The sequence below is a fragment of the Rhodobacter sp. P2_H5 genome (assembly GCF_056403335.1).
This window is the reverse complement of sequence record NZ_JBFUFS010000008.1, coordinates 170,610-226,889: the sequence shown is the minus strand read 5'-3', so window position 1 is coordinate 226,889 and position 56,280 is coordinate 170,610. Positions and strand designations below refer to the sequence as shown.

The window sequence follows — 56,280 nt, the reverse complement described above, 5'->3', positions numbered from 1 at the left end:
GGCGGGCCAGGATCTCGTCCCGCTCGCCCGCCACCCATTGGGCCAGGTTGCGCATCCCCCAAAGCGCCGCGATCTGGCCGAGCTGGCTTGGGCAGATCGCCACGGTGTCGAGGAATTTCTCGACCTCGGCCAGCCGGGCGGCAGAGGCCACGATGGAGCCGACCCGGTGCCCGGTCAGCCGGTAGGCCTTGGAGAAGGAGTAGAGCTGGATCAGCGTATCGGCCCAATCAGGATCGGCGAAAAGGTCATGCGGCCGACCGCTGCGGCTGTCGAAATCGCGGTAGGTCTCGTCCACGATCAGCGCGATGCCCCGGGCGCGGGCGAGGTCGCGGAAGGCGGCCAGCGTCTCGGCCGGATATTCCACCCCGCCCGGATTGTTGGGCGAGACGAGGACGATGGCGCGGGTCCTGTCGGTGATGAGGGTGGCGGCCTTGTCGGCCTCGGGGATCAGGCCCGGCCCGGTGGCGAGCGGCACCGCCCCGATGCCCGCCATGTCGAGCCACATCTTGTGGTTGAAATACCAGGGCGTCGGCAGGATCACCTCATCCCCCGCCCCGGCGAGGGTGGAGAGCACCGCGCAGAAGGCCTGGTTGCAGCCCTGGGTGATGGCCACCTGTTCCGGCGCCACCTGACCGCCGTAGCCGAGGCTCCACTGGCTGGCGATCTCGGCCCGCAGCGCCGGCAGGCCGAGGACTGGGCCGTAAAGATGGGCGTTCGGATCGTTCAGCGCCGCCTCGGCAATCGCCTGACGCAGGGCCAGCGGCGGCAGGTCCACCGGAGCGGCCTGGCTCACATTGATCAAGGGGCGGTCGGCCGGAAAGGTCAGCCCCGCGATCCAGCGCCGGGCTTCCATGACGGGCGGCGGATCGGTGGCGGCCATGGCGGGATTGAGCGGCGTGAGTTGGGTCATCTGGGCGTCCTTGCGTTTGGCCCAGTTGAACCGCGTGCCGCGCCCAAGCGCAAGGGGGCGAAGCGTGGCAAAGGGACCGTCCTTCGAGGCCGGCACCGCGGGGGACCTGATCCAGGAAGATGGGCAGATTGCCCATCCTACCAGCCAATGCCGGCGCCTGTCGCAAACGGTCAGAGGATTTCGCGCCCTCAGCGACCGGTGCTGACGCTGGCCGGTAGGATGGGCAATCTGCCCATCTTCGGGACCTTTCCTGTGGCTGCGGGCAGCCGCCTAACCCTTCAGGAACCGGCGGCGCGATTCCTCGGCGATGGCCTGGCGCATTTCGGTCTGGGCGAGGGCGGCCATCGCGGCCTTGCGTTCGGCTGCGTCGGTCAGGGTCGCCAGATGGGCGCGCAGGGCCGCGGCCTGTTTCTTCAGCGTGATCTCCTCGGGCAGCACGCCGGCTTCCGCCATGATGCGAAAGCCCACCGCGTCGCCGGGGCTGACGAAGGCGTCGCCGGGGCGCTCGGGCAGGGGTTTGCCCTCGCCTTGCAGCCCGGAAAGACCGCCCGTCATCCGCGCCTTGAGGATCTGGCGCTCGGCCAGTCGTGAAAGCCAGGACATCTGCCGCCTCGCATCCTTTCGCCTTGCCGCATCGCGGCATTTCCTGCGCCAGCATGCCAGAAATTGCCCGGGTCCGGAAGGGCGTGGGAAAGGTCCTCTTGTCTGCGTCAAGCGCCCCGCTTCCCCCGCGCCACGGATATTTGCGCCTATTTTAATAAACCACTCCGAGAATATTAATTCCTAAAACACGCAGCAAATGGAGATCGTCTCAAATCTAGATTTAAGCCGGATCCCCGCCACAATTGCGCCACGCCCTCCGCGGGCCGCTGATCGAGATTGGCCCCTGTCGAACCAGACCGACGGGTGCAGCCATGACCATCACCGACTCGATCATCGTCGCCCCGCTTGCGGGCAAAGGCAGCGAAATCACCGCGGCGCATTTCGGGATGAACATCGTCCTGGGTTATGAACGCTTCGGCTCCCAGCCCTGGGAGAAGTTCGACGAGATCCAGAGTGCGGTGGGCTCGCATTCCGTCCGCTTTCCGGGTGGCACCATGTCCGAACAACTGTTCGACTATGCCGCTCCCAACGCGACCTCGGCCGTCGCGGCCAATGGCAACATCCTGCAACTGATCACGCCGGATGCCTTTCTGGACTACTGCGCCGCCACCCAGACCAAGGCCACGATCAACCTGCCGGTAGCCCAGCTTCTGACCGAAGGCCGCATCGGCGTGCGGGATTTCGATGTGTCCAAGGCCGGACTCGTGCGCGATTACGTTCACCACCTGCTGGAAAAGGCCGGGCCGGAAGGCATTGAAACCTTTGAACTTGGCAATGAATACGCGACCTTCATGCTCGCTTCGGAATATGGCAAGGTCGCCAGCGCCGTCGGCCTGATCGTCCATCAGGAGATCGAGAAATACTTTAATGCCCATCCCGGCCACGACGCCACCAAGCCGGAGGTCGCCGTCCAGGTCTGGGGCCAAAGCGCGGGCGGGACCTTCTCGCTGACCGATCTCGCCTCGCGCAACCACACCGTCATGGCCCAGTTCGACGCCGAGGAACTGTCGGCCATCACCGCCGTGACCGACCATTTCTACTACTGGGAGGGCAAGAACCCCGGTGAGGAGAATTACCACACCTATACCAATATCGCCAATTCGATTGGTTACTCGCTCAGCATGATGCAGGAATGGTCCAGCCTGACCGGGCACAATCTGGATACGATCTATTCCGAATGGAATGTCAATTACCGCGATAGCGCGAACTACGGGCTGCAGCAAATTCCCGTCATGCTGGAAATGTTCACCAGTTTCGTCAAGGGCGGGGTGGATCAGCTGGATTTCTGGTCCACCATGTACAATGCAACCAGCCTGGGCGATTACCATGGCGAGCTGCAGGCGGCGGGCGTGCTGTTCCAGATCATGTCGCAGGATCTGGTGGGCACCAAGGCCACCGAGGTTCCGGTCCATTCCGACAATTTCGACATCCACGCCTTTTCCGGCCATGGCCATGCGGTGGTCTTCGTCTCGTCGCTGATCGACCAGGGCATGCGGGTGAAGATGGATCTTTCGGCCTATATGGACCGTTACGAGATCACCTCGGCGCGGCTGATCCAGGTCGATGGCACCACGGCGGATGGCGCCTACAAGGGCGTCACAGGGCTGCAGCCCTGGGAAGAGGCGGATGCGGCGATCAAGCTGACCCCGGCGGATATCGCGGCGCTGGTCGCGTCAGGGCAGATGGCGCAATACCTCAACGCGCATGAGACGCTGGTGCTGGAATTCGACCTGGCGAAATTCACCATGGGCAGCATCCGGGCCGACCGGATGCAGGGCCTGTCGGGCGATGACCGGATCGATTCCCTCGCCTCCAGCGATGCGATTGACGGGATGGCGGGGAATGACACGCTGTTTGGCGGCTCGGGCAATGACAGCATCTCGGGCGGCGACGGGCAGGACCGCATCCTGGGCGGCGTCGGGCGCGATGTGCTTTACGGCGGGGCCGACAATGATGTGATCGACGGCAAGGCCAATGGCGATTTCATCTATGGCGGCGATGGCGACGACCTGATCGCCGGCGGCGACAGCGCCGACCGGCTGTGGGGCGGCGCCGGAGCCGATGGCTTTGTCTTCCGCACCGCCGACCGCGGCTCGGATGTGATCAACGACTTTTCGGCGGCCGAGGGGGACTATCTGGTGTTTGACGGCGCCACTCCGGTGACGCGCGACGCCTTCCAGGTCGAGATCCGGGCGGTTCATGGCCTCGGCGACGAGGCCACGCCGGATCTGGTGATCCGGCTTGGCGCCGAGGGGCCGATAATCTGGCAGCTGAAGGACGCAGGCGCGCTGGAGGCCTTGCAGCTGCTGGATGCCAACACGGGTCAGATGATCACGCTGCTCTGACCCGCCGTTGGGTCAGGCCCGTGCCCGGCTCCGCGCCGCCTCTTGCAGCTGCTTGCGGAACACATCGCGCTTTTCGTGGATCGAGGCGATGACCAGCCCGGTCGCCCGCCCCAGCCCCAGCAGGGCCGCCTCGGACAGCTGCAGGCTCGCCTCGATGGTTTCGGGCACTGCATTGGTCACGCCCACGGTGTAAAGATGCTCGGCATGCGAGGCATCCTTGGCGCGCGAGACGATCAGCACATCAGGCCGCAGCGTGCGGACATGGGAGACGATCGCGTCGATCTCCTTGGCGACCGAGACGGTGACGATGACCGCCTTGGCCTCGGCCAGACCGCAATGCTCCAGAAACACCGGGTCGGTGGCGTCGCCGTAGTAGAGCGAGCTGCCATTGCGCCGATGCGTGGGCACGGCGCGCATGTCGTTGTCGACCGCGATATAGGGAAGGTTGTGCTCCTCCAGCATGGCGCAGACCACCTGACCGACGCGGCCATAGCCGATGACGATGCTGTGGCCATGCCCGTCCTCGCCGGAGGTGACTTCGGGGCGGACCAGAAGTTCGGGGTCGAGGGGCCTGGCTTCGGGCAGTTTCACCGCCAGCCTGCGCCCGAGATAGGCCAGAGCCGGGATCAGCGCCATGGTGATCGAGGTGACTGTCAGGATGAAACTGGACGCCTCCGCCCCGATCAGCCCGAGAGCCGAGGCCATGCCGATGCCGACGAAGGCGAACTCGCCGCCGGGGCCAAGGGGCAGGGCGGCTTCCAGGGCTGCGGGCCAGGACAGGCGGAAGTAGCGGCCAAGCCCGGTCAGGATCGCGGTCTTGACGCCGATCAGCGCCACGACCGCCCCGAGCAGCCAAAGCGGCTGCGCCATGACCTCGCGCAGGTCCATCTTCATGCCGATCGAGAAGAAGAACAGGCCCAGAAGCAGGCCCTTGAACGGGCCGATGGTGGATTCGATCGCCTTGCGGAACTCGGTCTCGGCGAGCAGCAGGCCCGCCACAAAGGCGCCGAGCGCCATCGACATGCCGGCCAGCGCCGCCGCAACCCCGGTGCCGATGATGACGAAAAGCGTGGTGGCGACGAAAAGTTCACCGGTGCCGGTGCTGGCGACGAGGCGGAAGATCGGGCGGAAGGCAAGGCGACCGACCAGCACGATGCCGCCCACCGCGATGGCGGCGTTCATCAGCGCATAGACGAGGCTCATGGTCACCGAACCATGCGCCCCGCCCGCCAGGATGGTCACGAACAGCAGAAGCGGGATGACGGCAAGGTCCTGCGCCAGAAGCACGGCGAAACTCGCCCGGCCGGAACCGGCGGACAGGCGGCCCTGTGCCGAAAGAACCTCGATCACGATGGCGGTGGAGGACAGCGCCAGACAGCCGCCGACGATGACCGCGACTCCGGGAGCCAGCCCCGCCAGGGCCGCCACCGCCGAAATCGCCAGCGTTGATAGAAGGACCTGCAAGCCGCCCAGACCAAAGACCAGGCGCCGCATGGTTTTCAAGCGTTCGTACGACAGCTCCATCCCGATCAGGAACAGAAGGAACACCACCCCCAGTTCGCCGATGCTCGAGACGTTATGGTCATCGACCACGGTGATCCAGTACAAGACCGGAAACTGCGCGATCAGCGAGCCGAGGCCCAGAGGCCCCAGAATGGCCCCTGCTGCCAGATAGCCCAGAACCGGGCTGAGCCCCCAGCGCCTTGCCAGGGGAACGACGACTCCCGCCGTGCCCAGTACCACCAAAACGTCACTATAGGTCTGAATGTCGATCGCTGCTGCCACGCCCGCTCCAATTGTTGAGGATTTTGCTATGGCAACAGGGTCTTGCATCAACGCAACGAGGTCAACCCTGCGCGGGCAAATCCCCGGCGCAAGGTCGATTTTTCGKCGAAAAATCGTCGTGAGGCCAGAGTCGATTTTTCGGCGAAAAATCGTTGTGAGTGCAGAGGCGATTTTTCGACGAAAAATCGGGGCGAGGGTGCAGAGTCGATTTTTCGCCGAAAAATCGAGAGGCGGAAAGCGCGCGGCTTATGCGCCCGCAGCTTCGATCCGGTCGCGCAGGGGCTCGAGATTATAGCCGTACCGCGCCGGCAGGCCGATCAGTTCGTCTGCGGGCCGCGTGCCGGCATAGGCCAGCGCCCAGACGCAGGAACAGCGGTTGCCCGAGGCGCAATAGGCGAAGACCGGGCCGGTGGAGGCCTCGATGGCGGCGCGTTGCGTGCTCAGCACCTTGTCGGAGAAATCGCCGGGCAGGACCGGGTTGACCACGAAGGTCAGGCCAAGCGCCTCGGCGGCGGCCTTCATCGCGGCGGTCTGGACGGCGGGCGGGATCTCGCCATCGGGGCGGTTGTCGATCACGGTGGTGAAGCCTGCCGCCTTGATCGCGGGCAGATCGGCCAGGGTGATCTGCGGCGAGACGGCATAGGTCGGGGTGATGGCGCGAATGTCCATGGTGCTCCTGAGCGTGGGGGCGTCCGTGAACCGGGCGCGCAGAAAGGGTGTGGCGAGCATACCTGCGGCCATGGCGAGAAGAAAGACCAGACCACCGCCGCCGCCAAAGCCGAGCGAGGCGAGGGCGGGGCCGGGGCAAAGCCCGGCCAGGGCCCAGCCCGCGCCGAAGAGAAGCGAGCCCAGGATCAGGTCAGGCCCGATCTCGGTTCCGGGCGGGCCGGGCAGGGCAAAGCCCAAGGCCGAGACCCTGCGCCGCGCCGCCACCCGCCAGGCCAGCGCCATCGGCAGGATCGCCCCGCCCAGCACGAAGGCCAGCGTCGGATCCCAATCGCCGAAGACATCGAGCCAGCCCTGCACCTTCAAGGTGTCGGTCATGCCGGAGATCAGCAGCCCCAACCCGAAGACGCCACCGCAAATCAGGCAGATCAGAAGCCGCGCCATGTCAGAGCACCTCCAGCACATGGCGCAGCAGCGCCATGGTGAGGCCGCCCGCCAGCAGGTAGACCCCGGTGGCCACGATCGACCGCCACGACAGCCGGGCCATGCCGCAGACCCCATGCCCCGAGGTGCAGCCATTGGCGAGCCGGGTGCCCACCCCGACCAAGAGCCCGCCCGCCACGATGACCCAAAGATTGCCGGTCAGATGGGTGGCCGCAGGCATCAGGCGCGACACGGCCCAGGGCAGCGCCACCAGCCCCGCCACAAAGGCCAGCGCGCCGCGCCAGTCGCCCCAGCCGCTGCCATCGACCAGCCCGCCGAAGATCCCCGAGATCCCCATGATCCGGCCATTGAGCAGCAAATAGGCCGCGGCGGCCGTGCCGATCAAAAGCCCTCCGGCAAAGCCCCAGAGCCAATCCCCATACATCATCCTGTGGTCATCCTTCCTGCGGCAGCGCCGCACCGTCACGCCCGCACCGTCACAGCCCGTGCCGTCAAAGTCCGTTGAGGGGCACTTTCAGATAGGACAGGCCGTTGTCCTCGGGTTCGGGCATCTGACCCGCCCGCATGTTGACTTGCAAGGAGGGGATGATCAGGCGCGGCATGGCCAAGGTCGCATCGCGCGCCTCGCGCATCGCGACGAACTCGGCCTTGGGGCGGCCGGCGCCGACATGCTTGTTCAGTGCCTTCTGGGCGCCCACCGTGGTCTCCCAGGCAAAATCCTCGCGGCCCGGCGCCTTGTAGTCGTGGCAGACGAAGATCCGGGTCTCCTCCGGCAGGGTCAGGATGCGCTGGATGCTGTCATACATCACCGCAGCCGAGCCGCCGGGAAAGTCGCAGCGTGCCGTGCCATAGTCGGGCATGAAGAGCGTATCGCCGACGAATGCCGCATCCCCGATGACAAAGGTCATGCAGGCCGGGGTATGGCCCGGCGTGTGCAGCGCATCGCAGCGCATCTGGCCGATCATCACGCTGTCGCCATCCTTGAACAGATGGTCGAACTGCGAGCCGTCGCGGGCAAAGCGGGTGCCCTCGTTGAAGACCTTGCCGAAGGTCTCCTGCACCACGGTGATCCGGTCGCCGATGCCCAGCTTGCCGCCCAAGGCCTCTTGCAGATAGGGCGCGGCCGACAGGTGGTCAGCATGGACATGGGTTTCCAGGATCCATTCCAGCCGCAGGCCCTGCGCGCGGATATAGGCGATGACCTGATCGGCGGCGCGGGTGTCGGTGCGCCCCGAGGCATAGTCGAAGTCGAGGACGGAATCGATGATCGCGCAGGCCTTGCCCTCTGGTTCCGTCACCACATAGGTCGCGGTATTGGTGGCCTCGTCGAAAAAGGCTTGAACGCTGGGATGCATGGCAGACCTCACTGTAGGGAAACTGCGGGGTGAACGCCGATCAGCATATATCGCTCGCGTTGCATGTGTAAGATCACCCGACGCGGATGGCGGTTGATTTGATGTGAATCAAGGCGCGCCGCGTCGGTTCTGGTGCAGAACCGTTGATCAGGGAGAAGACCATGAAATCCATCGCCGCACGCAAAGACCAGCTGGAGACCCGGGCCCGCGAACTTCAGGCCCGGCTCGGTGACATCGTTGAAAGCCTCGATTCCCATCAGGAGACCGATTGGGAGGAGCTTGCCACCGAACGTGAAGATGACGAAGTGGCGGAGGGCATGGGTCTGGAAGCCCAGGCCGAATTGCGCGCCATCCATGCGGCGCTCGGGCGGATCGAGACCGGCGACTACGGCCTGTGCCAGATCTGCGGCGAACGCATCGCCGAGGCGCGGCTTGATCTTCTGCCCTACACCCCGTTTTGCAAGGAGCACGCGACATGAAACATCCTGATGCCTCTCCGCTTGTCGCCGCCGCCGCCCTGATGGGCGAATGGACCGAAGCGGCGGTTGCCGCCGAGGCCGCCGGGCTGGCCGCCCTCAAGGCCGAGATGGAGGGTCTGGCCGTGCTGTTCGGCGGCACCTCCGAGCCCCAGACCGACGCCGCAGAGCGCGAGCGCGAGGCGCGCGTCGAAGCGGGCTTTGACAACATGCCGATTTAAGGCCCGCTTCCTCCCCTTGACCCATGGACAAGTCGCGGGCTTTGGCTCTTGAATAAGGCCGGGAGGCAAGGGGCCGCCATGCATTACGCGTGGGGGCCGCTTGCAGAGCCGGAGCGGCGCAGGGGGACAAGGTGCAGGAAACGGGTTTGGCCTCGGATGGTGCGACGGCGGGGGAAGCGGGCGTGATGCGGCTGGATCGGATCGGCGCGGTCGCCGTGCTGGTCATGACGCATCCGCCGGTCAACACCCTGACCGGCGCCTTGCAGCAGGCGCTGTTGCAGGCGCTCGACAAGGTGGCCGCCGATCCCGAGATTCATGCCGTCATCCTGCGCGGCGAGGGGCGCGGCTTTTCCGCCGGTGCCGAGATCCGCGACGCCGGGCAGGCGGCGCGGCGCGCCGAACTCGCCCGCCTTTGCCTGCGGATCGAGGATTTTCCCAAACCGGTCATCGCGGCGCTGCATGGCTCGGCGCTTGGCGACGGCTGTGAACTCGCGTTGGCCGCGCATTACCGCATTGCCCATGCCGCGACCCTGCTGGGCCTGCCCGAGGTGGGGCTTGGCCTTCTGCCCGGCGCCGGCACCACCCAGCGCCTGCCACGGCTGATCGGGGCGGAACAGGCGCTGCGGCTGCTGCTCGTCGGCCTGCCGATCCGCGCGCCGGAGGCGCTGGCGCTTGGTCTCATCGACCGCGTGGTCCCCGAAAACCTCGGCGAGGCGGCGCTGGCCATGGCGCAGGAAGGGCTGCCTTTGCGCCCGACCTCGGGCCTTCAGCTGCGCGACATGCCGGGCCATCAGACCGCCGTCGCCGCCGCCCGCGCCGCGCTGAAGCCCGACGCGGTGCTGCCCGGTGCCGCAAATCCGCTGCCGGCCCCGGCCCGCATCATCGACTGTGTCGAGGCTTCGGCGCTTCTGCCCTTTGCGATGGGCCTTGCGATGGAGGCCGCCGCTTTTGAGGATCTGGCCGCCAGCCCGCAGGCCAAGGGCCTGCAGCATGCCTTCCTCGCCGAACGCCGCGCCTTGCAGGTGCCGCCGCTGGTGGCCGGGCGCAGCCTGCCCGTGGTCGAGACTCTGGGCATTCTGGGCGCCGAAGATCCCGCCGCCGATCTGGCGCTGCAGGCTTTGGGCGCCGGGATGAAGGTCACGCTGTGCGATGCGGACCGGCCGCGACTGGCTGACACGCTGGGCCGGATCGCCGCCAAGCAGGATCAGGCCGTGGCCGCAGGCCAGATCACCGAGGATCTGCGCGATGCCGCCTGGGCCCGGCTGTCCTCGGCCCGGACGCCCGAGGCGCTGGCGGGTCTGGATCTGGTCTTCCTCGCCCCCGAGGAGATTGCCCGCGCCCTGGATGAGACTGAAACGCCGGCGGAGACGCCAATCTCCGCCCTGCCGGAGAATCTGCCCTGCGCGGTGATGGGGGCGGTGGCGGCGTCGGGCGACCTCTGCGGTGCCGGGCTGACGGTGCCCGAGGCGCCGGGGGGCTTGGCCGAACTGTCGTTTGACTCCACCGCCACGCCGGATCTGGTCCTGCGGCTGGTGGCTCTGGGACGGCGGCTCAGCTGGCGGGTGGTGACGGCGGGGCCGGGCGGGCCGATCGAACTCGGCCTGCGGCTCGCCCTGGAGGATGCCGAACAGGCGCTGCAGGCGCAGGGCCAGACGCCCGAGGCAATCGCGGCGGCGCTGCGGGCCTTTGGTCTTGGCGCGGGGGCGCTGCGCCATTTGCCGGCCATGCCGCGCGGCGGCCAGCCGATCGTGCAGACCTGCCTTGCGGCGCTGGCGGCGGAAGGCGCGCGGATGCTGCAGGACGGCCGCGCCCGCAGGCCCTGCGACATCGACGCGGTGGCGCTGCTGTCCGGCCTTTTCCCGCGCTGGCAGGGCGGGCCGATGTTCCTCGCCGATCAGCGCGGCCTTCTGGTCCTGCGCGCCGATCTGCGCAAGCTCGCCGCCCCGGTCTTTGCCGTGGCGCAGGTGCTGGACGATCTGATCAGCGAGGGGCAGAAGTTCGCCGACCTCGATCAGGGGTAACGCAGGTCAGCGCAGCACCAGCCCGGTCGCCAGGGCTGCCAGCCCCAGCACGCTGACCCCCATCGCGGCGAGGTTCCAGACCACGACCTTCTGCATCACCGCGCGGGCCGCGTCCGGCGCCATGCCGCGCGCCCGCATCGAGGCCACACCGCAGGCCACCAGACCCGCCACGCCCAGCAAGGCCACGGCGGCGCCGCCCCAGATCAAGCCTGCCAAGATCGCTGCATTCATCCAAGGGCCTCTTTCGGTTGCACATCAGGTGTCCCGCCGCCTAGCTTCTTCCCGCGCGCCTGTCCAGTCTTGCACCCCGCCCGCGCCGTGGGATAGGGAGGGCGCCAAACATCCTGCACGAGGCAAGCCCATGTCCGCTCCCATCGACGCCTATTCCGTCACCGCCGACGAACTCCGCCAGTTCATCGAACGTCTCGAACAGCTCGAATCCGAAAAGAAGGATCTGGCCGAGCAGCTGAAGGAAGTGATGGCCGAGGCCAAGGGCCGCGGTTATGACACCAAGGTCCTGCGCAAGATCCTCGCCCTGCGCAAGCGCAAGCCCGACGAGCTGGCCGAAGAAGACGCGGTGCTCGAGGTCTACAAGGCCGCCCTCGGCATGAGCTGAGGGCCCGCAGCCCGAACCAAAGCATCCCGGTCGGCCCCCTCGGGCCGGCCTTTTCTTTTGCAGCGGGCCGCGTTGCGCCGGGCGCCAGTGCCGGAGGGCCCGTCAGGGCGCGATCAGCCGCACGCCGGGAATTACTGCGATCCGGGCCACGTCGGAGAGATAGGCCTGGGTCAGCTGCTCCACCGTTTCGGCGGTCCAGCCGGGGATCTCGACCTCGACATTGATCTTCTCGGGCAGGGCGAACTTGTCGAGGAAGGCCGAAACGATCCGCCGCCGCAGCGCGACCGAGGTGACGGGGTGGGTGTCGATATAGGCCTGCATCCGCTTCATCCCCTCGGGTGGCATCAGGGTGGCCAGAAGGTCGTTCTCGTCCTCCAGCACGGTGCCGGGCGCGTGGCCCGCGACGGCTTGCAGCACCTCGGGCCAGATCAGCGGCGTATCCTCGTCGCACCAGACGGTCAGGCTCGCCGCGGGGTTCTGGGCGCGGATCTTCTCGATCACCTCGGACCAGCGCAGGGTGAAGAGGTCGATGCCCTTCAGGAAATCCTCGAAGCGCGGCTTGCCGCCCTTCATGGTCTTCTGCTTGTCATAGATCGCGGGCAGGAAGCTTGCCGGATTGCGGATCGCAAGGTGAAATTCCGCCGCCGTCTGCGGGAAGATCTGCGCGAAGGCCCGGGTCCGATCGCCCGCCGCCGGGTACAGCCCGCCGTCGATGACCCAGGGCAGAAAGGACAGGAAATTGTCCCAGGACAGGATCAGCCGCTCGGCCTGGTCCTCCTCCATGATCTGGTCCAGCACCATGCTTTGCGTATCGGGCGAGGCCGCCTGACCGTTCAGCGCAATGGCCGTGTCGCGCATCAGGTGGCGGTAGCGCGTCGGCCCCGGCACCACGATGCCCTGCGCGGCCAGCGCGCCCCGGTTCTTCAACAGGCAGCGCAGCAGGCGCTCGTCATCAGTGCAATGCGCACCAAGGTGGTAGACAATCCGCATGCTGATATCCTGCCCGGCCTTTTGTTCTTTGGCGGTGAATATACGGGGTTTTCTGGACAGGGAAACACGTTTCCGTTAACAGCCGGTTATGACCCAGCAAAACGCTCAGGCAAAGCCTTCTTTCATGCAGCGGATCGTCCTGCCCGACCTGTGGTCGCTGGGCGCGCTGGCGATCGGGGTGGTGGTGGTGGCGCCGGTGCTGGCCGTGGTCTGGCTGGCGTTTCACCCGACCGAGAACATCTGGCCGCATCTGATGGCCACCGTCCTGCCGCGCTACCTGGCCAATACGCTGATCCTCGCCGGGGGCGTGGGCGTGCTTGCGGCGGCGATGGGGACGGGGGCGGCCTGGCTGGTCGTGATGTACCGCTTTCCGGGCCGCGGGTTGCTTGATCAGGCGCTTTTGTTTCCGCTGGCGATTCCGGCCTATATCGGGGCCTATGCCTTGGTCGATTTCCTCGATTACTCCGGGCCTTTGCAGGTGGGTCTACGGCTGGCCATGGGGTGGAAATCGGCCAAGGACTATGCCTTCCCCGAGGTCCATTCGCTGGGTTTCGCCATCGTCGTGCTGTCGGCGGCCTATTATCCTTACGTCTACCTTCTGGCCCGCGCCGCCTTTCGCGAGCAATCGGGCGGCACCTACGAGGTGGCCCGCGCCCTCGGCGCCGGGCCCTTCGGCCTGTTCTGGCGCGTCGGCCTGCCCTTGGCGCGACCCGCCATCGCAGTCGGCATGGCGCTGGTCCTGATGGAGACGGTGGCCGATTTCGGCGCGGTCCAGCATTTCGCGGTGCAGACCCTGACGACCGGGGTCTTCTCGACCTGGCTCAACGGCGACAATGCCGGCGGGGCGGCGCAGCTGGCCGGGGTGATCCTGGTCCTGATCCTCGGCCTGATCCTGATCGAGCGCGCCAGCCGGCGCAACGCGCGCTTTCACAAGCCGTCCCGCGCGGTGCGGCCCGTGGCGCCCCTGGCCTTGGGCGGCTGGCGCGGGACGCTGGCGCTTGGCCTCTGCCTCGTGCCCTTTGCGATGGGGTTCCTGCTGCCGGTGGCGGTGATGGCGGGCCATGCGGTGCAAAAGCCGCAGGTCTGGCTTGCGCCGGGGCTCGGGCGGGCGGTGGTCAATACGCTGGTGGTGGGCAGCCTCGCCGCCGTGCTGACAGTGGCGGCGGCGACCTTTCTGGTCCATGGCTTGCGGCTCTCCGGGCGCAGGCTGGCGCGATTTGTCCTGCCGCTGACCGCGCTTGGCTATGCCGCCCCGGGTGCTGTGCTGGCCGTGGGCATTCTGATCCCCTTGGCCGCGCTTGACCACCGGCTGGCCGATGGCATCCTGGCGCTGACCGGCCATGACCCCGGCCTTCTGCTGACCGGTACCTCGGCGGCGCTGGTCCTGGCTTACGGCGTGCGCTTCTTCGGCATCGCGCAAGGTGCTGTGGATGCGGCTTTCGGCCGGGTCTCGCCCTCGCTGCCGATGGCGGCGCGGTCCCTGGGCCAAACCTCGGGCGGGGTTCTGAGCCGGGTCTATCTGCCCCTGATGCGCGGCTCGGTCAGCACCGCGCTCCTGATGGTCTTTGTCGATTGCGTCAAGGAACTGCCCGCCACGCTGATGCTGCGGCCCTTCAACTTCAACACCCTCTCGACCCGCGCCTATGACCTCGCGAGCCTGGAAAAGATCGGCGAGGCCGCCCCCGCCGCCCTTCTGGTCATCGCCGTGAGCCTCGTCGCCGTGGCCGTGATGGCGCGCTCCTCCCGCTCCTGAGCGCGTTTCGGGGACTTGCACCAAAGCCGTTTCGCCGCTATGTCAGCCCGCAAGCCTCTATAGCTCAGATGGTAGAGCACCTGATTTGTAATCAGGGGGTCGCGGGTTCGATCCCTGCTGGGGGCACCATTTCTTCACATGTCGCGCAACGGTGACCGGGCTCAGGCCGGGACCTCCGCCGCTTGCATCCAGGCTTCCAGCCGTTCCACCTCCGCCGCCGACATTCGCAGGCCGAGTTTGCTGCGGCGCCAGATCACGTCGCTGGCGTGGCGGGCGCATTCGTGGGTCATCAGCCAGCGCACCTCGGCCTCGGTCAGGGTGGCGCCGAAATCCTGGCCCAGAGCCTCGGGCGTGGTCGAGTTGCCGAGGATCAGGAAAGCGTCGGTGCCATAGGCGCGGATCAGGCGGGCGGCGTGGTGCTGCGTCAGGTAGGGGTGGGCGGCGCGCAGATCCTCGGCCAGTTTGGCCTTGTCACTCAGGGGGAAATCGCCGCCGGGCAGGGGGACGCGGGCGGTCCAGGCCGGTTTCATCGCGGCAAAGAAGGGGGCGAGCTTGTCCAGCGCGTGTTCGGCCAGGCGGCGATGCGTGGTGATCTTGCCGCCGAAGATGTTCAGGATCGGCGCCTGACCGCCGGGGTTGTCGAGGCTGAGGACATAATCCCGCGTCGCCGCCGTCGCCGACTTGGCCCCGTCGGCATAAAGGGGCCGGACGCCGGAATAGGTCCAGACCACATCCTCTGCCGTCAGGCTTTCGCGGAAATACTGGTTGGCGAAGGCGATCAGGTAAGCCTCTTCCTCGGGCGTGATGCGGACCTCGCCCGGTTTGCCCTTGTGGTCGGCGTCGGTGGTGCCGATCAGGGTGAAATCCTGCTCGTAAGGGATGGCGAAGATGATCCGGCCATCTGAACCTTGAAAGAAATAGCAGCGGTCGTGGTCGTAAAGCTTGCGCACCACGATATGCGAGCCGCGCACCAGACGGACGCCTTCCTTCGAGGTGGTGGGCAGGACCTCCTGCATCACGGCGCCGACGAAGGGGCCTGCGGCATTGACCACGGCGCGGGCGCGGTGGATCTCGCGTCCGGTGGCGCCTTCGGTGGTGACCTCCCAGAAAGCGCCGGCGCGGGCGGCATGGGTGACGCGGGTCTGGGTCAGGATATGGGCGCCACGCTGCACCGCATCACGGGCGGTCAGGGCGACAAGGCGGGAATCCTCGACCCAGCAGTCGGAATATTCATAGGCCTTCTTGTACTGCGGCTTCAGCGGCTTGCCGGCAGGGTCCGTGGTCAGGTCCAGCACCGTGGTGCCGGGCAGCACCTTGCGCCCGCCGAGGTGGTCATAGAGGAACAGCCCCAGCCGGATCAGCCAGTCAGGCCGCCGCCCCTTCAGCCAGGGCATGAACAGGCCCAGAAGCCGCGAGGTCGGCGTGGTGCCGTCAAAGCGCATCTCGGGCGACAGGGGCAGCACGAAGCGCATCGGCCAGGAGATATGGGGCATCGCGGCCAAAAGGGTCTCGCGCTCCTCCAGAGCCTCGCGGACCAGGCGGAATTCGAAATATTCTAGGTAGCGCAGGCCGCCGTGGAACAGCTTGGTCGAGGCCGAGGAGGTCGCCTGCGCCAGATCGCCCTGTTCGGCCAGGGTGACGCTCAATCCCCGCCCCACCGCATCGCGCGCGATGGCGCAGCCGTTGATGCCGCCGCCGATGATGAAGAGGTCGCTGATCTGGTCCATGGCTCTGCCCTTTTTGCCGAGTGTGCTTGCGGTGTCAGGGCGGGTCAAGGCGTGGCTTGCCCCGAGGGCAATCAGACCCGCAGGCGCCGCATCGCGCCGATCTGGCGCAGAAGGCCCAAGGGCGGCACGGCGCGGAACAGGTCGCGCATCATGCCGACATCGCCCTTGATCCCGGCCCAGGCCCCGTATTTCGCCGATTTGAGCGGGCTTTTCACCCCGGGCAGTCGCACCACGGCCAAGGGCACCCCGGCTCGGATCACCAGTGAATTGAGGAAAACCTCGAAGCCGAACTTGGGCAGGCGGCGCAAAGCCTCGTCCTGCCCGGTCAGAAGGTCGCGGCGCAGGGCGCGCTCGCCCGAGATATAGTCAAGCCCGATGGCCCGCCACAGGCCCGGGGCATTGTCGCGCAACGAGATCGACATGGCGGCACGCCCCGCCTTGACCGGGGCGATCAGCGCGGTCAGATGGTCCGCCGACAGGCCGACCAGATCGGCATCGATCAGAAGCACGATCTCGGACCGGGTTTCGGCAAAGCCGCGCGCCAGCGCCGCCGTCTTGCCGCCGTTCTGGGCCAGGGTGATCAGCCGCGCCGCCGGAAAGCCCGCGACGACGGCAGAGGTCGCATCGGCCGAACCGTCGTCGATGACCAGCACCTCGTCGATCAGCGGATGACCCAGCACCGCCTGCAGGACGCCCGCGATGCGGCCCGCCTCGTTATAGGCCGGGATGACGCAGGTCAGCCTCATGCTTGCCGCTTCCTTTGCCAGAGGATCAGGACCACCACCGCCAGCGCCACGATGAGGATCAGCGAGCCGCGCCAGATCCAGGTGTCGATGGCGGTATAGGCCGAACCGATGAACCAGCCGATCGCGGTGAAAAAGGCGGTCTTCGGGATCGAGCCTACCAGATTGTACCACATGTAGCTGGCGAAGTTCATCCGCGCCGCCCCCGAGGCGAGCATGATCGGCAGGCCCGCCGAATGGGTCCATTTGCCGATCAGCAGGGTGCGCCCGCCCTGTTCGGCGAAATGCCCCTCCAGCGCGATGCGGCGCGCCTGCGACATGCCCAGGCGGTTCAGCCAGCGGTCGGGCAGAAGCGCCGGGCCAAGGCGGCCGATCCAGTAATACATCCCGTCGCCGACCAGATCGCCCAGGAGGCAGACCAGATAGACGCTCACCACGGTCATGTAGCCCAGCTTGGCCAGATAGGCCGCGATCACGGTGACGATGGGGCCCTCGATGATCGACATCGGGCCGACGAGCCAGAGGCCGTGATTCTGCATCAGGGCCAGAATGGCTTCCTTGGTCATGAGTCTGCATCCCCGGAGCCGGCTTGCTGCGACCCCTTCACTTGCGCGGCCGTCATCGCATTGCCGCGCCATTCAAAGGAGTTGCCACGCCAGGCCGCGCACCAAAGGGCCGGCAACAGCGCGTCGCGGGTGAGCCAGGCGGCGAGATCGGCGGGCCCGCGCGGCCAGCCTGCGGCGGCGGCCAGGGCATATTCCGGGGCATACCACAGGACCAGAAAGCCCGGCACCAGCCACAGGGGCGCACCCAGAAGCGCCGCGATCAGCACGGCCAGAAAGGGCAGGGCGGAACCGGCGAGGATCTCGGGCAGGAAATAGGGCAGAAAGCCCAGGCGGCGCACCTTGGCCCAGCGGACCTGACGGCTCCAGACCACGCCACCCTGCCGCGACCCGATCGGCTGCTCAAAGAAGCGCCCCGGCAGGCGGACGACCTTGCCCGCCGCGCGGACGGTTTTGGTGGAAGCCACATCCTCAGCCATCTCACGCCCCAGAACCGCGATACCACCGGCGGCGCGCAGCACATTCGCGTCCCAGAACAGCATCTTGCCCTGCGCAAAGCCATTGCCCAGCGCCGAGGAAGCCAGCTGCCAGCGTCCCTGAAAGCTGTTCAGAAAGGCGCATTCGACCCGGGCCCAGAAGCCTTCCGGCCGGATGCCGATGGGCGGGGAGGAGACGAGGCCGGTGTCGGGCGTGAACTCGGCCATGCAGCGGCGCAGGTAGTCGGGCGGCAGAAGCACATTGCTGTCCGACATCAGCACATGGTCAAAGCGCGCCGCCTCCCAGCCCTTCACCAGGTTGTTGAGCTTGGGGTTGCCCGACACCCTGTCATCGCCGGTCAGCAGGCGGGCTGCGACCTGCGGATGGCGCTGCATCAGGCGTTCCACCAGCGCGCAGGCCGGGTCGGCGGGATCGGCGGCGCAGAAGATCAGCTCGAACTGCGGGTAATCGGCCAGAAAGGTGGTCTCCAGCGTCTCTTCCAGAAAATTCTCCAGCCCGCAGACCGGGCGCAGCACGGTGACGGGGGGCAAAAAGCCGGGGTCGCCCGCCGGTTTGCGGTGCAGGGCCACGAAAGCCAGGGCGAGACCCGCCCATTGAAAGGCGAGGCAAAGCGCCGCGAAGAGGAGAATCCAGATCAGGGCGCCGCCCATCGGGTAAGCCTGTGCAAGGGTCTGTCGGTGCGCCTCATATACGCTTGGGCGGCGCTCCGAAACCCATTTGCACCTCGGCCCCGGTCATTTCCAGGCCGAAACTTTGCGCGAAAGCCGGGACAAAGCCGGGCTCGGGGGCGGAGCCGCCCTCAATGCCCGCGCGCTCGCCGTCGCGCGCACTGTCATGGGCGGCCCAGTCGATCAAGAGAAGCCGGCCGCTGGCGGTCTCGGCCAGGGCGGTGGTGTTTTCCACCCAGTCGCCGCAATTGGCATAGGCGATGCCGTGGTTGGAATGCAGCGCCGGCTTGTGGAAATGGCCGCAGATGATGCCATCGGTGCCATGGGCGCGGGCGATGTCGGCCAGACGCTCCTCGAAGGCGTCGCAGGACCGCACGATGTCGTTGAAACCCTTGACCAGACGGTCGACCAGCTGCGATTCCGACCAGCCGACCCGGGCGCGCTGCCGGTTGAGCCAGCCGATCGCCCCGCGCACGCTGTTGTCGATCCGGGTGCCGATGCGGGACAGGCGCGGGAAGACGCGTTCGAAGAGATCGCCCTCGTCGCCATGCACCACAAGGTAGCGCGTGCCGTCGGCGGCCTGGTGGACGATGCGGTCCACCACCTCGACGCCGACCATCTCATGGCCGATGAAGCGGCGGAAGAAGGCGTCGTGATTGCCCGGCGTGTAGATCAGCCGGGTGCCCTTGCGGGCGCGGTCGAACAGCAGCGCCAGGATCTGGTGCTGCTCGGGCGTCCAATGCGCGCCAAGCGGCAGCCAGGTGTCGATGATGTCGCCGACCAGATAGATCACCTCGGCGGTGTGGCCGTTCAGGAAGGACAACAGCGCCTTGTCCCGGCAGGCCCGCGAGCCGAGATGCAGGTCGGACAGGAACAGGACCGGAAAGTGCCGCGCCGGCGGGGGCAGCGGGTCCGGCGGGGTGAGCGGCAGGGCTGCGAGGTGCAGGGCTTCGCTGGGCAGGAAGTCGGCCATGTGCAGTGCCATCTTGTCCGTTCCTTTGCTGCCGGGCCATCCTGGCTTAACGTCCGGACCGCTGTTTTCCGTCGCGGCGGCCGGACCGTTCTGGCGTCTTGATAGGATCTGTCTGCGACGGCGGTGTGACAGGTGGATATTCGCAGGGGCGGTGTGATCGGCGGGGCTGGGCACCAAGGCTGGTAGGGGTCTTGCAGGACGGGCCGGCATAACCGGCCGGCGGCAGGGCAAAGGGCACAGGGCGCCCCGCAGTGTTGCGCCCATCCTGAACCCCGCACCCGGCCCTGTCATTGACGGTTGCTTAGCCTCCGCCCCCGGTGGCCTGCAAATGCGCCACCCTCCGCCCCATTTGCCGCAACTTCACGCCATCTGCCTTTCGGATGCGCAGGGACGGCGCCGCTGCGGGGCAGGGCGCCCGACCCCCGATTCCGCCGGGATAGGGCACAAGCAACCCGGGGCTGCAAAAAACCCGCGGCGCGTGCGAGAACGGCTTTGCGCCGCGCGACCTTTCGCGTCAAGGTAGAGAGGCTCGCGGCATCTGCTCGCCTCTTGCGGTGGAGTTTTACGCCTCACGTCAGAGGAGTGTTGGTAGCGTGTCACGAAATTACATCGCCTCGGAACTGCCCCTGCTCCTGGAAGTGGAGCCCTCTGCGGGCTGGGTCTGGAAGGCGGAGGACCGGCAGGCCTCGCCGGCGGGTCTGTCGGAACTCGCGGCCTTCCTGCATCCCGATGACCGCGTGCATGTCCTGCAGACGCTCTACGAGGCCGAGGCGCGCCGCCAGCCGCGTTTTCAGATCTCGGCCCGGCTGTCGCGGGCCTCGGGGCAGATGCTGACCGTGTCGATCTTCGGCGCGGCGATTGCCCTGCCCGATGCCGCCCAGTCGCGCTACCTCTGCGTGATCACCGACATCTCGGCCCATACCTCGGCGATCGAGCGCTTCAACCTGGCGACCTCGGCCACGCGCGAGGTGATCTTCCTCCTAGACTTCGACCGTAACGAGCATTGGTGGAGCCAGGCCTTCACCCTGACCTTCGGCCATGCGCCCCTGCTGCAGGAAGACGTGCTGGAGCGCTGGTTCGATCTGGTCCATCCCGCCGATCAGCCGCGGATCAAGCTCAGCCACGACGCCGCCCGCGCCGGGACGGACGAGGGTTGGGTCGATGAATACCGCATGCGCAGGGGCGACGGCAGCTATGTCACCGTGCTGGACCGGGCGCGGTTCTTCCGCCGTCCCGACGGGACTGTGGCGCGCTCGATCTCGACGCTGACCGATGTGTCCGAACTGCGCCGGGTCGAGCTGATGTTCAGCCAGACCGCCGCTGCGGCGCAGGACGTGATCTACAGCCATGACATCGAGGCCGGGATTCTCTGGCTCAACGACGCGCTGAAGAACCGCTATGGCCATGACCCCTCGCTGGTGTCGCGCCATCCCGCCGCCTGGGTGGATATGATCGCCCCGGCCGATCGCCCAGGGTATCTGCACCTGCGCGAGCAGGCCCTGCAGGGCGATGCCACCCGCTACGAGATCCGCTACCGGCTGCAGGGCGCTGCGGGCGGGCTCTATTCCGTGATCGACCGCGCCCAGATTACCCGCGACGAGGCGCGCCGCCCGATCCGCATCGTCGGCTCGATCGTCGATGTCACCGCCCTGCACGAGGAGGAAGAGCGCCTCCATGCCGTGGTCGAGGTCGCGGCCAACGCGGTCTATGAATATGACGTGGCAGCGGGCACCTTCCGCTATTCGGACGGGATGGCCAGGACCTTCGGCCATGACTGGTCCGACCCGCAGCCCGCGCTGTCCAAATGGGACCCGGTGGTCCATCCCGAGGACCGCGACCGCGCGCGCGACGATTTTCTGCAGTTCGTCGCGGGAAGCGAGCGCTATGCAAGGTTGGAATACCGCTTCGCCCGCGCCGATGGCAGCTATGCCCGGGTGCGCGAGCGGATGATCGCCCTGCGCGACGAAGCGGGGCAGGCGCTGCAGGTCATCGGCGGGATCGAGGATGTCACCCAGGAATACGACGCCCAGGACCGCCTGCGCCAAAGCCAGAAGCTGGAGGCGATCGGCAAGCTGACCGGCGGCGTGGCGCATGATTTCAACAACCTCCTGACCGTCATTCTCGGCAGCGCCGACCTTCTGGAGAATGACGCCACGCTTGGCTCCGCCCAGCGCGATCTGGCGCATAACGTGGCCATGGCGGCGCGGCGCGGCGCCGACCTGACCGGGGGGCTTCTGGCCTTCGCCCGCCAGCAGCCGCTGACGCCGCGTCCTTTGGACATCGCCGCCGTCTTCGCCGAGATGGATTCCCTCCTGCGCCGCACCCTGCCGGCCGGGATCACGCTCGACACCGTGATGACCCCGGAACTCTGGCTGGTCGAGGCCGACCCGACCCATCTGAACGCGGCGCTCCTGAACCTCTGCGTCAATGCCGCCGATGCGATGCCGGAGGGCGGGCGGATCACGATCGAAAGCCGCCCCTGGGTGATCGACGACAGCTACCGGATGACCGACCCCGAGGCGCGCCCGGGCGAGTTCCTGCGCATCGACGTCACCGACACCGGGCACGGCATGTCCTCGGATGTGCTGGCCCGCGCCTTCGACCCGTTCTTCACCACCAAACCGCTCGGCAAGGGGTCGGGGCTTGGCCTGTCGATGGTCTGGGGCTTTGCCAAGCAGTCCGGCGGCCATGCGCGGATCTATTCGGAGCTGAACATCGGCACCACCGTCTCGCTGTTCCTGCCGCGCAGCAAGAGCCAGCTTGCCGCACCGCCGCCGGTGGCCGCCGCAACGGTGGCGCTTGGCCAGGGCCAGCATGTGCTGGTGGTCGAGGATGACCCGCAATTGCGCCGCTTTGTCGCCGCGATGGTGGAGCGGCTCGGCTACCGGGCCAGTTCCGCCGAGACCGGCGAAGCGGCGCTGGCGCTCCTGCGCACCCGCCCGGAGATCCAGCTTCTGTTCACCGATGTGGTGATGCCCGGCACCCTGAGCGGGCGCGAGCTGGCCGAACAGGCGCTGCGCGAATTTCCCGGCCTGCGGGTCCTGTTCTCCTCGGGCTATTCCGAGAACGCGATCATCCACAACGGCAGGCTGGACGAGGGCGTGCAGTTCCTCGCCAAGCCCTATCAGCTGCGCGATCTGGCCGAAAAGCTGCAAGAGGTCTTCCGACTGCCCCCCCGGCACGAGGGCAGCCCCTGGGGCCTGACCCAATCCCCCGGAGGCCACTCCGGCGCGGGCGCCTGAGACGGGCGCCAAGGGTGGGCGCTGATGCGGGTGCCAAAGATGGGTGCCAAGAGCGGGTGTCCGAGACGGGTACCCGAGACAGACGCCAGACATGGCCGCCAGAGCCGCGTTCCTCCGGCGGTCCGCTCTCTCCAGCACCGCAAAGACAGGTCCGGGCGCGGCTTCCTGTCCTGCGCCGGACCTTCTCCCGGGCGATCCTGTGCATCCGGCGCAAACGGTCCCAGCCCTTCCTCCTCCTCGGCAGCGGAGTCAGAGGTGGCAGCCCAAGTCCCGTTCCCGCGACCTGCCGTTCTGACAAGCACGGTCCTGAAAAGGCCCCGCGCGGCGTCCTGTCCTGCGCGGACCGTCTCCGGGGCGGCCCCGTGCATCTGGCGCAAACGGCCCCCAGCCCTTCCTTCTCCCCAGCAGCGCAGCCAGAGGTGGCAGCGCGAGTCCCGTTCCTGCAACCTGCCGCTCCGACAAGCACGGTCCAGCGAAGGCCCGGCGCGGTTTCCGGTCTTGAGCCGGGGCCTCGCCCGGGTGATCCTGTCCTGCGGGGGCACGCGGTGCGCCCGACCTTCCTCCTTCTCCTTATGGAGCCGACCCATGCCCCCTTTGCCGATCCAGACCCTGCGCGCCGACAATCCGGGGGGCTTCACCGGGACCGGGACCAACAGCTATCTGCTGGGGGCTGCGGGCCGGGGCCGCGTGCTGGTCGATCCCGGGCCGGACCTGCCCGGACATGCCGCTGCCCTGATGGAGGCGCTGGACGGGCAGGAGCTGGAGGCGATCCTCGTCACCCATGCCCATCTCGACCATTCCGCCCTGGCGCCCCGGATCGCAGCCCTCACCGGGGCCGAGGTTCTGGCCTTCGGCGATGCCCGGTCCGGCCTGTCGCCCCGGATGCATCATCTGGCCGAGGCGGGGCTGAACGGGGGCGAGGGCAGCGACCTCGCCTTTGCCCCCGACCGCCTTGTGACGGATGGGCAGGTGCTGCGCCTCGCCAGGCTGGAGATCGAGGTGATCCACACCCCCGGCCATATGGGCGGCCATATCAGCCTCGCCCTCGGCGACACGCTTCTGTCGGGCGATCACGTCATGGGCTGGTCGACCACCATCGTCTCACCACCCGAGGGCGACATGGCGGCCTATATGCGTTCCCTGCGCCGGCTGGCCGCGCGCGACTGGCGGCGGTTTCTGCCCGGCCACGGCGCCCCGGTCGAGGACCCCGCCGCGCGGCTGGCCAGCCTCATCGCCCACCGTCAGGGCCGCGAGGCCGCGGTTCTGGCAGCGCTGGAGCAGGGTCCGGCGACGGCGGCCGACCTGGCCCTGCGCATCTACACCACCACGCCCGCAGCCCTGATCCCGGCGGCGACGCGCAATGTGCTGGCCCATCTCATCGACCTCGCCGACCAGGGCGCAGTGCAGGCCGTGGAGGGCCCGCTTGCCGAAGCCCGGTTCCGCAAGACCTGAGCCCTGAAATGCCTCCCACGGCGCGTCGCTCGCCACAGGCAAACCGCGCCCGGCCTGCACCAGGGGCGGGCGGCGGTTTCCAGCGTGCCGGTCCTCCTCCGGCAAGAAGTTGTCGCCTCGCGCATTTTTTCCCGCGCTGCCCCCTTGCCGCCCCCAAACACCCTTGCTATAGGACCCCCATGTTCCGGCGTAGCTCAGCGGTAGAGCAGCTGACTGTTAATCAGCTGGCCGTAGGTTCGATCCCTACCGCCGGAGCCAACAAAATCAAGGGGTTAGTGGGAAACCGCTAACCCCTTTTTCTTTGGCCCCCGAGCCCCCCGCACATCTGATCCCGGACGCCGATCCTGGACCTGGCCACGGTGCACATTTGGAAACAAAGGCGCCGCGCGGGCCGGATCATCGCTCTGGAAGCGAATCGAATGCGCTGATACTCTGCTGCAAATTTTAGCAATACCCATCTTAACCACTTTCTTGTGAGGGCACATTCATGCCGATTTCCATCTCTGACCTGAACGACAACATCGTCGGCACCGCGGGCGATGACCTGCTGAGCGGCTTGGGCGGTGACGACACGATCGACGGCTATGGCGGCGTCGACACGCTTTATGGCGGCACGGGGAATGACATCCTCTACACCCGCACCGATGACCTCGCCTATGGCGGTGACGGCGATGACATCCTGTCCGTGGCGGGCGATGGCCCGGCGGAGATGGATGGCGGCACCGGCTTCAACGTGCTGCGCTTCGAGGGCGGCTATGACGTCTCCAACACCAACCTTCTGAACCTGCAACAGGCGTGGATTGCCGGCACGGCGACGATGACCACGGCGCAGCTGGCGAGCTTCCAGCTGATCTCGGGCTATAATTCGGGCTATACCTCGGCGGGGATCAACCTCAGCGACGGCGGCACGGCGACGGTGGTCCTGTCGGGGACGCTGACCAACTACTTCTCGCTGACCGGTTCCGGCGTGGCCGACCGCATCACCTTCGACCCCGGCTATACCCATACGATCTATGCCTATATGGGCGGCGGCGCCGACAAGGTCACCACGGCGGCGGGCAACGATTCCATTCGCGGCGAGGATGGCAACGACACGCTGAACGGTCTGGGCGGCAATGATTCCATCGACGGCGGCGCCGGAGCGGATTCGTTGGTGGGCGGCGACGGCAATGACCTGCTGCTGGTCTATGGCGCCGATACCGCCGTCGGCGGCAATGGCGACGACCTGATTTCGATCGGCGGCAACAATGCCGCGATCCTCGCCGGCGGGGCCAATGTGGACTTGCTGCGCTTCGAGGGCGCCTATGACATCAGCGGCGCGACGCTTTCGGGCATCGAGCAGCTTCTGGCCAGCAGCAATGCCATGATGACGGCGGCGCAGCTCGACCAGTTCACCAAGGTCTCGGGCTATGACACCAATTACACCACCGCCGGGGTGACCCTGACCCAGGGTGGCACGGCGGATGTGACGCTTTCGGTCTCGCTCAGCAATTATTTCTCGCTCACCGGCTCGTCCCAGGCCGATCTGATCACCTTTGCCGCCGGGTTCAACGCCAAGATCTATGCCTATATGGGCGGCGGCAATGACAGCGTGGCGACCTCGGCCGGGGCCGACAGCATCCGGGGCGAGGGCGGCAGCGACACGCTTCTGGGTTGGGGCGGCGACGATTCCATCGACGGCGGCAGCGGGGCGGATTCGATCAATGGCGGCTCGGGCAACGATCTGCTGATCTTCGGCACCGGCGACACCGTGCTCGGCGGCAGCGGCGATGACATGTTTGCGCTCAGCGGCAATGTGCCGGCCTCGCTGGATGGCGGCATCGGCAATGACACGCTGCGCTTCGAGGGCAGCTTCGACCTGACCGGCGCCACGCTCACCGGGTTCGAGCAGCTGAACGCTTATGCCAACACCTCGCTGTCGACCGACCAGCTGGCGCAGTTCGGCACGGTGGCGGGCTACAGCGCGGCCTATACCACGGCCACCCTGTTCCTGACCCATGGCGGGGCGGCCAATGTCACCGTGGCCTCGACCCTGTCCAACTACATCGCGATCACCGGCTCGTCCGAGGCCGATGCCCTGACCTTCACCAGCGGCTATCTCGGCGCCGTCAACGTGGCGATGGGCGGCGGCAACGACAGCATCCTCGCCTCCAGCGGCAACGACAGCCTGCGCGGCGACGATGGCGACGACACGCTGTCGGGCGCCAACGGCAACGATTCCGTCGACGGCGGCACGGGAGTGGATTCGCTCTACGGCGGCAATGGCGACGACCTTCTGATCCTGCGCTTCTGGGACAGCGCCTATGGCGGGGCCAACAACGACATCCTCTCGATCAACGACAATGCGCCGGTCTCGCTGGATGGCGGGGCGAATTTCGACATCCTGCGCCTTGAGGGCAATTACGACATCACCGGCGCCACGATCACCGGGATCGAGCAGCTGAACCTGAACTCCAACGCCACGATGACGGCGACGCAGCTGGGTCTTTTCGGCACGGTTTCGGGCTATAGCTCGGCCTATACCACCGCCGGCGTCACCCTGTCCGAGGGCGGCACCGCCACGATCAACCTGGCCGCGACGCTGAGCGCCTATTTCGGCCTGACCGGCTCCACCGATGCCGATCTGCTGACCTTCGGCCCGGCCTATACCGGCACGATCTATGGCTATGTCGGAGGCGGGGACGACAGCCTCCTGGCCGCCTCGGGCAACGACAGCCTGCGCGGCGAGGACGGCAACGACAGCCTCTATGGCTACAACGGCAACGACGCCATCGACGGCGGCAACGGCAACGACCTGCTGAGCGGCCAGAACGGCAATGACACGATCGACGGCGGCAACGGCATCGATTCCATCCTCGGCGGCGCTGGCGACGACCTGCTTTATGCCCGGATGGGCGACAGCGTCTATGGCGGCAACGACAACGATCTCGTGTCGGTGGCCGAGACGCTGCCGGCCTGGCTCGACGGCGGTCTGGGCAATGACACCCTGCGCTTCGAGAACGGCTTCGACATTACCGGCACCAAGGTCACCGGTTTCGAGACCCTGGCGGCCAATGGCACGGTGATGCTGACGGCGGCGCAGCTGAACGGCTTCTCGCTGGTCCAAGGCTATACGGCGGGCTACACGTCAGCGGCGGTGAAGCTGACGGTCGGCGGCACGGTCGCGGTCAATCTGGCCTCGGGGCTGACGAGCTACTTCTCGCTCTCGGGCTCCTCGACCGACGACAAGGTCACCTTCAACGCAGGCTTCAGCGCCACGATCTATGCCTATGGCGCTGCGGGCAACGACAGCATCACTGCGGGTTCCGGGGCGGATTCGCTGCGCGGCGATCAGGGCAATGACACGCTGATCGGTCTGGGTGGCAACGATTCGATCGACGGCGGCGCCGGGGCCGATGTGATCAACGGCGGCAGCGGGTTCGACCAGCTGACCGGCGGCATCGGGCGCGACATCTTCGTCTTCGGCAACCTTGGCGCATCGGACCCGCTCACCCCCGACCGCATCAACGATTTCGAAGGCGCGGGCGCGGGCCAGGGTGACACGATCGATGTGTCGAACATCGATGCCGATGGCGGTCTGGGCGTCAACGACAGCTTCATCTTCGGTTCGACCGGCCTGGGCGGGCTGTCGGTCGTCGACAGCGGCACCGACACGCTGGTGCGGCTCAACACCGACAATGACGCGGCTTTCGAGGTCATCATCCTGATCGCCGATGGCGGGGTGCTCGCCTCGGCCTATACGGCGGCCGATTTCCTTCTGTAAGCGTAGCAAAACCGGCGCATCGCGGCTTTGGTCTGATCCAGATCAATGCCGCGATGCGGCAAGGCCGGCACTGTGGCGGCAGCACGCAGCGGGCGGGGGTCAGGTCATGGCCCCCTCCGGACGCTGCGCTCTGGACCCCGAAGGGAGCCCGCCATGCCGGCCTTGATCCTGAACCGCGCTTGCCCTGATCCCGCGCCGACCCTTCCGCGGGGGCGGCAATGACCCTGCCGCGTCCCATGGAAGGCAAGGTGGCGCTGATCGTCGGCGTCGCCAACGAACACTCCATCGCCACCGGCTGCGCCGAGGCACTGGCGGCGGCGGGGGCCACGCTGGTCGTGACCTACGCCGACGAGAAGGCGCGGCCCCATGTCGAACCGGTGGCTGCAAGGCTCGGCGCGGCGCTGGTCCTGCCGATGAACGTGCAAAGCGCGGACGAGATGGCGGCGGTCTTTGCCGCCATCGCCGCGCGCTGGGGCCGGCTTGACTGCGTCATCCACTCCATCGCCTTCAGCCCGAAGGAGGATCTGCACGGCCGCGTCACCGATTGTTCGGCTTCGGGCTTCGGCCTGGCCATGGATATCTCGGTCCATTCCCTGATCCGGCTGGCCCACCTTGCCGAACCCCTGATGCCCGAGGGCGGCGCGATCCTGACCATGAGCTATTACGGCGCCGAAAAGGTGGTGAACCATTACAACCTGATGGGCCCGGTCAAGGCCGCGCTGGAAAGCACGGTGCGGGTGCTGGCGGTCGAACTTGGGCCGAAGCGGATCAGCGTCAACGCCATCTCGCCCGGGCCGCTGCAAACCCGCGCCGGGTCGGGGATCGACCATTTCGACGACCTCATCGAAGCGGCGCGCACCCGCTCTCCCTTGCGCGATCTGGTCAGCGTGGCCGATGTCGGCGCGATGGCGGCCTTTCTGGCCAGTGCTTCCGGGCGCAATGTCTCGGGCGGGGTGATCTATGTCGATGCCGGAATGCATGTTCTGGCCTGACCCCTTTTGCAGGAAGACCTGACGATGCAATATATCGAGAACAAGACCTATGACGAGATCAGTGTCGGCGATGCCGCCCAGCTGGTCCGCCAGCTGGAGCCGCGCGATATCGAGCTTTTCGCCATCGTCTCGGGCGATGTGAACCCGGCCCATGTCGATGCCGATTACGCCAAGACGGACGTGTTTCACCGCATCATCGCGCATGGCATGTGGGGCGGTGCCCTGATCTCGGCGGTTCTGGGCACCGAATTGCCGGGGCCGGGGACGATCTTCCTCAACCAGAGCCTGCGTTTCAATGCGCCGGTCTCGGTCGGCGACACGATCACCGTCCGGGTCGCGGTGACCGCCAAGGAGCCGAAGAACCGCCTGACGCTGGATTGCACCTGCACCAATCAGGAGGGAAAGATCGTCATCGAGGGCAAGGCCGAGGTGGTGGCCCCCACCGTCAAGGTCCGCCGCCCGCGCAGCCTTCTGCCCGAGGTCCACCTGCACGAGACCGGCGCGCTCTACCGCTCGCTGATCGAGACGACCCGCCCCCGGGCGGCGGTGCCGGTGGCGGTGGTGCATCCCTGTGACGACGCCTCGCTGGCGGGGGCGATGGAGGCGGCGGAGGCCGGGCTGATCCTGCCCCTGCTGGTCGGCCCGCGCGCCAAGATCGAGGCCGCCGCCCGCGCCGCGGGCCGCGATCTGACCGGGGTCGAGATCATCGACACCCCGCACAGTCACGCCGCCGCCGCCCGCGCCGTCGCTCTGGTCCACGAGGGTCGCGCCCAGGCCATCATGAAGGGCAGCCTGCACACCGACGAGCTGATGGCTGCGATCATCGACAAGACCCTGGGCCTTCGGACCGACCGGCGGATGAGCCATATCTATGTGCTCGACGCGCCGCATTACCCCAAGCCCCTGTTCATCACCGACGCCGCGATCAACATCGCCCCCGATCTGGCCACCAAGCGCGACATCGTGCAGAACGCGGTCGATCTGGCCCATGCGATGGGCATCGCCGAACCCAAGGTGGCGATCCTCTCGGCGGTGGAAACCGTGAACCCGGCGATCTGCTCGACCCTCGATGCGGCAGCGCTCTGCAAGATGGCCGAGCGTGGCCAGATCAAGGGCGCGATCCTCGACGGGCCCTTGGCCTTCGACAATGCGGTCTCAATGGCTTCGGCGGCGACCAAGGGCATCACCTCGCCGGTGGCGGGGCAGGCCGATATCCTGGTCGCGCCGGATCTCGAGGCCGGCAACATGATGGCCAAGCAGCTGATCTACCTCGCCGGGGCCGAGGCTGCGGGCATCGTGATCGGCGCCCGGGTGCCGGTGATCCTGACCAGCCGTTCGGATGACACGCTGACCCGGCTCGCCTCCTGCGCGCTGGCGCGGATCTTCATCGGCCATCCCAAGGTCAAACCGGCATGAGCCCCGCCTCGGCCCGGACCGACGGGGTGCTGGTCCTGAACGCGGGCTCCTCCAGCCTGAAATTCGCGCTGTTCCCGCTGGCGGAGGGGCCCGCCCTGCTGCGCGGCAAGATCGCCGGCATCGGCACCGCGCCCCACTTCAGCGCCACGGATGCGGCGGGGGCGGCGCTGGAGGCCGGCACTCTGGCGCAGATCGCGGCAGATGCCGATCTTCAGGCGCTGATCAAGGCGCTCCTCGCCTGGATTGCCGCCCATCACGCCGGGGTCACGCTGTGCGGCATCGGCCACCGGGTGGTGCACGGCGGCCAGACCCATGCCGGCCCGGTGCGGATCACGCCAGAAGTGCTGGCCGACCTGACCGCCCTGGTGCCGCTCGCGCCCCTGCACCAGCCCTTCAGCCTGTCCTGCATCAAGGCCTGCACCGCCTGGGCCGCAGACCTGCCGCAAGTCGCCTGCTTTGACACCAGTTTCCACCGCAGCCAACCGCGCCTGCACCAGCTTTTCGCCCTGCCGCAGCGCCTGACCGACGAGGGCATCCTGCGCTACGGCTTCCACGGCCTGTCCTACGACCACATCGCAAGCATCCTTCCCGCCCATCTGGGCGCCCGGGCCGAGGGCCGGATCGTCGTGGCCCACCTCGGCAACGGCGCCAGCGCCTGCGCCGTGCTGGGGCGGCAAAGCCAGGCGACTTCCACCGGCTTCACCGCCCTCGACGGGTTGATGATGGGCGAACGCTGCGGCGCGCTGGACCCCGGGGTCATCCTGCACCTGATCCAGCAAAGGGGCATGAGCGCGGCCGAGGTCGAAACCCTCCTCTACAAACGCTCCGGTCTTCTCGGCGTCTCGGGCCTCTCCAGCGACATGCATGTCCTGGAGGCCAGCCCCGCCGCCGCCGCAGCCCTTGCCATCGACCTGTTCTGCCACCGCGCCGCCTGCGAGATCGCGGCGCTCTTGCCCGCCATCGGCGGGCTCGACGCCCTGGTCTTCACCGCCGGCATCGGCGAGAACTCCGCCCGGGTCCGCGCCGGCATCTGCGCCCGGCTCGGCTGGCTCGGGCTTGACCTTGACCCCGCAAGCAACGCGGCAGGGCAGGGGGTGATCAGCCGCCCCGCCAGCCCCGTCACCGCCCTCGTCCTGCCCACCGACGAGGAACGCCCCATCGCCCGCGCCCTGCGTGCCCTGCTGGCCGCCCCGTAACCCCATCTTGCAGCCGGCCGCAGTTTCAGGCATGAGCGGCGCCTTGAAGTTCAGCCAAGGGAAGATCACGATGGATTACAGCAAGTCTGGATACCCGAAGCGGGACAAGAACACCCCCCGCGTGCAGGGCCACAAGGCCAAGGGGGCCCCCGGCGCACCCCTGAACCAGCGCCTGTCGAAGGAAGAGCTGCTGGCCCGCATGAAAGCCGCGGCCGAGGCCAAGAAGGCGGCAGAGCAGGACTAAGCGCCACCTTCGAGGCACGGCAACCTGTAACACCGGGCCGCCCCCGCGCGAAATGTCCAGAGACCGCCCGCCCCGGCCAAGGCCAGGACGGGCGGCGCCGCAACGCCCGCCCCGAAAGGCGCGGGCCCCATTCTCTGGACGCCAAAATACCATGCAAGCCACCTGGACCCTGCCCGACGGGCGCGACATCACCCTCGACGTGAAACCCGGCACCTCGCTGATGGAGGCCGCCACCGCCCGCGCCGTGCCCGGCATCATCGGCGAATGCGGCGGCGCACTCGCCTGCGCCACCTGCCATGTCGTGGTCGACCCGGACTGGTTCGCCAAGACCGGCGGCCCCGGCACGATGGAGGATGACATGCTCGACAGCACCGAGGCCGATCGCCAGCCCTGCTCGCGCCTGTCCTGCCAGATCCGGATGAGTGCCGCCCTCGACGGCATCAGGGTGACCGTCCCCGAGGTCTGAAATCCGCTGCCGGCCATCACGGGCCTTGACGCAAGCCCCGTGGTGGCGCAGACCCAAAGCGCTTTAGATCAGAGCGGGGGGCCTCATGGAATTTCTGGACCAGACCCTGAAAGGGTTGTTCGTCGATCTTCAGACCTCCGGCCTCTGGAAGGATCAGAAGGCGATCGCCGATGCGATCCTGCTGGCGCCCGCCGGCGAGATCCTCGCGGCCTACGAGGCCGCAAAGGCCGAAACCGGCGGCAAACCCGACCTTCAGGCCTTCTTCGCCCGCTGGTTCCGCCCGGTGGCGGTGGGCGAGGCCGCCTATCGCACCAACCCGGCCCATTCCCCGCGCGAACACCTCGCGGCGATCTGGCCGCATCTGATCCGCCCCGCCGATGATCCTGAGGAACGCTCGACCCGCTTCCCCCTGCCGAACCCCTATGTCGTCGTCGGGGGGCGCTTTCAGGAGGCCTATTACTGGGACAGCTACTTCAGCCAGCTCGGGCTTCTGAAATCCGGCCAGCATGATCTGGTCCGCGCCATGCTCGACAATTTCGCCCATGCGATTGCCACCGTGGGCCATATCCCGAACGGCTTTCGCAGCTATTTCCTGACCCGTTCGCAACCGCCCTTCTTTGCCGCCATGGTGCAGGATTATGGCCGTGCCACCGGCGACCTCTCCGCCGCCTATGCCCGCTACCGCGTGGCGATGCAGGCCGAGTACCGCTATTTCCTGTCCTCCTCGCACAACGTCGGCGGTCTTGCGCGCTACTGGGACGATGCGGATTCGCCCCGGACCGAGATGTATGGCACCGATCTGGAATGGAGCGACCATGCCCGCAGCCATCCCGGCTTCTTCCGCAACCTGCGCGCGGCCTGCGAAAGCGGCTGGGATTTCTCCTCGCGCTGGCTGACCGATCCCGCCGACCTTGGCACCCTGCGCACCACCGAACTGTGGTCGATCGACCTCAACTGCCTTCTCTTGCGCTATGAGGAGATCCTGGCCCAGGCCACGGGTCACACCCGCTATGTCACCGCCGCCAATGCCCGGCGCCGCGCCATTTCCCAGCGGTTCTTCGACAAGGAGCGCGGCTATTTCTTCGACGTGCAGATCGCCGATGGCAAGCTGGTGCCGATCACCACGGCGGCGGGGATGTTCGCGCTCTACGCCGGGGCCGCGCGGCCCGATCAGGCCGCCCGCGCGGCGGAATGGATGGAGACCCATCTGCTCGCGCCGGGGGGCATGCTGACCACCGATGTGACCTCGGGCCAGCAATGGGATGCGCCGAACGGCTGGGCGCCCTTGCAATGGATCGCCATCCAGGGCCTGCGCCGCTATGGGATGGACGAACTGGCCGAAAGCCTGCGCAAACGCTGGCTTGCAACCTGCGATGCGGTCTTTGCGGCCTCCGGCAAGTTCGTCGAGAAATACAACGTGCTCGACCCGCTGGCCGCCTCGGGCGGGGGGGAATACGCCTTGCAGGACGGTTTTGGCTGGACCAATGGCGTCTATCTCGACCTTTCCGAGGACTAGTGTCTTCACCGGCGTAGAGACACAAGGAAGACACAAGGAAGACGGGTGCAAGACGACCTGCATTTCATTTTTGGTTGGAATATTCGTTCCATGCTGTTAGCCTGTGCCAAACGACGGACGGGACCAGCATGGACGAGACGGCAGCACTTGGCGCGATGCAACCCACGGCCCTGGCCGCGCCCCCCGCTTCGGTCGAGGAGTTTCGCACCCGGCTGACCGACGTGCTCGACGGCTTGCCGCGCCGTCTGCGGCAATGCGCCGATTATATCGCGGCCAATACCGAGCGGATCGCGGTGTCGACCGTGGCCGAACTCGCCGCCGGGGCCGATGTGCCACCCTCGGCCCTGATGCGCTTCTGCCAGATCCTTGGCTTTTCGGGCTTTTCCGAAATGCAGCGCCTGTTCCGCGAGGCTTATACCCCCGGCTGGCCCGATTACACGACGCGGCTGAAGAACCTCAAGCAAGGCGGGGCGGGCAGCCCGACCGCCCTTCTAGCCGAGTTCATCGAGGCCGGGCGCCTGTCCCTGGAATCCTTGGCGAAATCGGCGGACGAGGTGGCGCTGCAGCAGGCGGTTTCCGTGCTCGCCGGGGCGCAGACAGTGCATGTCGTGGGCCTGCGCCGCGCCTTTCCCGTGGCCTGCTATCTGGCCTATGTCTTTGAAAAGATGGCGGTTCCCGCAATGCTGCATGATGCGGTCGGGCGGCTTGACCACCGGTCCGCCCTTCGCGTCGGCGATGCGGTCCTGGCCATCACCTTCGCGCCCTATTCCGAAGAAACCCTTGCCCTGGTTGAGGCCGCCAAGGCGCGCGGTCTGCCGGTGGTGGCGCTGACCGACCGGATGACCTCGCCGCTCGTGCGCTACAGCGATGCGGTGCTGACCGTGACCGAGGTCGATTTCGGCGCCTTCCGCTCGCTTTCCGCGACGATGGCCATGGTGATGGCGCTGGCCGTGGCGGTAGGCTCGGCACGCGGCGGCTGAACCCGCCCGCGCCCCGCAGATTTCCCTTTGCCTTTCGCCAGAAATAGAATAAATATTCCAAAAGTGCGGAACACCCCTGAGTCTTGGCATCAGCGTTCCGATTCCGCCGTTCCACTTTGGGAGAAGTCATGAAAACCCTAGACGTGATCACCATCGGCCGCTCCTCGGTTGACCTTTACGGCGCGCAGATCGGCGGGCGGCTGGAGGATATGGGTTCCTTCCAGAAATATATCGGCGGCTCGCCCACCAACATGGCCGCGGGCACGGCGCGGCTCGGCCTCAAATCGGCGCTGATCACCCGGGTGGGCGACGAGCATATGGGCCGTTTCATCCGTGAAGAGCTGGCGAAAGAGGGCGTCGATGTGCGCGGGGTAATCACCGACAAGGAACGCCTGACGGCGCTGGTCCTTTTGGGCATCCGCGACGAAAAGCAGTTCCCGCTGATCTTCTACCGCGAAAACTGCGCCGACATGGCGCTATGCGAGGCCGATATCGACGAGGGCTTCATCGCCGAAAGCCGCTCGGTTGTCGCCACCGGCACCCATCTGTCGCATGTGAAGACCGAGGCCGCAGTGCTGAAGGCGCTGACGCTGGCCCGCAAACACGGCGCGCGCACCGCGCTCGACATCGACTATAGGCCCAACCTCTGGGGTCTCGCAGGCCACGGCGACGGCGAAAGCCGCTTCATCGAAAGCGCCGCCGTCACTGCCAAGTTGCAATCGACGCTGCATCTGTTCGACCTGATCGTGGGCACGGAAGAAGAGTTCCACATCGCGGGTGGTTCCACCGACACCATCGCCGCTCTGCGCGCCGTGCGGGCGGTGTCCAAGGCCACTCTGGTCTGCAAACGCGGGCCGATGGGGGCTGCGGCCTTCGAAGGCGAGATCCCGGATTCGCTCGACGATGGCAAGACCGGCCCCGGCTTCCCGATCGAGGTCTTCAACGTGCTCGGCGCCGGCGATGGCTTCATGTCTGGCCTCATCAAGGGCTGGCTTGATGACGAACCTTGGCCCACGGCGCTCAAATACGCCAATGTCTGCGGCGCCTTCGCGGTCAGCCGTCACGGCTGCACCCCGGCTTACCCCTCGTGGGAGGAGATGCAGTTCTTCCTCAAGCGCGGCATCGTCAACAAGGCACTGCGCAAGGATCTGGCCTTGGAACAGGTCCATTGGTCGACCAACCGCCGCAAACGCTGGACCGAGGTCCGCGCCTTTGCCTATGACCACCGCATCCAGATGGAAGAGATCCCCGGCGCCACGCCCGAAAAGATCGCCGCCTTCAAGGAACTTTGCGTTGACGTGACGACCGAGGTCGCCGCCGGCCGCGAAGGTTATGGCCTGCTCTGCGACAGCCGTCTGGGACGTTCGGCGCTGTACCGGGCGGAAGGGCAGGGGCTCTGGATCGGCCGCCCTGTCGAATGGCCCGCCTCGCGCCCCCTGACGCTGGAGCCCGAGATCGGCCCCGATTTCGGCGGACTGTCGGAATGGCCCTTGGATCATGTGGTCAAGGTCCTCTGCTTCTGCCACCCCGACGACGCGCCCGAGATGCGCGCGGCCCAAGAGGATACCGTCATCCGCCTCTTCGCCGCCTGCCGCCGCAACCGGTTGGAGATGCTCCTGGAAATCATCCCGTCGAAGGTCGGCCCGGTCGATGATCTGACCAATGCGCGTCTGATTCAGCGCTGGTATGATATCGGCGTCTTCCCCGACTGGTGGAAGCTGGAGCCGATGCAGACCACCGAAGCCTGGGCCGCCACCTGTGCCGCCATCGAGGCCAATGACCCGCATGTGCAGGGCATCGTGATCCTTGGCCTCGGCCAGAGCGAGGAAGAACTCGCCGCTTCCTTCCGGCTGGCGGCGCCCTTCCCGCTGGTCAAGGGCTTTGCCGTCGGTCGCACGATCCATGGCGATGTCGGCCGCGACTGGATCGCAGGCAAGATTGACGACGCAACCGCCGTGGCCACAATGGCCGCGAATTTCCGCCGCCTCTGCGGCTATTGGGACGAGGCCCGCTCGGGACAAGCAAAATCGGGCAAGGGAGAAGCAGCATGACCACCCAGACGATCCGGCTCACCGCCGCGCAGGCCATGATGAAATGGCTCTCGGTGCAGATGACCGAAGAGGGCGAGCGTTTCATCGAAGGCGTCTGGGCGATCTTCGGCCATGGCAATGTGGCCGGCATCGGCGAGGCCCTGCACGGCATCGGTGCCGCCCTGCCGACATGGCGCGGCCAGAACGAGCAGACCATGGCCCATGCGGCGATTGCCTATGCCAAGACGATGAAGCGGCGGCGGGCGATGGCGGTGACCTCCTCGATCGGGCCGGGGGCCCTGAACCTGGTGACGGCGGCGGCGCTGGCCCATGTGAACCGGCTGCCGGTGCTGCTGATTCCCGGCGATGTCTTTGCCAACCGCGCACCCGACCCGGTGCTGCAGCAGATCGAGGATTTCGACGACGGCATCCTCTCGGCCAACGACTGCTTCAAGCCGGTCAGCCGCTATTTCGACCGCATCTCGCGCCCCGAGCATCTGCTGACCGCCCTGCCGCGCGCGCTGCGCGTGATGACCGACCCGGCCAACTGCGGCCCGGTGACGCTGGCCTTCTGTCAGGACACCCAGGCCGAGGCCTATGACTACCCGGTGGAATTCTTCGAGCCCAAGGTCTGGTTTATCCGCCGCCCCGAACCCGACCAGCGCGAGCTTGAAGCCGCCGTGGCCGCGATCCGTGGGGCGAAAAAACCGCTGATCGTGACCGGCGGCGGCGTGATCTATTCCGGCGCCGAGGCGGCGCTGGCGGCCTTTGCCACCGCGCACAACATTCCGATGGTCGAAAGCCAGGCCGGCAAGGGTGCCGTCGATTGGGAGCATCCCCTCCACTTCGGCTCGCCCGGCGTGACCGGCACCGGCTGCGGCAACAAGCTGGCGGCCGAGGCGGACCTTGTGATCGGCGTCGGCACAAGGTTCCAGGACTTCACCACCGGCTCCTGGACGGTGTTTTCCGCCCCGGGGCGCAAGCTGCTCTCGATCAACATCCACGGCTATGACGCGGACAAGCGCGGGGCGCAGGCTCTGGTCTCGGATGCCAAGGTGGCTTTGGAGAAGATCGGCGCCGCGCTCGGCAGCCACCGCTTCGCCGACCCTGATTTCGCCGCCCGCAAGGTGTGGTTCGCCACGACGGATGGTCTGATGGCGCAGCCGTCGGGCAACGATCTGCCAACCGATGCGCAGGTGATCGGCGCGGTGCAGCGCAACACCGGCAAGACCTCGGTCGTCATGTGCGCGGCGGGGACGATGCCGGGCGCGCTCCATGTCCTGTGGCGGGCGGCGCAGGCCGGCTATCACATGGAATACGGCTTCTCCTGCATGGGATACGAGATTGCCGGCGCCATGGGGATCAAGATGGCGCGGCCCGAGGCGGATGTGGTCTGCATGGTGGGCGATGGCAGCTACATGATGGCGAATTCGGAACTGGCGACGGCGGTGATGATGGGCATTCCCTTCACCGTGGTGCTGACCGACAACCGCGGCTATGGCTGTATCAACCGCCTGCAACAGGCGACCGGTGGCGCGCCCTTCAACAACATGCTGGACGACAGCTACCACGTGAACCCGGCCCATATCGACTTTGTGGCCCATGCCGGTTCGATGGGGGCGCTGGTGGTCAAGGCGGGTTCGGTGACTGAGCTTGAGGCCGCGATGCAGAAGGCGAAGCTTGCAACCATCCCCACCGTCATCGTGATCGACACCGACCCGGTGCCGGGCACCGGCGCGGGCGGCACCTGGTGGGATGTGGCGGTGCCCGAGGTTTCAGACCGGGCCGAAGTGCGCGCGGCGCGTGAGGGCTACGAGGCTGCGGTGCGGCGTCAGGCTCTGGTGAACTGAAGCCAAGCCGGGGGGCCAGCCCCCCGGACCCCCCGGGATATTTATGGACCAATGAAGGAGGCGAAGATGCCCGATCTTTTGCGCAAGCCGAACGGCACCCATGGCAAAGTGCATGACATCACCGCCGAAAGCGCTGGCTGGGGCTATGTCGGCTTCGGCCTCTACCGCCTCGCCCCGGGCGAGAGCGTGGCCGAGGCGACAGGCGACCGCGAGGTCATCCTCGTGCTGGTCGAGGGCAAGGCAAGGATAACCGGCGCAGGCCAGGATTTCGGCGAGATGGGCGATAGGATGTCGGTCTTCGAGAAGACCCCGCCGCATTGCCTCTACCTGCCCGGCGGGGTCGAGTGGCAAGCCACGGCCACCACAGACTGCACGCTCGCCGTCTGCACGGCGCCCGCGCAGGGCAATTACCCGGCCCGCAAGCTCGGGCCCGAGGGCATCTCGATGCTGCCGCGCGGCACCGGCGCAAACACCCGCTTTGTCAACAACATCGCGATGGAGGGCCGTGATGTCGCGGGCTCGCTCCTCGTGACCGAGGTCTTCACCCCCTCGGGCAACTGGTCCTCCTATCCCAGCCACCGCCACGACGAGGACGACTTTCCCCGGATGACCTATCTGGAGGAGACCTACTACCACCGCCTGAACCCGGCCCAGGGCTTCGCCGTCCAGCGCGTCTATACCGAGGATGGCAGCCTGGATGAGACCATGGCGGTCAAGAACCACGATGTGACCCTGGTCCCTAAGGGCCACCACCCCTGCGGCGCGCCCTATGGCTACGAGCTCTACTACCTCAACGTCATGGCCGGCCCCCTGCGCAAATGGCGCTTCGCCAATGATCCCGACCACGACTGGATCGCCAAACGGGACGCGCCGCCGGCCTGACCCCTATCTCGCAAAGCAAAAGGGCGCGAGGTTTCCCCTCGCGCCTTTTTCCATTTCATCCAGATCCAAATATCCTCGGGGGGTCTGGGGGGCAGACAGCCCCCCAGCCGGGGCCGCCGCGCGCCCTCCGGCCTCAAGGTCAGATCGCCATCTGCTGGCCCATCTCCACCACCCGGTTCGAGGGCAGGCAATAGAAGGCCGTCGCATCCGCCGCCGATTTTGACAGGCCGATGAACAGCCGCTCCTGCCAGAACGGCAATCCCTGATGCCGGGCCGAGCGGAAGGTGCGGCGGTTCAGGAAGAAGCTCGTCGTCATGATGTCGAACTTCTCGCCCCGCTTGCGCGCCAGCGACAGGGCCTTGGGCACATTCGGCGTCTCGATATAGCCGAAGGTCATGATGACACGGACGAAATGCTCCGACAGCCGCTCCATTGAGATGCGCTTCTCGTCCGAGACCGTCGGCGTGTTGGCGACCTGCACCGTCACGATGAAGTTCTGGCTGTGCAGCACGCGGTTGTGCTTGAGGTTGTGCAACAGGGCCGAGGGCGCCACATCGGGGTCTTGCGTCAGGAACACGGCGGTCCCCGGCACTTCCATCGGCTGCGACTTGTCGAGCATCGCGATCAGCTTGACCAGCGGGATCGCCGAATCCGAGGCCTTGCGCTTGACGTGGGCCGAGCCGCGCACCCAGGACCAGATCAGCAGGCACATGGTCGCCGCAATCGCCACCGGCACATAGCCGCCATCGACCAGCTTCACGAGGTTGGCCGCCAGAAACATCATCTCGACCAGCAGGATCGGGGCGATGATGCCGATCACCACCGTCAGCGGCCATTTCCACGCCTTCAGCAACAGAACGAAGCTCAGGATCGAGGTGATCACCATATCCCCGGTCACCGCGATGCCATAGGCCGAGGCGAGCCGCGTCGACGATCCGAAGGCGATCACCAGACAGATCACCGCAAAGAGCAGGATCATGTTGACCTTGGGCATGTAGATCTGCCCGTGCTGGGTTTCCGAGGTGTGGCGGATCTCCAGCCGCGGCAGAAGGCCCATCTGGACCGCCTGCTGCATCATCGAGAAGGCGCCCGAGATCACCGCCTGCGAGGCGATGACCGTCGCCGCGGTGGCCAAGAGCACCAGGGGCAGCAGGAAGGCCTTGGGCACCATCAGGAAGAACGGATCATGCGCCGCCTCGGGGTGGTTCAGCACGAAGGCGCCCTGACCGAGATAGCTGATCGCCAGTGCGGGAAACACCAGTCCGGCCCAGGCCAGACGGATCGGGCGGCGGCCGAAATGGCCCATGTCGGCATAAAGCGCCTCGCCGCCGGTGACGGCCAGGAACACCGAACCCAGCACGAAAAACGAGCCCAGCTTGTGGCGCCCCAGAAACTCCAGCGCGTGCAAGGGGTTCAGCGCGGCGAGAATCCGCGAGTCGTCGCCGAGGTGGATCAGCCCGATCCCCGCCATGGTCAGGAACCAGACCACCATGATCGGCCCGAACAGGATCGAGACCCGCTCGGTGCCCTGGGCCTGGAACAGGAAGAGGCCGATGATGATGGCCAGGGTAACCGGCACGACATAGGGCGAAAAGCGCGGCACGGCGATGGCCATGCCCTCGACGGCCGACAGCACCGACATCGCCGGGGTGATCATCGCATCGCCGAAGAAAAGCGAGATCCCGATGACGCCGATCGCGATCAGCCAGCCTGGCCGCTTCTTCAGCGCTTGTTGAACCAAGGCCACCAGCGACAGCGTGCCGCCTTCGCCGCGGTTGTCGGCGCGCATGACCAGCAGCACATATTTGACCGTGACGATCAGAACCAGCGTCCACAGAAGCAGCGAGACGATGCCCACCACCTCCTCCGGGTTCTTGCCATCCCACCGCGCGCCGTGCAGGGATTCGCGCAAGGCGTAAAGCGGCGAAGTGCCGATGTCGCCATACACCACCCCGATCGAGCCGAGAATCAGCTTCCACAGGTTCTGCTGCGGGTGATGGCCATCCTGCGGCTCCTGCGACGCCGGTTTGGCACCGCCGGGGGGCGGCGGAGCGGCGGGCGGGCTCGGCGGATGCGCGTGCGGCGGGGCCGTTGGGGATTCGGGCGTTTGGGATTCGGGCGGTGTTGCGCCGGCATGCGCTGCCGCTTCCGCCTTTGCCACGGCTGCGGGGGGATTCTCCCCGGCCGCGGTCAATGTCGGTTGGGATTCGTCCGAAGTCGAAGCCGTTTCGGGTGTCGTGCTTTTATCAATCATGACTTGTGGCTGTGGCCCCATTTGCCCGGGTAGCTACACCCGGACCGGCTCCGCGTCCAGCACGGCCTTTCACCGGGTTGTGACTTGGGCGTGAGATGGCGGCCAAAACGGCACCGAATGCCGCAACGTCATGGCCCTTGTCCTAAGGGGCGAGCATCTTGCGGAAGAGGTGGTCGAGGTAGCTTTGGGCCTCGGCAAAGGGGTCATGGCCCAGAACGGCGCGGACCTGCACGTCGAAATCGGCGTAATGCTGGGTCAGCGACCAGATCGAGAAGATCAGATGCACCGGATGCAGCCTTGCGATGCGCCCCTCGTTCATCCAGCGGGTCAGGACGGCGGATTTCTCCTCGACCAGGGTTTTCAGCGGGCCCTCGATCTCGTCCAGCATCCGCGGCGCGCCTTGCAGGATCTCGTTGGCGAAGAGCCGGCTTTCGCGCGGGAAATCGCGGGCCAGTTCCAGCTTGCGCTGCACATAGGCCAGGATCTCGGGCACCGGCTCGCCCTCCGGGTTCATGGCGCGCAGAGGGTCAAGCCAGGTCTGCAGCAGCTGTTCCAGAAGGGCGTGGTACACCGCGTCCTTGGAGGGGAAGTAATAGAGCAGATTGGGCTTGGACAGGCCCGCCACCTCGGCGATCTGGTCGAGCGTCGCCCCGCGGAAACCCTGAGAGGAAAACACCTCCAGCCCGGCCTCCAATATGGCGCGGGAATTGCGTTCCTGGATGCGTGTCTTGGCTTTGAGCATCTTTGGTCTTGGATCCTTCGGGCCGGTTTGTCCGGCTCCGGGGCAGAGTTTCGCAGATTGGCGCGGGATGCAAACGGCTTTCACACCGGGCAGGGGCGAGGGCTGCGGCCCCGCTCAGGCGATCAGCGCCAGAATGCCCTCGACCACCAGCCTGTGATCCTCGACCTGCGGCAGGCCGGACACCGTGGCCACAGCGACCGGCCCGGCACCGGCCACGACCAGAGGCACCGCCCCGCCGTGGTCGGCATAATCGGTCTCGGACAGACCCTCGGAGGCCAGGGTGCGGCCTTTCGCGGCGTTCTTCAGGCCGACGATCAGCGAGGCGCAGCCCATCAGCAGCGCCACATTCGACTTCCGCCGCGCCCAATTGTCGTTGTTGGCCGAAGAGCCGGGCAGGGAGGCGTGAAAATAGGTCCGCCCGGCCGAGCGGATGTTGATCACGACCGGCAGGCCGCGGACCTGCGCCAGGCCGACCAGCAGGCTGCCCAGATGCCAGGCCACGGTCTCGTCAAAGCCGGGCAGGACCAGGCGGGCGGCTTCGGCCTCAAGTTCGGCGATCGTCGGTTCGGGCATGGTGTGTCCTTCGGCTGGCGCGGTGCAGTTCGCCCCCTACCATAGAGCGCGGGTCCGGCCTTGCAAATGGCTTTGCCGCCGGACCCCGGCCCTGCCCAACAGCAGGTTTGACCGGCTCAGAACTCTTTCTTCAGCGCGCGGTCGATCGACAATGGCCCGCCGCCGAAAGCCGCGATCAGCGCCGCCCCGGCCGCCCAGAACAGCGAGGCCAGAAAGGCCTTGTCCTGCACCTGGGCCAGAAAGGCCGCACCGCCGTCGCCGAGCAGCTGCTTCTGCGCCGTGGCTGTCAAAAGCCCCGGGTTGGCCTGAAGATAGGTCAGACCCTCGGGCGTAAGCATCGCCGAGCCATAGGGGTGGCTCATGTGAAACCACAGCGTGATCAACAGCATGACCGCATTGGCCAGGGCGATCGGCCGGGTCACGAGACCCAGCGCGATCAGCATGCCGCCAAAGAACTGCATCGCGGCCAGAAGCGGCGAGAACAGCCAGCCGGGGTGAAAGCCCAGCATCTCGACAAAGCCGACTTGCGCGAAGGGGGCGGTGATCTTGGGCCAACCCTCGATCACCAGCATCAGCCCCACGGCCACGCGAAAGGCCGCCCAGCCCCAGGGTTGGGCAAATCCGGCATAGACCCGGTCCATGAACGGCAGGATCAACCTGTCACGGTGTGTCTCGAATAGCTCTGGCATGCTGGCCTCCATCGGGCACACGCCAGGCGGCGCCGCGTCCGGACATCATGTCCTTGGCACGGCCCGGCGTCCCGACCACAAGCGCGGGAAAGGCTGCCGGCGCAAGTCTTTTGCGGGATTCCGTGTCAAGTATCGGAAAGTTATTGATTTATATCAGTGTGCGCGGCCCGGATAAGGGCGGGCATGGACGGGACCCGTCTCAGATCACCCCGATGCCGCGCAGGATCATCGCCTTCACGCTGTCCTTGGCCGCTTGCCACTGCGCATCCGACAGCGGCGCTCCACCGTTCAGCGTGGCGATCTGGTGGTTGAAATCGGCGTAGTGCTGGGTCGTGGCCCAGAGCATGTAAAGAAGATGCTCCGGCTGGACCTGCGCCATCTTGCCCTCGGCCATCCAGCGTTCGATGAGGCGGATGCGCCCCGCCGTCCAGTCGCGCAGCGTGGTCTCCAGATAATCCTGGATCACCGGCGCGCCATGCATCACCTCATAGGCCCAGACCTTGGAGCCGTCCGGGTGGTGGCGCGAGATATCCATCTTGGCGTCGATATAGGCCCCGATCCCCTCCGCAGGTCCCGGCGCGTCATCCATGCTTTCGGCGGCCTTGAGCCAGATATCGAAGATCTCCTGCACCACGCGGCGGTAAAGCTCTTCCTTGGTGGCGAAATAATAGTGCAGGTTGGCCTTCGGCAGCCCGGCCATATCGGCGATCAACTGCATCGTCGCCCCGCCAAACCCCGCCTCGGCAAAGACCTTCTCGGCCGCCTGCAGGATCAGCGCTTCATTCTGCTGCCGGATTTCGGTGCGGCGGATCGGGCGGGGGGCTTCGGTCATGGGGCGGGGATCAGAATTTTCTTGACCGCTTGGTCAGGCTATGGTGCGTTTCACTTGACCATACGGTCAGGAAAAGATTCGCTGCAAGGGGCAACAAGATCCCCGCAGTTCAGGGAGACAACCATGCCTGCACCCGGTGAAAACCTGCGCATCAATTCGGCACGCCTCTGGGACAGCCTGATGGAGATGGCCCAGATCGGCCCCGGTGTCGCGGGCGGCAACAACCGCCAGACCCTGACCGATGCCGACAACGAGGGCCGCCACCTCTTCAAGCGCTGGTGCGAGGCGGCGGGCATGACGATGGGCGTCGACACGATGGGCAACATGTTCGCCACCCGGGCGGGCGAGGATGCCGCGGCGCTGCCGGTCTACATGGGCTCCCATCTCGACACCCAGCCGACCGGCGGCAAATATGACGGAGTACTGGGCGTTTTGGGCGCGCTGGAGGTGATCCGGTCGATGAACGACATGGGGATCAAGACGAAGCACCCGATCGTGGTGACCAACTGGACCAACGAGGAGGGCGCAAGGTTCGCCCCCGCCATGCTCGCCTCCGGCGTCTTCGCAGGCCTGCATACGGAGGAATATGCCAAATCGCGTAAAGATTTGGACGGCTTCGTCTTCGGCGAGGAACTGGCCCGCATCGGCTGGGTCGGCGATGAGAAGGTCGGCGCCCGCAAGATGAAGGCGATGTTCGAACTGCATATCGAACAGGGCCCGATCCTCGAGGCCGAGGGCAAGACGATCGGCGTCGTGACCCATGGCCAAGGCCTCTGGTGGCTGGAGATTACGCTGACCGGCAAGGACGCCCACACCGGCTCCACCCCGATGAACATGCGGGTGAACGCCGGTTTGGGCATGGCCCGCATCACCGAACGCGTCCACCAGATCGCGATGGCGCACCAGCCCAATGCCGTCGGCGCCGTGGGTCAGGTCAAGGTCTTCCCCAACAGCCGCAACGTGATCCCGGGCCGCGTGGTCTTCACGGTCGATATCCGCAGCCCCGAACAAGCCAAACTCGACCTGATGAAGGGCGAGGTGATCCGCCACGCCCATGCCGTGGCCGCCGAACTGGGCCTTGGCTGCAGCATCGAGGAGGTCGGCCATTTCGACCCCGTCACCTTCGACCCCGGCCTTGTGAAGATCGTCCGCCAATCCGCGGAGAAGCTTGGCTATTCCCATCAGGACATCGTCAGCGGCGCCGGCCACGACGCCTGCTGGATCAACCGCGTGGCGCCGACCGTGATGGTGATGTGCCCCTGCGTGGATGGGCTGAGCCACAACGAGGCCGAGGAGATTTCCCCGGAATGGGCGGCGGCCGGGACGGACGTGCTGCTGCACGCCGTGCTTGAGGTGGCGGAGGTGGTGGGATGATCGAGGCCTTCCAAATGAAAATGCAACGCGAAATGCAGTGACGGAAGTGCTGACCGTATGGGAATCAAAGGTACTGGGATATGTGGGAATCGCGCTCGCAGCGGCGTTGCCCCTGCAGGCGGCGGTAGAAATTGTCTACTGGCTGAAAGTCGGTGCGTGGCTCGACGCAGATACAGCAATGATCCTTGGCGCACAGGTGACGCACGAAATTACTTCAACTGGCTGGATGGGTGTCGACCTTCTGCTTGGACAGGTCTTGGCTTTTTGGGTCGCATTTCCGGTGGCACTCTTGGGTGTCGTTCTAATGAAACTCTCTGAGCTTTAGAGGTGTAAGAAAATGACCACCATCATCAAGAACGGCATTATCGTCACCGCGGATCTGACCGCCAGCAGCGGTGCGCTGAGGTCTGAGGCCATGGAGTTGGTGGGATGACTTCCGGAAGGGTGGTTCCAATCGACTATCCCAACGGCGTTCGGTACAACCTGTTTGAACCGGGTAGCGACGATCCAGACTTTCTTTGGATGTACACGGCCTTCAATCTTGCAGTAGCCGTTCGCTCAAAGGTGCCCAATCGCGATTTGGGTTTCGCCGATATGTATATTGGCGTTGGCGAATGGGCGTTGGCGATGGAGGAAATCCTAGCGACCATCGAACATGATCCGAAGCCCTGGGATCTGCAAATTCAAGCTGTCGCTGATCGTGCCCGACAACTTCTCGACGATTTTGCAAACGCGCGGAAGGAATGACATCACCATGACCACCATCATCAAAAACGGCACCATCGTCACCGCGGACCTGACCTACAAGGCGGATGTCCGCATCGAAGGTGGCATCATCACCGAGATCGGGCCGAACCTCAAAGGCGAGCGCGAGCTGGATGCCACCGGCTGCTATGTCATGCCCGGCGGGATTGATCCGCATACGCATCTCGAGATGCCCTTCATGGGCACCTACTCGGCGGATGACTTTGAAAGCGGCACGCGGGCGGCCCTCGCCGGGGGGACGACGATGGTCGTGGACTTCGTCCTGCCGGGGCAGGGTCAGGGGCTGATGGATGCCGCTCAGATGTGGCACAACAAATCGACCCGGGCCAATTGCGACTATTCCTACCATATGGCGGTGACCTGGTGGGGCCAGAAGGTCTGGGAGGATATGGAAGCCTCGGTCAAGGCCGGCATGACCTCCTTCAAGCATTTCATGGCCTACAAGGGCGCCCTGATGGTCAATGACGATGAAATGTACCAGTCTTTCAAACGGGTTGGCGACCTCGGCGGCCTTGCCATGGTCCATGCCGAAAACGGCGACGTCGTGGCCGAACTGACCGCGAAACTCCTGGCCGAGGGCAACAACGGCCCCGAGGCCCACGCCTATTCCCGCCCGCCGCAGGTCGAGGGTGAGGCCACCAACCGCGCCATCATGATCGCCGACATGGCTGGGGCGCCCCTCTATGTCGTCCACACCTCCTGCGAGGAGGCGCACGAAGCCATCCGCCGCGCTCGGATGCAAGGCAAGCGCGTCTGGGGCGAGCCGCTGATCCAGCACCTGACGCTCGACGAGAGCGAGTATTTCAACCCCGACTGGGACCACGCCGCCCGCCGCGTGATGTCGCCGCCCTTCCGCGACAAGAAGCATCAGGACAGCCTCTGGGCCGGCCTGCAAAGCGGCAGCCTGTCTTGCGTGGCGACCGACCACTGTGCCTTTACCACGACGCAGAAGCGCTTCGGCCTCGGCGACTTCTCCAAGATCCCGAACGGCACGGGGGGCTTGGAGGACCGGATGCCGATGCTCTGGACCCATGGGGTGGCGACGGGCCGGCTGACGCCGAATGAATTTGTCGCCGTAACCTCAACCAATATCGCGAAAATCCTGAACTGCTACCCGAAGAAGGGCGCGGTTCTGGTGGGGGCGGATGCCGATCTGGTGGTGCTGGACCCGGAGAAGGAAAAGGTGATCTCGGCCAGCACCCAGCAGTCGAAGATCGACTACAACGTGTTCGAGGGCCAGAAGGTCAAGGGCCTGCCGCGTTTCGCCCTGACGCGGGGCGTGGTGGCGGTGGAGGACGGCACGATGAAAACCCGCGAAGGCCACGGCCAGTTCGTGGCGCGTGAGGCGCGGCCAGCGGTCAATCGCGCGCTCAGCGCCTGGAAAGACCTGACCGCCCCGCGCCCGGTGGTGCGGACGGGGATTCCGGCGACGGGGGTGTGAGGGAGTGGTCCAGTCCTCCACCACTTTGGAGAATGAGGATATCTCGTATTTGGCGCTTGCCGCCGGGTATCTGGCCGCGTGCATTTCGGCTAGTCTGTGCTTTTCGGTGCTACTCTTGATCCATGGCTTGGTGCAACCCTTGGATGCATCCTCGTCCCAAAGCGAGGGTGCCTTGGTGCTGATCCTTCCCGTGGCGGCCTTTGCCCCTGCGTTCATCATCTTGTTTTTGTTCGCTTTGCCGGGTTTCGCGCTCCTTCGGCTTGCTCTCTACCTATTGGGCCGGAATGACGCAACGAGTTTCGCCATATGCGGCGCAATCCTCGGCTGGCTTGCCCTGCTCTGCATCGGTGCAAAGGGGTCATGGGACTTGTTCGGGCGGATTCCGTCGACTTTGGCGGTCTGCCTGATCGGTGCTATTGCGGGCGCTGTCGCCTGTCGGACGGAGTTGCGGGCAACCACGAAAGGGCGGCTTGAGCGGGCGGGCGTCCCAAATCGGGAGCCGTTGCAATGACGCGCACTCTGTGTCCCGGGGCTGCTTCACCTCACCAACCCCTCCAACTCCGGCAGCAGGATCACGCTTTCCTGCTCATGCGGGTCGGTGCGGGCGATCACGGCGGTGGCGGGGCCGGGGCCGGGGTTGAAGGGCAGGTGGGGCATGTCGGCGGGGATGTAGAGGATGTCGCCGGCCGCGACCTCCATCGTGTGTTCGAGGGACTGGCCCCAATGCATGATCGTCACACCCTCCAGTATGTAGATGGCGGTCTCGTGCGTGGCGTGTTTGTGGGCCTTGGCGCGGCCGCCGGGAGGGATGGTGAGGAGATGCATGCAGATCGCATCGGCGCCGACCGATTCCCTGCTGATGCCCTCGTTATAGGTAAAGCCTTGTTTTCCGGTGTAAAGTCCGGTCGGACGGAGTTTGCGGCATTCCTTCATGGCGGGCCTCCTTTGCGGTATGGTCGCCAGTGTAGCGCAGAAATGGGTAAGATTTGATGAAAGATACGACAGCCGCTCCGGTGATCGAAGCCAAGGGCGTCAATCTGGTGTTCCAGACCGGCGACGGGCCGGTGCAGGCTTTGAAGGACGTGAACCTGAGCGTCGCCAAGGGCGAGTTCGTCAGCTTCATCGGGCCAAGTGGTTGCGGCAAAACGACATTCCTGCGCGCCATCGCGGCGTTGGAGCATCCGACGGGCGGCACATTGACTGTCAACGGGATGACGCCGGATGAGGCGCGGCGCCAGCGGGCCTATGGCTATGTCTTTCAGGCGGCGGGGCTTTATCCGTGGAGAACCATTGCGAAGAACGTCTCGCTACCGCTTGAAATCATGGGGTTTTCCAAGGAGGAGCAGGCGGCGCGGGTTGAGCGGGTGCTCGATCTGGTCGAGCTGAAGGGCTTTGGCAAGAAATTCCCCTGGCAGCTGTCGGGGGGCATGCAGCAGAGGGCCTCGATTGCCCGGGCTTTGGCCTTTGATGCGGATATCCTGCTGATGGATGAACCCTTCGGCGCGCTGGACGAGATTGTGCGCGACCGCCTGAATGAAGAGGTTCTAAAGCTTTGGAATCGCACGGGGAAAACCATTGGCTTTGTCACCCACTCGATCCCCGAGGCGGTCTATCTTTCGACCAAGATCGTCGTGATGAGCCCGCGTCCGGGGCGGATCACCGATGTGATCGACAGCCCTTTGCCGCGCGAACGCCCGCTGGATATCCGTGACAGCAAGGAGTTCATCGAGATCGCCCACCGCGTCCGCGAGGGCCTCAGGGCGGGGCATTCCGATGAGTGAGGGTGTCTTCTTTCCGTCTTCATCCCGTCTTGCTTCCGTCTCTACGCGCGTAGAGACGGCTTGCGGATTTTTCCGTACCCGCAAGCCCTTGCAGGGGGATCTTCAATGAGTGCCGTCGTGCTGTTTTACCTCGCAGCCTCGACCGGGGTGTTCATGGTGGCGAATTCGCTTTTGAAGACCTATGCGGCCAAGGGCGGTCTGGGGATGCTGATCGCGGCTTTGGCGGCCTTCTGTCTGGGCAACGTCCTGATGGTCAAGGTGATGCGTGAGAACGGGCTGGGGCTGGCGCTGGCGCTGAGCCTGGTCTTCCAGCTGGTCGCCATCACGGTCATCGCTTTCGTGTTCTTCGGCGAGCGGCCCACCGGGTTGCAGGTCGCGGGCGTGGTTCTGGGGATCGTGTCGATCACCATGATCGCCTGGCCGCAAGGCGGTGCAACATGAAGCAGGCAGGTCCGGTTTTGGCGGTTTTGGCGGTGATCCTTGCGCTGTGGTATGCGGGTTCGGTCGCGATGAATGCGGCCTGGACCTATGATCAGGCCGCGCGGTCGGGGGGCGAAGTCACCTTCACCGGCCTTCTGGCCGATACGATGGCGCAGGATCGTCCGGTGCTGCCCGCCCCGCATCAGGTCGCGGCGGAGCTGTGGAAGGGGGTGACGGCCTATAGTGTCACCTCGAAGAAAAGCCTGGTTTATCATGGCTATGTGACCCTGGTTGCGACCTTCTGGGGCTTTCTGCTCGGCACCGTTCTGGGCATCCTGATGGCGGTGGGCATCGTGCGCAGCCGCACGCTGGAGCTGGGGATGATGCCCTGGGCGGTGATCAGCCAGACCGTGCCGGTGGTGGCGATTGCGCCGATGATCGTGGTTCTGTCGAACTCGCTGGGGTTTGGCGACCATCTGGGGGTGTCGAATGCGCTGGTGTCCAAGACCATCATCGCGGCTTACCTGAGTTATTTCCCGGTGCTGGTCGGCATGATCAAGGGGCTCAGAAGCCCCGACCAGATGCAGCTGGATCAGCTCAAGACCTATAACGCCTCGGAAGTGCAGAGTTTTCTGAAACTGCGGTTGCCATCTTCAGTGCCTTACCTTTTCACCTCGCTCAAGGTGGGGATTGCTGCGAGCCTGGTCGGCGCCATCGTGGGCGAGTTGCCGACGGGGGCGATCGAGGGGCTTGGCGCGCGGATGCTGATCGGCAGCCAGTTCGGCTCGCCCATCATCGTCTGGGCGGCGCTGTTCGCGGCGGCGATCCTGGCGGGGATCCTGATCCTGCTGGTGCGGCTGCTGGAAAGTCTGGTGATCGGGCGGATGGGGGTCAGGGCATGAGTGTGGAACTGGCGCTTGTCATCTGGTTTGCGGCCTGGGTGCTGAATGCGCTGCTGGCGCGGTCACGGTTTGCCGGGCTTCTGGCGGTGCGGATTGCCATTCCGGCCTTGTTCGGGCTGGCGATCCTGGCGCTGTGGCAGGGGATCGTCACCAGCTTTGCGGTGCCCGAGGTGATCCTGCCGGCGCCCTCGCGGATTGCCACGGCGATTTCGGAAAATCTGCCGACGCTGTGGATCGACTTTGTCCAGACCATCCTGAAGGGCGGCCTCTTCGGCTATCTGATGGGCTGCGGCGCGGGGATCGTGGTGGCCATTCTGGTCGACCGGGTGCCCTTTCTGCGCAACGGGCTCTTGCCGATCGGGAATTTCGTGGCTGCCCTGCCCATCGTCGGCATCGCGCCGATCATGGTCATGTGGTTCGGCTTTGACTGGCATTCCAAGGCGGCGGTCGTGGTCGTCATGGTCTTCTTCCCGGTTCTGGTGAACATGGTGGCAGGGCTTTCCGCCAGCGAGCGGATGCAGCGCGATCTGATGGCCACCTGGGGGGCGAGTTACTGGCAGACACTGTTCAAACTGCGGATTCCGGCCGCCATGCCCTTTTTGTTCAATGGCTTGAAAATTGCCGCGACCCTCGCTTTGATCGGCGCTATCGTGGCCGAGAATTTCGGCTCGCCGACGGTGGGCATGGGGTTCCGGATTTCCACGGCGGTGGGGCAGCTTGCCTTGCCGCTGGTCTGGGCCGAGATTGCGGTGGCGGCCGTCGCAGGCTCGGTCTTTTACGCATTGGTGGCGGCGGCAGAAAAGGCCGTCACCTTCTGGCATCCCTCACAAAGGGGGAGGTGATACAACATGGAGGTTACAATGAAGAAGTTTCTGATCACGGCGGCAGCGATGGCGTTGGCGACGGCGGCCCAGGCCAATGACACGGTCAAGCTGCAGCTGAAATGGGTGACGCAGGCGCAGTTCGCCGGCTACTACGTCGCGGCCGCCAAGGGCTACTACAAGGACGAGGGTCTGGACGTCACCATTCTGCCCGGCGGCCCGGATATCGCGCCCGAGCAGGTCATCGCCGGCGGTGGTGCCGATGTGATCGTGGACTGGATGCCGGCGGCTTTGGCTGCCCGCGAAAAGGGCCTGCCGCTGGTCAACATCGCGCAGCCGTTCAAGCATTCGGGCCTGATGCTGACCTGCCTGAAGGAATCGGGCGTCGCCACCCCGGCCGATTTCAAGGGCAAGACGTTGGGCGTCTGGTTCTATGGCAACGAATATCCCTTCCTGTCCTGGATGAGCCAGCTGAAGCTGCCGACGACCGGCGGGGCGGATGGCGTGACCGTGCTGAAGCAGGGCTTCAACGTCGACCCCCTGCTGCAAAAGCAGGCGGCGTGCATCTCGACCATGACCTATAACGAATATGGTCAGGTGCTGGATGCCGGGATCAAGGCTGAAGACCTCGTGACCTTCAAATATGAAGACATGGGCGTCTCGACCCTGGAGGACGGGCTTTATGTGCTGGAGCCCAACCTGAAGGACGAGGCGTTCGACGCCAAGATGGTGAAGTTCGTCCGCGCCTCGATGAAGGGCTGGAAGGACGCCGAGGCGAACCCGGATGAAGCCGCGGGCATCGTGATGGAGGCCGACCAGACCGGTGCCCAGACCGAAGCGCATCAGAAGTTCATGATGGGCGAAGTGGCCAAGCTGACCGCGGGTTCCAATGGCGCGCTGGACGAGGCGGATTATGCCCGCACCGTGGCGACCCTGATGGCCGGTGGCTCGGACCCGGTCATCACCAAGCAGCCGGAAGGCGCTTTCACCCATGCGATCACCGATGCCGCACTGAAGTAAGCTACGGTTCAGCCGGAGGAAAGGGCGGTCTTAGGGCCGCCCTTTTGCTTTGGCGCGAAATCCGGTGCGGGGCGGGCGATCTCAACCTTTTGCTAACCGGCTTCGACCAGAGTGGGTTCAGGCAAGGCAGGGTGCGTGATGGCAGAGGCTGGAATCATCCGTCGCAAGCTTGCGGCGCAGCGTGCGGTCACGGCAGAGGGTGGGCCGGGCGCCGACCGGGGCTGGCGCGTCGGGCTGGCGCGGGCGGCGCAGAACCTGCTCAAGGTCTCGCTCGATGTGCGCAAGCTTGCGGTCGAACGGCGCTCGCTGGCGGAACTGGTCGAACTGGTGCCCGATCTGGCGCTGGTCGCGATGCTGGAGGGTCCGGCGGAGGGGCTTGGCGCCATCATCATCGCCCAGCCCGTGCTGGCCGGGTTGATCGAGGCGCAGACGATCGGCCGCGTCCGCAATCAAGAACTGGTGCCGCGCAAACCGACCCGCACCGATGCCGCCATGGTGGTCGGCGTGATCGACGCCGCTCTGTCGGGGATGGAACTGGCCCTGGCGGAGGAGGCCGATCTGGTCTGGGCCGGCGGCTTTCGCTATGCCTCTTTCCTCGATGACCCGCGACCCCTGGCCCTGTTGCTGGAGGATGTGCCCCTGCGCCTGATGCGGGCCGAGGTGGCGCTGGCCGGCGGCTTTCGCAGTGGCGAGATCCTTCTGGCCCTGCCGGCCGAGGGGCGCGGCCCGCGTCCCGCCCTGCCGCAGGCGGATGGATTGTCGGACGACCACGGCCCGGCCTTTGTCCAGGCGCTGGCCGAACGGATCAACGGCGCACAGTCGCGGGTCGAGGCGGTTCTGGCCCGCCTGACCATGCCTTTGGCCCAGGTCATGGCCCTGACCGAGGGGATGATCCTGCCGCTGCACGATGCCGCCATCGATCGGATCAGCCTGGAAGGTCTCGACGGGCGCCGCGTGGCCGAGGGCAAGCTCGGCCAGAACCGCGGCATGCGCGCGGTCCGGCTGACCGAGCGTGGTGCGCAAGGCGGGGCGGATGCCGGGATGGCGGGCGAATCCCTGGGTGGGGCGATGGGCATGGGGGACATGGGCTTCCCCGCTGCGGGCCTTGGCGTGGCGCCGATGCTGGCCGGGGACGCGGACCAGGACTTCCCCGCGATGGACTTTCCCGCCATGGATTTCCCGGCGATGGGGGCCGAGGATATGCCCGACTTCCTGGCCACCGGCACCGACTGAAACCGGAACCCGCCGCCGGACCCGCGCCAAGCAGGCCCCCCGGCCAGAGGCGGCCCCCTGCGACAAATCGCGGGATATCAAGGTCATAGCCTGAGATCTTAAACCAATGCTTTTGTGCGATCCGCGGCGCTTTAGGCCCTTCGCGTGGCCGCACCGGCTGTCCGTTTGTGCGGCATGTGCTGGCTCTGCCGCCCCGCCTTCGCAGTGTCTGAGGTTTATTTATGATAAAGATGATTGACAAAAGAAAAGGTAAATTGCATCAAATCCGCAGAACCTGACCCCGGACCTTGTCCTGCGAGACCCCATGCAAACCGCCCTTGATGCCAGCCAACCGACCTTCCGCAGCCGCGCCCAAAACGGGTTGGCGCAGAACACCGCGCCCGATGTTCTGATCCTTGGCGGCGGGGTCAACGGGGTGGCGGCGCTGCGGGACCTCGCGCTCAACGGGGTTTCGGCGGTGCTTCTGGAGCGTGGCGATTTTTGCGGCGGGGCAAGCAGCGCCTCGACCCGGATGGCGCATGGCGGCTTGCGCTATCTGGAGGGGCGCGAGTTCCGGCTGGTGGCGGAGGCGGCCCGCGAACGCAATCTTCTATTGCGCCACGCGCCCCATATCGTTCGCCCGCTGGAGATTGTCGTGCCGCTCGACGGGGTGGTGAAGGGCCTGTTCGGCGCGGCCCTGCGCTTTGCCGGCCTGTCGCGCCGGGCGGTGCCGATGTGTCTGGTGGCGCTGAAGGCCGGGCTGATGATCTACGAACGCTTCGGCGCGGTGGAGCGGGTCTTGCCGCAGCACAGTGCTGCGACCGATCCGGCGCGCTTCCCGCCGGGTTTGCGCCACGGGACCCGCGCCGTGGTGCGCTATTTCGACGGCCGGATCGACAACCCCGAGGGGCTGATCTTCGAGATGCTGGAGGAGGCCATGGCCGCCCATCCCCAGGTCACCGCGCTGAACCATGCGGGCTGGCGGCTGCGCCCCGATGGCGCGGTGGAGGTCGAGACCGGGGCGGGGGCGGTGACCTTGCGCCCCAAGGTGATCCTCAATGCGACCGGAGCCTGGATTGACGCGGTCAATGCCGAACTGGGCCTGACCACGCGCCATGTGCGCGGCGTGAAGGGCGCGCATCTGGTGCTCAATCACCCCGAGCTGCTGGCGCGGATGGCGGGGCGGGCCTTCTACTTTGATGACGGGCGCGGCCGGATGGTGATCTGCCTGCCCCTGGCCGAGACGGTGCTGATGGGCACGACCGAGATCGAGGTGACCTCTGCCGATGACCGCGTCGTGGCCGAGGCCGAGGTGGCCTACCTGCTGGCCGCGCTGTCGCGGCTGTTTGACGATATCACGGTGAGCGAGGCCGATGTCGTGGCGGTGACCACCGGCATAAGGCCGTTGCAGAACGCCGGCGGCTCGGCCACGGCGGCGGCGCGCGATCATGCGCTGGTCGAGGACCGTTTGCGCTCGGGCCTGCCGGTCCTGTCGCTGGTCGGCGGCAAGTGGACGACCTTCCGCGCCTTTGCCGAACTCGCCACCGATGCGGCGCTGGCGCATCTGGGGAAGAAGCGCCGCCTGTCGACGCGCGACCGGGATTATCCGGGGGCCGGGGCCAAGGGCACGGACCGTCTGACCCGGCGCTATGGCGCGCTTGGCGAAAGGGTGGCGGCGTTTTGCGCCACGGCGCCGGACCGGCCTTTGCGCGGGGCGCAAGATTATACCCGGCTCGAGGTGATCTGGCTGATCCGCGCCCGGGCCGCCCTGACGCTTGAGGATCTGGTGCTGCGCCGCACGCTTCTGGCCCAGCGGGCCGATTTGCGGCGCGAGACGCTGGCCGATATGGCGGCGATCCTGGCCGAGGAGCTGGGGCAGGGCCCGGCCTGGGTTGCAGCGCAGCTGGCGGCGGCCGAGGCCGACCCGCGCCTGCTCGCCCGCCGCCCGGCCGCGCCGCAGATGGCGGAGGTGTCGTGATGCGCGATCTGGTTCTGGCGATTGATGCAGGGGGCACGGCGGTCAAGGTGCTGCTTTGCGATGCGACCGGGCAGGCCTTGGCCTTGCGGA

Annotated in this window: 51 protein-coding genes and 2 tRNA genes (2 of these 53 running past the window's edge); 34 read left to right on the top strand and 19 right to left on the bottom strand. The window is 66.3% G+C overall.

Translation table 11 applies throughout. The features are described 5' to 3' along the window. A protein-coding gene (locus AC1DVR_RS13455; RefSeq protein WP_478001091.1) for an aminotransferase crosses the window boundary here: on the bottom strand, positions 1 to 910 show its 5' portion. Its footprint begins 275 nt before the window's first position; only the first 910 of its 1,185 coding nucleotides appear in the window; its start codon is at positions 908 to 910; its stop codon lies beyond the left edge, outside the window. 270 nt (positions 911 to 1,180) lie between these two features. Then, a complete protein-coding gene (locus AC1DVR_RS13450) occupies positions 1,181 to 1,513 on the bottom strand; it encodes a DnaJ family domain-containing protein (RefSeq protein WP_478001090.1) in 333 nt (110 codons plus the stop codon). Between the two features lie 311 nt (positions 1,514 to 1,824). On the opposite strand from AC1DVR_RS13450, the gene AC1DVR_RS13445 reads away from it, so the two are divergent. Beyond that, the gene (locus AC1DVR_RS13445; protein ID WP_478001089.1) at positions 1,825 to 3,858 is read left to right on the top strand and encodes a calcium-binding protein; all 2,034 of its coding nucleotides are present in this window, start codon (positions 1,825 to 1,827) and stop codon (positions 3,856 to 3,858) included. Positions 3,859 to 3,870: 12 nt separating this feature from the next. Here AC1DVR_RS13445 and AC1DVR_RS13440 read toward each other — a convergent pair whose 3' ends face one another. From AC1DVR_RS13440 to AC1DVR_RS13425, 4 genes are all read right to left on the bottom strand, one after another. After that, positions 3,871 to 5,643: a cation:proton antiporter domain-containing protein gene (locus AC1DVR_RS13440; RefSeq protein ID WP_478001088.1), complete on the bottom strand. Its 1,773-nt coding sequence runs from the start codon at positions 5,641 to 5,643 to the stop codon at positions 3,871 to 3,873. A gap of 246 nt (positions 5,644 to 5,889) precedes the next feature. Beyond that, positions 5,890 to 6,753: a DUF6691 family protein gene (locus tag AC1DVR_RS13435; RefSeq protein ID WP_478001087.1), complete on the bottom strand. Its 864-nt coding sequence runs from the start codon at positions 6,751 to 6,753 to the stop codon at positions 5,890 to 5,892. 1 nt (position 6,754) lies between these two features. After that, the gene (locus AC1DVR_RS13430) at positions 6,755 to 7,177 is read right to left on the bottom strand and encodes a YeeE/YedE family protein (protein ID WP_478001099.1); all 423 of its coding nucleotides are present in this window, start codon (positions 7,175 to 7,177) and stop codon (positions 6,755 to 6,757) included. A gap of 67 nt (positions 7,178 to 7,244) precedes the next feature. Next, on the bottom strand, positions 7,245 to 8,108 hold the full coding sequence (locus AC1DVR_RS13425; protein ID WP_478001086.1) for an MBL fold metallo-hydrolase: 864 nt from the start codon (positions 8,106 to 8,108) through the stop codon (positions 7,245 to 7,247). A 161-nt stretch (positions 8,109 to 8,269) separates the two neighbouring features. On the opposite strand from AC1DVR_RS13425, the gene AC1DVR_RS13420 reads away from it, so the two are divergent. The 3 genes from AC1DVR_RS13420 (at position 8,270) to AC1DVR_RS13410 (ending at position 10,826) form a co-directional block, all read left to right on the top strand. Beyond that, positions 8,270 to 8,587 (top strand): TraR/DksA family transcriptional regulator, encoded by a 318-nt coding sequence (locus tag AC1DVR_RS13420; RefSeq protein ID WP_478001085.1) that lies wholly within the window; start codon positions 8,270 to 8,272, stop codon positions 8,585 to 8,587. Further along, entirely contained in the window at positions 8,584 to 8,805 is a 222-nt protein-coding gene (locus AC1DVR_RS13415; protein ID WP_478001084.1) for a hypothetical protein, read from the top strand. The genes AC1DVR_RS13420 and AC1DVR_RS13415 overlap by 4 nt, the downstream gene beginning before the upstream one ends. Before the next feature lie 131 nt (positions 8,806 to 8,936). Beyond that, the gene (locus tag AC1DVR_RS13410; RefSeq protein ID WP_478001083.1) at positions 8,937 to 10,826 is read left to right on the top strand and encodes an enoyl-CoA hydratase-related protein; all 1,890 of its coding nucleotides are present in this window, start codon (positions 8,937 to 8,939) and stop codon (positions 10,824 to 10,826) included. 6 nt (positions 10,827 to 10,832) lie between these two features. Here AC1DVR_RS13410 and AC1DVR_RS13405 read toward each other — a convergent pair whose 3' ends face one another. Next, on the bottom strand, positions 10,833 to 11,057 hold the full coding sequence (locus AC1DVR_RS13405) for a hypothetical protein (RefSeq protein WP_478001082.1): 225 nt from the start codon (positions 11,055 to 11,057) through the stop codon (positions 10,833 to 10,835). 130 nt (positions 11,058 to 11,187) lie between these two features. Between AC1DVR_RS13405 and AC1DVR_RS13400 the strand changes: the two genes are divergently transcribed. Continuing rightward, the gene (locus AC1DVR_RS13400) at positions 11,188 to 11,442 is read left to right on the top strand and encodes a DUF2312 domain-containing protein (protein WP_478001081.1); all 255 of its coding nucleotides are present in this window, start codon (positions 11,188 to 11,190) and stop codon (positions 11,440 to 11,442) included. A gap of 102 nt (positions 11,443 to 11,544) precedes the next feature. Here the strand turns inward: AC1DVR_RS13400 and AC1DVR_RS13395 are convergent, their stop codons facing one another. Continuing rightward, the gene (locus AC1DVR_RS13395; protein ID WP_478001080.1) at positions 11,545 to 12,432 is read right to left on the bottom strand and encodes a hypothetical protein; all 888 of its coding nucleotides are present in this window, start codon (positions 12,430 to 12,432) and stop codon (positions 11,545 to 11,547) included. Positions 12,433 to 12,556: 124 nt separating this feature from the next. Between AC1DVR_RS13395 and AC1DVR_RS13390 the strand changes: the two genes are divergently transcribed. Continuing rightward, entirely contained in the window at positions 12,557 to 14,185 is a 1,629-nt protein-coding gene (locus AC1DVR_RS13390) for an ABC transporter permease (RefSeq protein ID WP_478001079.1), read from the top strand. Positions 14,186 to 14,238: 53 nt separating this feature from the next. Then, a tRNA-Thr gene (locus tag AC1DVR_RS13385) sits at positions 14,239 to 14,314 on the top strand. A gap of 32 nt (positions 14,315 to 14,346) precedes the next feature. Here the strand turns inward: AC1DVR_RS13385 and glpD are convergent. From glpD to AC1DVR_RS13360, 5 genes are all read right to left on the bottom strand, one after another. Next, on the bottom strand, positions 14,347 to 15,912 hold the full coding sequence (gene glpD / locus AC1DVR_RS13380; protein ID WP_478001078.1) for a glycerol-3-phosphate dehydrogenase: 1,566 nt from the start codon (positions 15,910 to 15,912) through the stop codon (positions 14,347 to 14,349). 71 nt (positions 15,913 to 15,983) lie between these two features. Continuing rightward, a complete protein-coding gene (locus AC1DVR_RS13375; protein WP_478001077.1) occupies positions 15,984 to 16,658 on the bottom strand; it encodes a glycosyltransferase family 2 protein in 675 nt (224 codons plus the stop codon). Further along, positions 16,655 to 17,221, bottom strand: a complete 567-nt coding sequence (locus tag AC1DVR_RS13370; protein ID WP_478001076.1) for a DedA family protein — start codon at positions 17,219 to 17,221, stop codon at positions 16,655 to 16,657. Before AC1DVR_RS13370 ends, AC1DVR_RS13375 begins: the two co-directional genes overlap by 4 nt. Continuing rightward, positions 17,218 to 18,366 (bottom strand): glycosyltransferase, encoded by a 1,149-nt coding sequence (locus tag AC1DVR_RS13365; RefSeq protein WP_478001075.1) that lies wholly within the window; start codon positions 18,364 to 18,366, stop codon positions 17,218 to 17,220. The genes AC1DVR_RS13370 and AC1DVR_RS13365 overlap by 4 nt, the downstream gene beginning before the upstream one ends. A gap of 34 nt (positions 18,367 to 18,400) precedes the next feature. After that, positions 18,401 to 19,369 carry a UDP-2,3-diacylglucosamine diphosphatase gene (locus tag AC1DVR_RS13360; RefSeq protein ID WP_478001074.1) on the bottom strand — a complete coding sequence of 323 codons (969 nt, stop codon included), beginning with the start codon at positions 19,367 to 19,369 and terminating at the stop codon, positions 18,401 to 18,403. Positions 19,370 to 19,950: 581 nt separating this feature from the next. Here AC1DVR_RS13360 and AC1DVR_RS13355 point away from each other — a divergent pair. The 14 genes from AC1DVR_RS13355 (at position 19,951) to iolB (ending at position 39,386) form a co-directional block, all read left to right on the top strand. After that, on the top strand, positions 19,951 to 22,599 hold the full coding sequence (locus AC1DVR_RS13355) for a PAS domain-containing protein (protein ID WP_478001073.1): 2,649 nt from the start codon (positions 19,951 to 19,953) through the stop codon (positions 22,597 to 22,599). 585 nt (positions 22,600 to 23,184) lie between these two features. Further along, on the top strand, positions 23,185 to 24,051 hold the full coding sequence (locus AC1DVR_RS13350) for an MBL fold metallo-hydrolase (RefSeq protein WP_478001072.1): 867 nt from the start codon (positions 23,185 to 23,187) through the stop codon (positions 24,049 to 24,051). 183 nt (positions 24,052 to 24,234) lie between these two features. Then, a tRNA-Asn gene (locus AC1DVR_RS13345) sits at positions 24,235 to 24,309 on the top strand. A gap of 229 nt (positions 24,310 to 24,538) precedes the next feature. Next, on the top strand, positions 24,539 to 27,814 hold the full coding sequence (locus AC1DVR_RS13340) for a beta strand repeat-containing protein (RefSeq protein ID WP_478001071.1): 3,276 nt from the start codon (positions 24,539 to 24,541) through the stop codon (positions 27,812 to 27,814). A 218-nt stretch (positions 27,815 to 28,032) separates the two neighbouring features. Then, positions 28,033 to 28,806 carry an enoyl-ACP reductase FabI gene (gene fabI / locus AC1DVR_RS13335; RefSeq protein WP_478001070.1) on the top strand — a complete coding sequence of 258 codons (774 nt, stop codon included), beginning with the start codon at positions 28,033 to 28,035 and terminating at the stop codon, positions 28,804 to 28,806. A 24-nt stretch (positions 28,807 to 28,830) separates the two neighbouring features. Continuing rightward, the gene (locus AC1DVR_RS13330) at positions 28,831 to 30,222 is read left to right on the top strand and encodes a bifunctional enoyl-CoA hydratase/phosphate acetyltransferase (protein WP_478001069.1); all 1,392 of its coding nucleotides are present in this window, start codon (positions 28,831 to 28,833) and stop codon (positions 30,220 to 30,222) included. Further along, positions 30,219 to 31,418, top strand: coding sequence for an acetate/propionate family kinase (locus AC1DVR_RS13325; RefSeq protein ID WP_478001068.1), 1,200 nt, complete (start codon positions 30,219 to 30,221; stop codon positions 31,416 to 31,418). The genes AC1DVR_RS13330 and AC1DVR_RS13325 overlap by 4 nt, the downstream gene beginning before the upstream one ends. A gap of 70 nt (positions 31,419 to 31,488) precedes the next feature. Beyond that, entirely contained in the window at positions 31,489 to 31,662 is a 174-nt protein-coding gene (locus AC1DVR_RS13320; protein WP_478001067.1) for a hypothetical protein, read from the top strand. Positions 31,663 to 31,813: 151 nt separating this feature from the next. Continuing rightward, positions 31,814 to 32,128: a 2Fe-2S iron-sulfur cluster-binding protein gene (locus AC1DVR_RS13315; protein WP_478001066.1), complete on the top strand. Its 315-nt coding sequence runs from the start codon at positions 31,814 to 31,816 to the stop codon at positions 32,126 to 32,128. A gap of 85 nt (positions 32,129 to 32,213) precedes the next feature. Next, positions 32,214 to 33,644: a trehalase family glycosidase gene (locus tag AC1DVR_RS13310; RefSeq protein ID WP_478001065.1), complete on the top strand. Its 1,431-nt coding sequence runs from the start codon at positions 32,214 to 32,216 to the stop codon at positions 33,642 to 33,644. A 128-nt stretch (positions 33,645 to 33,772) separates the two neighbouring features. Further along, positions 33,773 to 34,624: a MurR/RpiR family transcriptional regulator gene (locus AC1DVR_RS13305; RefSeq protein WP_478001064.1), complete on the top strand. Its 852-nt coding sequence runs from the start codon at positions 33,773 to 33,775 to the stop codon at positions 34,622 to 34,624. A 128-nt stretch (positions 34,625 to 34,752) separates the two neighbouring features. Then, complete coding sequence (locus AC1DVR_RS13300) at positions 34,753 to 36,675, top strand: bifunctional 5-dehydro-2-deoxygluconokinase/5-dehydro-2-deoxyphosphogluconate aldolase (RefSeq protein WP_478001063.1); 1,923 nt, start codon at positions 34,753 to 34,755, stop codon at positions 36,673 to 36,675. Next, positions 36,672 to 38,504 (top strand): 3D-(3,5/4)-trihydroxycyclohexane-1,2-dione acylhydrolase (decyclizing), encoded by a 1,833-nt coding sequence (gene iolD / locus AC1DVR_RS13295; protein WP_478001062.1) that lies wholly within the window; start codon positions 36,672 to 36,674, stop codon positions 38,502 to 38,504. The genes AC1DVR_RS13300 and iolD overlap by 4 nt, the downstream gene beginning before the upstream one ends. A gap of 66 nt (positions 38,505 to 38,570) precedes the next feature. Beyond that, complete coding sequence (gene iolB / locus AC1DVR_RS13290) at positions 38,571 to 39,386, top strand: 5-deoxy-glucuronate isomerase (RefSeq protein ID WP_478001061.1); 816 nt, start codon at positions 38,571 to 38,573, stop codon at positions 39,384 to 39,386. Positions 39,387 to 39,525: 139 nt separating this feature from the next. Here iolB and AC1DVR_RS13285 read toward each other — a convergent pair whose 3' ends face one another. The 5 genes from AC1DVR_RS13285 to AC1DVR_RS13265 all read right to left on the bottom strand — a co-directional run bounded on the left by AC1DVR_RS13285 (position 39,526) and on the right by AC1DVR_RS13265 (position 44,476). Then, positions 39,526 to 41,547 (bottom strand): potassium transporter Kup, encoded by a 2,022-nt coding sequence (locus AC1DVR_RS13285; protein ID WP_478001060.1) that lies wholly within the window; start codon positions 41,545 to 41,547, stop codon positions 39,526 to 39,528. Between the two features lie 235 nt (positions 41,548 to 41,782). Further along, positions 41,783 to 42,382, bottom strand: coding sequence for a TetR family transcriptional regulator C-terminal domain-containing protein (locus AC1DVR_RS13280; protein WP_478001059.1), 600 nt, complete (start codon positions 42,380 to 42,382; stop codon positions 41,783 to 41,785). Between the two features lie 114 nt (positions 42,383 to 42,496). Next, a complete protein-coding gene (locus tag AC1DVR_RS13275) occupies positions 42,497 to 42,955 on the bottom strand; it encodes a heme-degrading domain-containing protein (RefSeq protein ID WP_478001058.1) in 459 nt (152 codons plus the stop codon). 116 nt (positions 42,956 to 43,071) lie between these two features. Next, positions 43,072 to 43,644, bottom strand: coding sequence for a DoxX family protein (locus tag AC1DVR_RS13270; RefSeq protein ID WP_478001057.1), 573 nt, complete (start codon positions 43,642 to 43,644; stop codon positions 43,072 to 43,074). Positions 43,645 to 43,843: 199 nt separating this feature from the next. Beyond that, positions 43,844 to 44,476: a TetR family transcriptional regulator C-terminal domain-containing protein gene (locus AC1DVR_RS13265; protein ID WP_478001056.1), complete on the bottom strand. Its 633-nt coding sequence runs from the start codon at positions 44,474 to 44,476 to the stop codon at positions 43,844 to 43,846. A gap of 123 nt (positions 44,477 to 44,599) precedes the next feature. Here AC1DVR_RS13265 and AC1DVR_RS13260 point away from each other — a divergent pair, with 123 nt between their 5' ends. The 5 genes from AC1DVR_RS13260 (at position 44,600) to AC1DVR_RS13240 (ending at position 48,567) form a co-directional block, all read left to right on the top strand. Continuing rightward, complete coding sequence (locus AC1DVR_RS13260) at positions 44,600 to 45,850, top strand: Zn-dependent hydrolase (protein WP_478001055.1); 1,251 nt, start codon at positions 44,600 to 44,602, stop codon at positions 45,848 to 45,850. A 37-nt stretch (positions 45,851 to 45,887) separates the two neighbouring features. Continuing rightward, positions 45,888 to 46,175, top strand: coding sequence for a hypothetical protein (locus AC1DVR_RS13255; RefSeq protein WP_478001054.1), 288 nt, complete (start codon positions 45,888 to 45,890; stop codon positions 46,173 to 46,175). Between the two features lie 104 nt (positions 46,176 to 46,279). Next, positions 46,280 to 46,597, top strand: a complete 318-nt coding sequence (locus AC1DVR_RS13250) for a hypothetical protein (RefSeq protein ID WP_478001053.1) — start codon at positions 46,280 to 46,282, stop codon at positions 46,595 to 46,597. A 7-nt stretch (positions 46,598 to 46,604) separates the two neighbouring features. Continuing rightward, positions 46,605 to 48,056, top strand: a complete 1,452-nt coding sequence (gene hydA, locus AC1DVR_RS13245) for a dihydropyrimidinase (RefSeq protein ID WP_478001052.1) — start codon at positions 46,605 to 46,607, stop codon at positions 48,054 to 48,056. A gap of 175 nt (positions 48,057 to 48,231) precedes the next feature. Continuing rightward, positions 48,232 to 48,567, top strand: a complete 336-nt coding sequence (locus AC1DVR_RS13240) for a hypothetical protein (RefSeq protein ID WP_478001051.1) — start codon at positions 48,232 to 48,234, stop codon at positions 48,565 to 48,567. Between the two features lie 26 nt (positions 48,568 to 48,593). Here the strand turns inward: AC1DVR_RS13240 and AC1DVR_RS13235 are convergent, their stop codons facing one another. Then, complete coding sequence (locus tag AC1DVR_RS13235; RefSeq protein ID WP_478001050.1) at positions 48,594 to 48,989, bottom strand: cupin domain-containing protein; 396 nt, start codon at positions 48,987 to 48,989, stop codon at positions 48,594 to 48,596. A gap of 56 nt (positions 48,990 to 49,045) precedes the next feature. On the opposite strand from AC1DVR_RS13235, the gene AC1DVR_RS13230 reads away from it, so the two are divergent. The 8 genes from AC1DVR_RS13230 to AC1DVR_RS13195 all read left to right on the top strand — a co-directional run. Then, positions 49,046 to 49,837 (top strand): ABC transporter ATP-binding protein, encoded by a 792-nt coding sequence (locus AC1DVR_RS13230; RefSeq protein ID WP_478001049.1) that lies wholly within the window; start codon positions 49,046 to 49,048, stop codon positions 49,835 to 49,837. A gap of 105 nt (positions 49,838 to 49,942) precedes the next feature. Then, positions 49,943 to 50,278 carry a hypothetical protein gene (locus AC1DVR_RS13225; RefSeq protein ID WP_478001048.1) on the top strand — a complete coding sequence of 112 codons (336 nt, stop codon included), beginning with the start codon at positions 49,943 to 49,945 and terminating at the stop codon, positions 50,276 to 50,278. After that, entirely contained in the window at positions 50,275 to 51,159 is an 885-nt protein-coding gene (locus AC1DVR_RS13220; protein WP_478001047.1) for an ABC transporter permease, read from the top strand. Before AC1DVR_RS13225 ends, AC1DVR_RS13220 begins: the two co-directional genes overlap by 4 nt. Beyond that, on the top strand, positions 51,156 to 52,001 hold the full coding sequence (locus tag AC1DVR_RS13215) for an ABC transporter permease (protein WP_478001046.1): 846 nt from the start codon (positions 51,156 to 51,158) through the stop codon (positions 51,999 to 52,001). Before AC1DVR_RS13220 ends, AC1DVR_RS13215 begins: the two co-directional genes overlap by 4 nt. Positions 52,002 to 52,019: 18 nt before the next feature. Continuing rightward, positions 52,020 to 53,000: an ABC transporter substrate-binding protein gene (locus AC1DVR_RS13210; protein ID WP_478001045.1), complete on the top strand. Its 981-nt coding sequence runs from the start codon at positions 52,020 to 52,022 to the stop codon at positions 52,998 to 53,000. A 138-nt stretch (positions 53,001 to 53,138) separates the two neighbouring features. Continuing rightward, positions 53,139 to 54,233 carry a FliM/FliN family flagellar motor switch protein gene (locus AC1DVR_RS13205; RefSeq protein WP_478001044.1) on the top strand — a complete coding sequence of 365 codons (1,095 nt, stop codon included), beginning with the start codon at positions 53,139 to 53,141 and terminating at the stop codon, positions 54,231 to 54,233. A 304-nt stretch (positions 54,234 to 54,537) separates the two neighbouring features. Next, positions 54,538 to 56,190 carry a glycerol-3-phosphate dehydrogenase/oxidase gene (locus AC1DVR_RS13200; RefSeq protein WP_478001043.1) on the top strand — a complete coding sequence of 551 codons (1,653 nt, stop codon included), beginning with the start codon at positions 54,538 to 54,540 and terminating at the stop codon, positions 56,188 to 56,190. Continuing rightward, positions 56,190 to 56,280: the beginning of an FGGY-family carbohydrate kinase gene (locus tag AC1DVR_RS13195; RefSeq protein ID WP_478001042.1), read on the top strand. 1,397 nt of this gene lie beyond the right edge of the window; 91 of the gene's 1,488 nt are visible here — the first part of the coding sequence; the start codon lies at positions 56,190 to 56,192; its stop codon lies off the right edge, out of view. Before AC1DVR_RS13200 ends, AC1DVR_RS13195 begins: the two co-directional genes overlap by 1 nt.

Excerpts from the sequence above, each read along its gene's own strand:
- AC1DVR_RS13395 (WP_478001080.1), bottom strand. The coding sequence starts at position 12,432 with ATGCGGATTGTCTACCACCTTGGTGCGCATTGCACTGATGACGAGCGC.
- AC1DVR_RS13230 (WP_478001049.1), top strand. The coding sequence starts at position 49,046 with ATGAAAGATACGACAGCCGCTCCGGTGATCGAAGCCAAGGGCGTCAAT.
- AC1DVR_RS13375 (WP_478001077.1), bottom strand. The coding sequence starts at position 16,658 with ATGAGGCTGACCTGCGTCATCCCGGCCTATAACGAGGCGGGCCGCATC.
- AC1DVR_RS13275 (WP_478001058.1), bottom strand. The coding sequence starts at position 42,955 with ATGCCCGAACCGACGATCGCCGAACTTGAGGCCGAAGCCGCCCGCCTG.
- AC1DVR_RS13310 (WP_478001065.1), top strand. The coding sequence starts at position 32,214 with ATGGAATTTCTGGACCAGACCCTGAAAGGGTTGTTCGTCGATCTTCAG.
- AC1DVR_RS13215 (WP_478001046.1), top strand. The coding sequence starts at position 51,156 with ATGAGTGTGGAACTGGCGCTTGTCATCTGGTTTGCGGCCTGGGTGCTG.
- AC1DVR_RS13225 (WP_478001048.1), top strand. The coding sequence starts at position 49,943 with ATGAGTGCCGTCGTGCTGTTTTACCTCGCAGCCTCGACCGGGGTGTTC.
- AC1DVR_RS13405 (WP_478001082.1), bottom strand. The coding sequence starts at position 11,057 with ATGAATGCAGCGATCTTGGCAGGCTTGATCTGGGGCGGCGCCGCCGTG.
- AC1DVR_RS13250 (WP_478001053.1), top strand. The coding sequence starts at position 46,280 with ATGACTTCCGGAAGGGTGGTTCCAATCGACTATCCCAACGGCGTTCGG.
- AC1DVR_RS13305 (WP_478001064.1), top strand. The coding sequence starts at position 33,773 with ATGGACGAGACGGCAGCACTTGGCGCGATGCAACCCACGGCCCTGGCC.
- AC1DVR_RS13270 (WP_478001057.1), bottom strand. The coding sequence starts at position 43,644 with ATGCCAGAGCTATTCGAGACACACCGTGACAGGTTGATCCTGCCGTTC.
- iolD (WP_478001062.1), top strand. The coding sequence starts at position 36,672 with ATGACCACCCAGACGATCCGGCTCACCGCCGCGCAGGCCATGATGAAA.
- AC1DVR_RS13415 (WP_478001084.1), top strand. The coding sequence starts at position 8,584 with ATGAAACATCCTGATGCCTCTCCGCTTGTCGCCGCCGCCGCCCTGATG.
- AC1DVR_RS13315 (WP_478001066.1), top strand. The coding sequence starts at position 31,814 with ATGCAAGCCACCTGGACCCTGCCCGACGGGCGCGACATCACCCTCGAC.
- AC1DVR_RS13320 (WP_478001067.1), top strand. The coding sequence starts at position 31,489 with ATGGATTACAGCAAGTCTGGATACCCGAAGCGGGACAAGAACACCCCC.
- AC1DVR_RS13235 (WP_478001050.1), bottom strand. The coding sequence starts at position 48,989 with ATGAAGGAATGCCGCAAACTCCGTCCGACCGGACTTTACACCGGAAAA.
- AC1DVR_RS13340 (WP_478001071.1), top strand. The coding sequence starts at position 24,539 with ATGCCGATTTCCATCTCTGACCTGAACGACAACATCGTCGGCACCGCG.
- glpD (WP_478001078.1), bottom strand. The coding sequence starts at position 15,912 with ATGGACCAGATCAGCGACCTCTTCATCATCGGCGGCGGCATCAACGGC.
- AC1DVR_RS13450 (WP_478001090.1), bottom strand. The coding sequence starts at position 1,513 with ATGTCCTGGCTTTCACGACTGGCCGAGCGCCAGATCCTCAAGGCGCGG.
- AC1DVR_RS13280 (WP_478001059.1), bottom strand. The coding sequence starts at position 42,382 with ATGCTCAAAGCCAAGACACGCATCCAGGAACGCAATTCCCGCGCCATA.
- iolB (WP_478001061.1), top strand. The coding sequence starts at position 38,571 with ATGCCCGATCTTTTGCGCAAGCCGAACGGCACCCATGGCAAAGTGCAT.
- AC1DVR_RS13260 (WP_478001055.1), top strand. The coding sequence starts at position 44,600 with ATGCCTGCACCCGGTGAAAACCTGCGCATCAATTCGGCACGCCTCTGG.
- AC1DVR_RS13420 (WP_478001085.1), top strand. The coding sequence starts at position 8,270 with ATGAAATCCATCGCCGCACGCAAAGACCAGCTGGAGACCCGGGCCCGC.
- hydA (WP_478001052.1), top strand. The coding sequence starts at position 46,605 with ATGACCACCATCATCAAAAACGGCACCATCGTCACCGCGGACCTGACC.
- AC1DVR_RS13265 (WP_478001056.1), bottom strand. The coding sequence starts at position 44,476 with ATGACCGAAGCCCCCCGCCCGATCCGCCGCACCGAAATCCGGCAGCAG.
- AC1DVR_RS13365 (WP_478001075.1), bottom strand. The coding sequence starts at position 18,366 with ATGGGCGGCGCCCTGATCTGGATTCTCCTCTTCGCGGCGCTTTGCCTC.
- AC1DVR_RS13370 (WP_478001076.1), bottom strand. The coding sequence starts at position 17,221 with ATGACCAAGGAAGCCATTCTGGCCCTGATGCAGAATCACGGCCTCTGG.
- AC1DVR_RS13435 (WP_478001087.1), bottom strand. The coding sequence starts at position 6,753 with ATGGCGCGGCTTCTGATCTGCCTGATTTGCGGTGGCGTCTTCGGGTTG.
- AC1DVR_RS13350 (WP_478001072.1), top strand. The coding sequence starts at position 23,185 with ATGCCCCCTTTGCCGATCCAGACCCTGCGCGCCGACAATCCGGGGGGC.
- AC1DVR_RS13330 (WP_478001069.1), top strand. The coding sequence starts at position 28,831 with ATGCAATATATCGAGAACAAGACCTATGACGAGATCAGTGTCGGCGAT.
- AC1DVR_RS13445 (WP_478001089.1), top strand. The coding sequence starts at position 1,825 with ATGACCATCACCGACTCGATCATCGTCGCCCCGCTTGCGGGCAAAGGC.
- fabI (WP_478001070.1), top strand. The coding sequence starts at position 28,033 with ATGACCCTGCCGCGTCCCATGGAAGGCAAGGTGGCGCTGATCGTCGGC.
- AC1DVR_RS13430 (WP_478001099.1), bottom strand. The coding sequence starts at position 7,177 with ATGTATGGGGATTGGCTCTGGGGCTTTGCCGGAGGGCTTTTGATCGGC.
- AC1DVR_RS13220 (WP_478001047.1), top strand. The coding sequence starts at position 50,275 with ATGAAGCAGGCAGGTCCGGTTTTGGCGGTTTTGGCGGTGATCCTTGCG.
- AC1DVR_RS13400 (WP_478001081.1), top strand. The coding sequence starts at position 11,188 with ATGTCCGCTCCCATCGACGCCTATTCCGTCACCGCCGACGAACTCCGC.
- AC1DVR_RS13425 (WP_478001086.1), bottom strand. The coding sequence starts at position 8,108 with ATGCATCCCAGCGTTCAAGCCTTTTTCGACGAGGCCACCAATACCGCG.
- AC1DVR_RS13325 (WP_478001068.1), top strand. The coding sequence starts at position 30,219 with ATGAGCCCCGCCTCGGCCCGGACCGACGGGGTGCTGGTCCTGAACGCG.
- AC1DVR_RS13200 (WP_478001043.1), top strand. The coding sequence starts at position 54,538 with ATGCAAACCGCCCTTGATGCCAGCCAACCGACCTTCCGCAGCCGCGCC.
- AC1DVR_RS13300 (WP_478001063.1), top strand. The coding sequence starts at position 34,753 with ATGAAAACCCTAGACGTGATCACCATCGGCCGCTCCTCGGTTGACCTT.
- AC1DVR_RS13390 (WP_478001079.1), top strand. The coding sequence starts at position 12,557 with ATGCAGCGGATCGTCCTGCCCGACCTGTGGTCGCTGGGCGCGCTGGCG.
- AC1DVR_RS13360 (WP_478001074.1), bottom strand. The coding sequence starts at position 19,369 with ATGGCACTGCACATGGCCGACTTCCTGCCCAGCGAAGCCCTGCACCTC.
- AC1DVR_RS13210 (WP_478001045.1), top strand. The coding sequence starts at position 52,020 with ATGAAGAAGTTTCTGATCACGGCGGCAGCGATGGCGTTGGCGACGGCG.
- AC1DVR_RS13205 (WP_478001044.1), top strand. The coding sequence starts at position 53,139 with ATGGCAGAGGCTGGAATCATCCGTCGCAAGCTTGCGGCGCAGCGTGCG.